Consider the following 55,683-nt stretch of genomic DNA (forward strand, 5'->3'; position numbering starts at 1 on the left):
GGCGGACGGACAGTTCGCGGTGGCCCGGGAACTGCGCCGCCGGCTGGCCGAGGCCCTGGAGAACTCGGGCATCACGGCCCGGATCGCCGCCGCCCGCCTCTTCCCGGGCCTGCCGGTCCCGCCGGCCGGGGAGACCGGCACCGCCGGCGCGACCTGACCGGAAACTGTGGGGTTACGGCCGGCCGACCCCTCGGGTATCGTCCGTTCGTTCAGTCGGCGATGCGACGATCAACCCGTCCGCCCTAGCCAGTTGTCGGACGATCGGGCAGAATCCGGTGCACGCGCTCCTCGGAGCGTGACCACGTCCTCGCTGATCGGCAGATTCGACGACGGTTCCCCGGCCCGACCATCACGAGTGGCCGGTCCAGGGAACGATGGAGGCGACGGTGTCCGACGAGCGACCTTCTGCGGAGGAGCCGGCTACCTTCCGCGAGGTGTTCGCCCAGCGCGAGTATCGGTTCGTCTTCACGGCGAGCACGCTGGCCTGGATCGGCGACTATATCGCGAAGGCCGCGGTCACGCTGCTGATCTACCGGCAGACCCAGTCGGTGGCGCTCTCCGCCGCCGCGTTCGCGGTCAGCTACCTGCCGTGGCTCGTCGGCGGCCCGTTGCTCGCGACCCTCGCCGAGCGGCACCCCTACCGGCGGGTGATGGTCGCCTGCGACCTCGTCCGCATGGCGCTGCTGCTGGTCATCGCGATCCCTGGGATGCCGAGCCCGGTGATCCTGGCGCTCCTGTTCGCCGCCACCCTCGCCAACCCGCCGAGCCAGGCCGCCCGATCGGCGTTGATGCCGCTCATCCTCACCGGTGACCGGCTCGTGGTCGGGCTGTCGGTCAACGCCAGCGTGGGCCAGGCCGCGCAGGTCGTGGGCTACCTGGCCGGCGCGGCCATCGCCACCGTCAACCCGGCGGCGGCGCTGCTGGTCAACGCGGCGACCTTCGCCGCGTCGGCGGCTTTGATCCGGTTCGGTGTGTCGCACCGACCATCCTCGATGACGTCGGCGCACCGCAGCCACCTGCTCCGGGAGACCGGCGAGGGCTTCCGGATCGTCTTCGGCAGCCGGGTGCTCCGCGCGATCGCCGTCCTCGTCTTCAGCGCGATGCTCTTCTCCATCGTTCCCGAGGGCCTGGCGGCGGCGTGGGCCGGGCGGCACGCCGGCCAGATGGACACTGGCGCGGCGCAGGCGATCATCATGGCGGCCAACCCGGTCGGGTTCATCCTCGGCGGCCTCCTCGTCGGCCGGTTGTTCTCGCCGGCCCGGCGACTCGCGCTGATGCGGCCACTGGCCGTGCTGGCCCCCCTGGTCCTGGTTCCCGCCCTGCTCAACCCGCCACCGGTCCTGGTGGCGCTGCTCGCGGCCGCCTGCGGGTTCGCCGTCGCCGGCATGCTGCCGATGGCGAACGGGCTGTTCGTCCGGGCGCTGCCGGACGGCTACCGGGCCCGCGCCTTCGGCGTCATGGCCACCGGTGTCCAAGTGATCCAGGGCGCGGCGGTCCTGGTGACCGGGCTGCTCGCCCAGCGGTTCTCCATTCCCCTGGTGGTCGGTGCGTGGAGCGCGGCGGGTGTGGTGCTCATGTCTTTCGCCGCGCTGAGCTGGCCGAGCAAGGCGACCATCGACGCGACGGTCGCCGCCGCCGGTCAACGGAGCGGGCAGCCCGACGGCCCGGCGGCGGACCAGGCCGCCAAGCCATCCGACGCTCCGCAACCGTCCAGCCAGCCGGCCGGGCCGGGACGGCCCCGCGCCGGGCTGCCCGGCACCGGGGAGCACCCGGACGGCGGTCTCCCGGGCGACCCCGGGCGCCACCGGCAGGCGGTGACCTGATCCACAGCGGCCGTCGAAGGGCCGGCTCGCGGAACCTGGCAGGATGGAATGGTGAATCCTGCAGGTGAGTCCGGCCGCCCTCGTCCGTCGACGACCTTCTTCGAGGCGGTCGGCGGCGAGCCGACCTTCCGCAAGCTGGTGGACGAGTTCTACGCGGGCGTGGCCACCGACCCACTGCTGCGGCCGATGTATCCCGAGGAGGAGCTGGGGCCGGCGGCGGACCGCCTGACCCTGTTCCTGATGCAGTACTGGGGCGGGCCGAACACGTACTCCGCGCAGCGGGGGCACCCGCGGCTGCGGATGCGCCACGCGCCGTACCGCATCGGGGCGGCCGAACGGGACGCCTGGCTGCTGCACATGCGGCGGGCCGTGGATCGGCTGGACCTGCCGCCCGACCTCGCCGCCGCCCTCTGGGACTACCTGGAACGAGCCGCGTACTTCATGGTCAACGTCATGGAGGACCCGGCCGGCACGGCGTGACCGGGACGGCGTCGGGCGGTCAGAGCAGGGCGCCCTCGTCGTGCAGCCAGTCGACGAAGCTGGTGGCCACCGCGGCACCGCAGTCGAGCATCTCGACCAGGAGCGCGTCGTGCGCACCGGCGCTGAACGGCACCTGGAGCTCGGCGTAGATGGGGAGCTGGCCACGCTCGGTCGGATCCCCGATGTAGGCCTTGCAGAAGCGGCGGGTGTGGTTCCACTCGTTGACGACGCGGTAGGCCCGGTCCTCCCAGTCGGGCGGGACCGTCGCGTGCGGACGGGCCCGCATCACCAGGATCTCGTCCTCCGGGCCCTCCAGCGTGACCAGGACGGCGTGCCGCTCCCACATCGCCAGCAGATTGCCGTCGCCGTCAGCCAGGTAGCGCACGTCGAGCAGGTCGAGCGCGTCGCAGACCCGGCTGAGCGTCACCGGCGCGACCGTGGCCGGCATGTCCGTGATCGAGGGCCGGTCGGAACCCGGGCAGTCGTCGCCGGGCTGACGGGGGGTCGGCGGGCCGACCCGGACGGCGCCTTCCACTGTGATCCCGCTACGACTGTCCGGCTCACCGCCGCCGTTGGCGGGACCGGGGCGCCATGACCACCACGGCATCGCTCGCGCACCTCACTCCCCAGCGGATCCAGCCGCCTACGGTGCGTTGGATCCGAGGAAGGACGGTACCCGGACAGCCGGGCGGAAGCATCCCCCCAACGCCAGCCCCAGGACAGAAGAATGATCGGGGGTCATCCGAACGGGTGACTGGCTGTCGGTCGGACAGCAAGATCAGTAGCTGTCTGCGACCATGCCGATCCGTACGGGCCGACCAGGCCGACCCATCGGCCGACCGCGCGTACCTGGACCCGTTCGGCCGATTCGTCCGCGCCGAGGAAGCCCATCCGCACCAGCCCCTGGACCAGCCGCTGGGGCACCTCCACCGGCGTACCGGGCGCGTCGTCCGGGGTGACCACCACCGGCACGTGGTCGAGGAGGGCGTCGCGCAGCATCCGCTGACCGACCGCCCGGCCCGCCACGCCGTGCGCGGAGGCGTCGCGCAGGGCCTGCGCCGCGGCCTCGGCGACCCGCCGGACCTCGGTGGCCGGCAGGGTCTCCACCTGCCGGCTGGCCGCCGGCGGGAGCGGCCAGCGCCACCGCGCGTCCCGGCGGGCGGGCAGCGCCCGGCTCTCCGCCGCCAGCTCCGCCAGCAGGTCGCCGGCCGCCACGGTGACGTCGCCCGGGCCGGTGCCGGCCACCGTGCGGGCCACCAGCACCCCCCACGGCAGGCGGGCCCAGAGGACGGTACGGCCCGACGCCGCGTCCGGCCGCAGCCGGACCAGGGCCGCCCGGTCCAGCCGGACCAGCCGGGCCAGGAACGCGCCGGCGTCCGCGACCCCGCTCAGCCCGTGCCCGCCCGGGGCACCCGGCGCGGTGTGATCCGGGCCGGTGGCGGGCGGGCGGGCGGTGCCGCGGCCCGTGACGTCCGGGCCGGTCACGCCGGGCCGTCCTCGACGGCATAGGTGCGCAGGAACTCACGCTCCTCCGGGGACAACCGGCGCGGCAGCTGCCGGGTGAGGTCGAACGGCACCAGGACCGAGCGGGCCCTGCTGACCAGGACGTCCCCGTCGTACATCTCGTAGGCGACGGTGAAGGCCCCGGCCCGGATCTCCGCCACCCACAGCTCGATCCGGACGGTCGGGGCGGCCTCCGCGGTGGCCCGGCCGAGCGCGTAGTCGACCGGCCGCAGGTAGTCGACCTCGTGCCGGCGGATCACCACGCCGTCGGCGAACGAGCCCACTCCCCACGCCCGGCCGCCGGCGAACATCAACGCCACCCGCGCCTCCTCGTAGAGGGTGAGGAAGCGCGAGTTGTTGACGTGGCCGTACGCGTCCAGGTCGGACCACCGCAGCGTGCAGTGGTAGACGAACCGGTCAGCCAAGGCGGGTCAGTCCCGGGTCAGCTTGCGGTAGGTCACCCGGTGCGGGCGGGCAGCCTCGGCGCCGAGGCGGTCGATCTTGTTCTTCTCGTACGCCTCGAAGTTGCCCTCGAACCAGAACCACTTCGCCGGGTTCTGGTCGTCGCCCTCCCAGGCCAGGATGTGCGTGGCGACCCGGTCGAGGAACATCCGGTCGTGGGAGATGACCACGGCGCAGCCGGGGAACTCCAGCAGCGCGTTCTCCAGGCTGGAGAGGGTCTCCACGTCCAGGTCGTTGGTCGGCTCGTCGAGCAGGATCACGTTGCCGCCGATCTTCAACGTCAGCGCGAGGTTGAGCCGGTTGCGCTCGCCGCCGGAGAGCACCTTGGTCGGCTTCTGCTGGTCCGGCCCCTTGAAGCCGAACGCGGCGATGTACGCCCGCGACGGCATCTCGACCTTGCCCACCATGAGGTGGTCCAGCCCGTCGGAGACGACCTCCCAGACCGTCTTGTCCCCGGCCAGGCCCTGCCGGCTCTGGTCGACGTACGACAGCGAGACCGTGTCGCCGACGCGGACCGTGCCGCTGGTCGGCTCCTCCAGCCCGACGATCGTCTTGAACAGCGTGGTCTTGCCGACGCCGTTCGGGCCGATCACGCCGACGATGCCGTTGCGCGGCAGCGAGAAGCTCAGGCCCTCGATAAGCACCCGGTCACCGAAGGCCTTGGTCAGGTTCTGCACCTCGATGACCGTGTTGCCCAGCCGCGGGCCCGGCGGGATCTGGATCTCCTCGAAGTCCAGCTTGCGGGTCTTCTCCGCCTCGGCGGCCATCTCGTCGTACCGGTCGAGCCGGGCCTTGGACTTGGTCTGGCGGGCCTTGGCGTTGGAGCGGACCCACTCCAGCTCCTCGGAGAGGCGCTTCTTCAGCTTGGCGTCGCGGCGGCCCTCGACGGCCAGCCGGGCGGCCTTCTTCTCCAGGTAGGTGGAGTAGTTGCCCTCGTACGGGAAGGCACGGCCCCGGTCCAGCTCCAGGATCCAGTTGGCCACGTTGTCCAGGAAGTACCGGTCGTGGGTGATGGCGATGACGGTGCCGGCGTACTTCGCCAGGTGCTGCTCCAGCCACTGCACGCTCTCCGCGTCCAGGTGGTTGGTCGGCTCGTCGAGCAGCAGCAGGTCCGGGGTCTCCAGCAGGAGCTTGCAGAGCGCGACCCGGCGACGCTCACCACCGGAGAGCTGGGTGACCTCGGCGTCCGGCGGCGGGCAGCGCAGCGCGTCCATGGCCAGCTCGAGCTTGGAGTCGATGTCCCACGCGTCGGCGTGGTCCAGCTCCTCCTGGAGCCGGCCCATCTCCTCCATCAGCTCGTCGGAGTAGTCGGTCGCCATCTGCTCGGCGATCTTGTTGAACCGCTCCAGCTTCGCCTTGGTCTCGGCGACCGCCTCCTCGATGTTGCCGAGCACGGTCTTCGCGTCGTTGAGCGGCGGCTCCTGGGCCAGCATGCCGACCGTGTAGCCCGGCATCAGCCGCGCCTCGCCGTTGCTCGGCTGGTCCCAGCCTGCCATGATCTTGAGCAGGCTGGACTTGCCGGCGCCGTTCGGCCCGACCACACCGATCTTGGCGCCCGGCAGGAAGTTCAGCGTCACGTTGTCGAGCACGACCTTGTCGCCGTGCGCCTTGCGCGCCTTGTCCAGGACGTAGATGAACTGGGCCACGGTGCGGGCTACCTCCGTCGGTCTGCGGTCGCGGGCTTGCGGGCGCGCGGGCGCGCGGGCCGCGACTCCGCCCGCCGCCACCGGCCGGGAGCCGGCCGCGCACACGCCGCAGTCAATCCTGACAGGTACGCGGTGCTCCGCCCACATCACCCCACCTGAGGGGCGCCCGGCGAGCCGTTGTCGGCAAGATCACGTTCCGGGGTTCGGCGGCGGTGGGACGGGTAGGTAACTCCGGCACGGGCCACCAGAGGGCGCAGCTACGCTCAGTACGCTCGTTGCGGTGGATTCGTCAGCACCCGGAGGTGGCCGAACGTGACCGTCCGTAGCTCCTTTGTCGTAGTGGCCAACCGACTGCCGGTCGACGAGGTGAGCACACCCGAGGGACGGCAGTGGCGACGCAGCCCGGGCGGGCTCGTCACGGCATTGCATCCCGTCCTCGCCGAGCACCAGGGGACCTGGGTCGGCTGGGCCGGCGGCACCGGCGCCGCGCCGGAGCCGTTCGACATGGAGGGGATCCGGCTGCACCCGGTGCCGCTGAGCGCGGACGAGCTGGAGCGCTACTACGAGGGGCAGTCGAACGCGACGATCTGGCCGCTCTATCACGACGCCGTCGAGACGCCGGTCTACAAGCGGCGGTGGCGGGAGGCGTACCGCCTGGTGAACGCCCGGTTCGCGGAGGCCGCGGCGGACGTCGCGGCCGACGGTGCCACGGTCTGGGTGCAGGACTACCAGCTGCAGCTGGTGCCGGCGATGCTCCGGGAGCTGCGTCCGGACCTGCGGATCGGCTTCTTCCTGCACATCCCGTTCCCGCCGATCGAGCTGTTCATGCAGATGCCCTTCCGGACGGAGATCCTCCGCGGGCTGCTCGGCGCGGACCTGGTGGGCTTCCAGCAGCGGCTGGCGGCGCAGAACTTCGTCCGGCTGGCCCGGCACCTGCTCGGCCTGCGCTACGAGGGGCAGATGATCCAGGTCGACGGCCGCCAGGTGAAGGCGGGCGCCTTTCCCATCTCGATCGACACCCGGGAGATGGAGCGGCTCGCCGCGGACCCGGCGATCCAGGCCCGGGCCAAGGAGATCCGCGAGGAGCTGGGCAACCCGAGCACGATCATCCTGGGCGTCGACCGGCTCGACTACACCAAGGGCATCGAGTTGCGGCTCAAGGCGTTCCGCGAGTTGCTGGCTGACGGAAAGTTGACAGTGCCGGACGCGGTTATGGTGCAGGTGGCGACCCCGAGCCGGGAGCGCGTAGAGCACTACCAGGCACTTCGCGTCAAGGTCGAACGCGAGGTTGGTCGGATTAATGGCGAATTCGGCAGGGTCGGGGTCCCCGCGGTGCATTATCTGCATCAGTCGTACAGTCGCACCGAGCTGGCCGCGATGTACGCCGCCGCCGACGTGATGATGGTGACCCCGCTGCGAGACGGAATGAATCTGGTGGCCAAGGAGTACGTCGCATCGCGCGCCGACCAGGGCGGCGCGCTCGTGCTCAGTGAGTTCGCCGGCGCCGCCACCGAGCTGCGCCAGGCGTTCCTGTGCAACCCGCACGACCCGGACGCGGTCAAGGACGCCTTGCTGCGGGCCGTGCACGTGGAGAAGCCGGAGGCCCGTCGCCGCATGCGGACAATGCAACGCCATCTGCGCACCCATGACGTGGGGCACTGGGCGAAGTCCTTCCTCACCGAGCTCGGTGTGCCCGAGGCGGACGCCTCGTGAACGCTGCCGCCGAGACCGTAACCCCCACCGGCTCCCTCGACCGCGACCTGCGCGCCGCGATCGGCCGGATCGCCCGCGTCCCGCAGCTCCTCGTCGCCTGCGACTACGACGGCACCCTGGCGCCGATCGTCGAGGACCCGAGCAAGGCCGTACCGCTGCCCGAGTCGGTGGCCGCGGTGCGCGCCCTCGCCGCGCTGCCGCAGACCACCGTGGCGGTGGTCTCCGGCCGGGCGCTGCGCGACCTGGCCGCCCTGTCCCGGCTGCCCAGCGAGGTGCACCTGGTCGGCAGCCACGGCTCCGAGTTCGACATCGGCTTCGTCGAGCGGCTCTCCCCCGAGCTGATCGCGGTCCGCGCCCGGCTACGCGACGCCCTGCGCGAGATCGCCGGCACCCACCCGGGGGTCCGCCTGGAGCGCAAGCCGGCCAGCGTCGCCGTGCACACCCGCGGGGTCGATCCGCAGGTCGCCGCGGCGTGCATCGAGGCGGTCCGCAGCGGCCCCGCGACCTGGGACGGCGTGACCGTCACCCAGGGCAAGGAGGTCATCGAGCTGTCGGTGGTCGCCACCCACAAGGGCACCGCCGTCGACCAGTTGCGCACCCAGCTCTCCGCCAGCGCGGTGCTGTTCATCGGCGACGACGTCACCGACGAGAACGCCTTCGGCAACCTGACCGGGCCGGACGTCGGCATCAAGATCGGCCCGGGCGAGACCAAGGCGCAGTACCGGGTCGCCGAGCCGATCGAAGCGGCCCGGGCCCTCGGGCTGCTGCTGGAGACCCGGCGGCACTGGCTCTTCGGCGAGCGGGCGGTACCCATCGAGCGGCACTCGATGCTGGCCAACGGGCGTACCGTCGCGCTGCTCACCCCGGAGGCCAAGGTCGCCTGGCTGTGCAACCCCAAGCCCGACTCGGCGGCGATCTTCGCCGACCTGGTCGGCGGCAGCCCGGCCGGCTACTTCAGCGTCGCCCCGGAACGCGGTGGCATCCCGCTCGGGCAGCGCTACCGCTCGGGCACGATGACCGTGGAGACCCGGTGGTCCGGCCTGACCGTGACCGACTGGCTCGACATCCCGGCCACCGAGACCACCCCGGAGGGCCCCGCGATCATCAGCGGCGACTCGACGCTCGTCCGGGTGCTCACCGGCCGGAGCCGGGTCCGCCTCGAGTTCGCTCCCCGCCCCGAGTTCGGCCAGGTGGCCGTGCAGCTGCAGCCGCTCGGCGACGGCCTGCTGGTGCTCGGCTCCAACGAGCCGGTCGCGCTCTACTCTCCCGGCGTCGAGTGGGAGGTCACCGGCGACGGCGTGTACGAGACCGCCAAGGCCGTCGTGGACCTCGCCGCCGCCGGCGGGCAGATCGTGCTGGAGATGCGTTTCGGCACGCACAGCCTGGAGCACCACCGGTTGCCGATCCACGAGCGGCAGGCCGCCGCCGAGCAGCCCTGGAAGGACTGGGTCGCCTCGCTGCGACTCCCGAGCACCGCCCGGGACCTGGTCGCCCGCAGCGCGCTCACCCTGCGCGGGCTCTGCCACGCCCCGACCGGCTCGATCCTGGCCGCCGCGACCACCTCGCTGCCCGAGGAGCTCGGCGGAGTCCGCAACTGGGACTACCGCTACTGCTGGCTGCGCGACGCCGCCCTCACCGCCCGCGCCCTGGTCGACCTGGGCTCGCTGGAGGAGGCCGAAGGGCTGCTGCGCTGGATCGACGGCGTGGTGGAGCGCACCGGCGGGCACCCGGAGCGGCTGCACCCGCTCTACACCGTCGACGGCTACGAACTGGGCGCCGAGGCGGTCATCGACACCCTCCCCGGGTACGCCGGCTCCCGGCCGGTCCGGGTCGGCAACCTCGCCAACCACCAGCTCCAGCTCGACGTGTTCGGCCCGATCGCCGACCTGATCGCGGCCGTCGCCGACGCGCGCGGCTCGGTCCGCGACGACGAGTGGCGGGTGCTGGAGAACATGGTCGAGGCGGTCCGGCGGCGCTGGCACGAGCCGGACCACGGCATCTGGGAGGCCCGCCTCCCGCCCCGGCACCACATCTTCTCGAAGGTGATGTGCTGGATGACCGTGGACCGGGCGCTGCACGTCGTACGCCAGCACGGCGGCGAGGACCGGCCCGAGTGGGTCGAGCTGCGCGACCGGATCGGCGCCAACGTCCTGGAGTACGGCTGGCACGAGGACGCCGAGGCCTACAGCGTCGCGTACGGGCACGAGGACAGCGACGCGTCCTCGCTCTGGATCGGGCTGTCCGGCCTGCTCCCCGGCGACGACCCGCGCTTCCTGTCGACCGTGCTCAAGATCGAGGCGGACCTGCGCAGCGGCCCGGTCGTCTACCGCTACCACTGGGACGACGGCCTGCCCGGCCGCGAGGGCGGCTTCCACATCTGCACGGCGTGGCTGATCGAGGCGTACCTGCGCACCGGCCGCCGCACCGACGCGGAGGAGCTGTTCGCCCAGATGATCGACACCGCCGGGCCGACCGGGCTGCTACCCGAGCAGTACGACCCGCTGGCCGAGCGCGGGCTGGGCAACCACCCGCAGGCCTACAGCCACCTCGGTCTGGTCCGCTGCGCGCTGCTGCTGGACAACATGCTCAAGCAGTGAGCCGACCGGCGCCCGGCGAGACGGAGTACGCCGAGCAGCGCCTTTGGAGGTGATGTCGCCGACGAATCGGGGAGCGATCCGTTCGCGACATCACCTCCAAAGGGCCCCCGGGCCTGTGTCGAAGTCCTCGGCCGAGCCGAGCGCGCCGACCACGTCGCCGATCACCACGATCGCCGGCGGGCGCAGCCCGGCCTCGGCCACGGCGGCCGCCACCTCGCCCAGCGTCGAGTGGAGCGTGCGCTGGGCGCCGGTCGTACCCTCCTGCACCACCGCGGCCGGCGTTTCCGCCGGGCGGCCGTGCGCGACCAGCGTGGCGGCGATCGCCGGCAGGTTCTTCAGCCCCATCAGGATCACCAGCGTGCCGCGCAGCCCGGCGAGGTGCTCCCAGCGCACCAGCGAGTCCGGCGAGTCCGGCGCGAGGTGCCCGGACACCACGGTGAACTCGTGCGCCACCCCGCGGTGGGTCACCGGCACGCCGGCCACCGCCGGCACCGCGATCGCGCTGGTCACCCCGGGCACCACCGTCACCGGCACACCCGCCTCGGCGCAGGCCAGCAGCTCCTCGCCACCGCGGCCGAAGACGTACGGGTCGCCGCCCTTGAGCCGGACCACGACCTTTCCGGCCCGTGCCCGGTCGACCAGGATCCGGTTGATCTCCTCCTGGGCCCGGGACGGCCCGTACGGGATCTTGGCGGCGTCGACCAGCTCGACGTCGGGGCGCAGCTCGTCCAGGAGCAGCCCGGGCACCAGCCGGTCGGCGACGACCACGTCCGCCTCGGTGAGCAGCCGCCAGCCCTTGACGGTGATCAGCTCCGGGTCGCCCGGTCCGGCGCCCACGAGGGCGACCCGACCGCCGGGGGTGTCAACCCGGGGCTCTACCGCGGGCGTCAAGACGGAACCCTGCCGTGCGCCGAGGAGGTCGCGGACCGCGTCGCGGACGGTCATCGCGCGGCGCGGGTCGCCGCCGCCGAGGACCGCGACCGTTACCGGACCGTGCCGGGTGACCGCCGGCGTCCACGCCGTCGCGGCGACCCGGTCGTCGGCCCGGACGCAGAAGATCCTCCGCTCGGCCGCAGCCGTGCTGACCGAGGCCGCGGCCAGGCGGTCGTCGACCGCCACCTGCACCAGCCAGGCGCCGTCGAGGTCGGCCGGGGCGAACCGGCGCGGCGCCCAGTGCAGCCGACCGGCGTCGGCATGGGCCCGCAACGCCGGGGTCAGCTCCGGCGCCACCAGGAAGACGTCCGCGCCCGCGTCGAGCAGCGCCGGCACCCGGCGGGTGGCGACCGCGCCGCCGCCGACCACGACCACCCGCCGCCCCCCGAGGCGCAGGCCGAGCGGGTACGGGTTGGCGCCCTCGCTCACTTCTCGGCCACTCCCGCCGAGTCGAACGTGGCGACCTCGTGCAGCACCCGCACCGCGCCGGTGACCACCGGCAGGGCGAGCAGTGCGCCGGTGCCCTCGCCGAGGCGCAGCCCGAGGTCGATCAACGGCGTCAGCCCGAGCCGGCGCAGCGCGACCGCGGCGCCCGGCTCGGCGGAGCGGTGTCCCGCGACCATCGCTCCGGTGGCGTGCGGCGCGAAGGCCGCGGCGGCCAGCGCGGCCGAGCCGGCGATGACCCCGTCCAGCAGCACCGGGACGCGCCGGGCGGCGGCGCCCAGGATCAGCCCGGCCAGGGCCGCGTGCTCCAGGCCGCCGACCGCGGCCAGCACGCCCAGCGGGTCCGCCGGGTCGGGGTCGTGCCGGTGCAACGCCGCCCGGACCACCTCGATCTTGTGCCGGTACGTCGGGTCGTCCACCCCGGTGCCCCGGCCGGTCGCCTCGGCGGGATCGACCCCGGCGAACGCCGCGACCAGGGCGGCGGCCGGCGTGGTGTTGCCGATGCCCATGTCCCCGGTGAGCAGGATGCCGGCTCCGGCGTCGACCAGGTCGCCGGCGACCCGGATGCCGGCCTCGACGGCGGCGCGGGCCTCGTCGCGGGTGAGTGCCGCGGTGACGGTCAGGTCCCGGGTGCCGCGCCGCACGTTGGCCTCGATCAGCCGGGGCGCCCCGACGTCCCGGGCGGGCCCGGCCAGCGGCGGGGTCGCGACCCCGACGTCCACCACGGCGACCGAGGCGCCGGCCTGCCGGGCGAACGCGTTGACCACCGCGCCGCCGGCCAGGAAGTTCGCGATCATCTGCGCGGTGACCTCCTGCGGCCAGGGCGTCACCCCCTGAGCGTGCACGCCGTGGTCGCCGGCGAAGATCGCCACGGCGGCGCGTTCGGGAACCGGCGGCGGGCAGTGGCCGGCCAGGCCGGCGAGGCGTACGGAGAGCTCCTCCAGGGCGCCCAGCGAGCCGGCCGGCTTGGTCAGCCGGCTCTGCAGGTCCCGCGCGGCGGCCATCGCCGGCTCGTCGAGCGGCCCGATCGCAGCGGTCGTCGTCTCCAGCATCATGCCTCCAGGATCTCCGCCAACACCTCGGTGAACGCGTCGGTCGTCGCCGGGTCGCGCACGGCGATCCGCAGCCAGTCCGGTCCCAGACCGGGGAACGTGTCGCCGCGGCGGACCGCCCAGCCGCGCTCGCGCAGGGCCAGCCGCACCGCGTCGGCGCCGGCCAGGTGGATCAGCACGAAGGCGCTGGCGGGCCGGCCGGCGACGCGTACACCGGGAACGGCGGCCAGGCGCGCCACCAGGTGGTCGCGGTCGGCGGCGAGGCGGTCGGCGATGGCGCGCTCGGCCTCGACCGCCTGCGACCCGGCGCAGGCCGCGGCGGCCGCGAGGGCGGGGGTGGAGACCGCCCACAGCGGCTGCACGGCGGCCAGCCGGTCCAGCAGGGCGGCCTCGCCGAGCAGGTAGCCGACCCGCAGCCCGGCCAGCCCCCAGGTCTTGGTGAGGCTCCGGACCACCAGCAGGCCGGGCAGGTCACGGCGGCCGGCGAGGGACTCCGGCTCGCCGTCGGCCCCGGACGCCGTGGTGGTGTCGGCGAACGCCTCGTCGACGACGAGAACCCGGCCCGGGCTGGCCAGCGCGGCCAGGTCGGCGGCCGGGTGCAGCACCGAGGTCGGGTTGGTGGGGTTGCCGACCATGACCAGGTCGGCGTCCTCCGGGATCCGGGCGGGGTCGAGCCGGAACCCGTCGGCCGGGTCGAGCAGCACCCGCCCGACCCGGTGCCCGGCGGCCCGCAGGGCGGCCTCCGGCTCGGTGAACTGGGGGTGCACGACCACCGGGCGGCGGACCTCGCGCAGCGCCTGAGCGATCAGCACGAATGCCTCGGCGGCACCGGCGGTGAGCAGCACCTCGGCCGGGGGGCGGCCGTGCCGGGCAGCGACCGCGGCCCGCGCCGGCCCGGGATCGGGGTACGCGGCCAGGTCGCCGAGCGCGGCCGTGATCGGGTCGGCCAGCCAGTCGGGCATCGGCGCCCGGCGTACGTTCACGGCCAGGTCGACCAGGCCGGGGGTGGCCTCGGCGTCCCCGTGGTGGCCGAGGTCGGGCTCGGCCGGCCGGCCGAGCCCGACCTCGGTCACGGTGCGGACGCCGCCGGGGGGTGCCTCGATCGGCTGACCACGCATGACCGCGATCCTGCCGGGAAGGCGGCGCGCGGGACAGCGCCGCTCGACGTGGGCCGCATCACGGGCCCGCCAGTTTATGAATATTTCTCGGGTGTGAATCGGAAATGTCATAACTTGACGGGGTGAGCAACCGACCCCTTGCTTCCGCCGGTCGTCTCGTCCCTCTCCTCCGCGCCGGGCTCATCGCCGGCGTCGTGGTCGCCGCCGTGGCCTATCCGCTCGCCGCCGTCACCGGCATCGGCGCCAAGGTCACCGCCCACGCGCTGGAGCACAAGACGAAGATCCTCACGACCGCCCTGCCCGCCGAGACCTCGTACCTGTACGCGCCGGACGGCAAGACGATGTTGACGATGTTCTACGAGGAGTACCGGCAGTACACGAAGCTCGCCGACATCTCGCCGAACATGCAGCAGGCGATCGTGGCCGCCGAGGACACCCGCTTCTGGCAGCACCACGGCGTCGACCCGAAGGGCGTCGCGCGGGCGTTCGTCGCCAACGCCCGCTCCAGCGGCGTCTCCCAGGGCGCCTCCACGCTCACCATGCAGTACGTCCGGATGGCGCTGCGGGACAGCGCGACGACCCCGGAGGAGGTGCAGGAGGCGACCCAGCAGACCAGCGTCCGCAAGATCCGGGAGATGCGGATGGCCCTGGACCTGGAGAAGGAGCTCAGCAAGGAGCAGATCCTGGAGCGCTACCTCAACTCCGCGTACTTCGGGCACCGCGCCTACGGCATCTACGCCGCCGCCGAGATCTTCTTCTCCAAGACCCCGAAGGAGCTGACGCCCGTCGAGGCCGCCACCCTCGCCGGTCTGGTCAAGTCGCCGTCCCAGTACGACCCGGCCAGCTCAGATCAGAAAGAGGCCACGGCCCGCCGCAACTACGTGCTGGACCGGATGACCCAGCTCGGCTACCTCTCCCCCGACTCCACGCGGGCGGCGAAGTCCGAGCCGATCCGGCTGAAGCTGAGCTACCCCTCCAACGACTGCGCCTCCGTGCCGGACAAGTGGAACAGCTGGGGCTTCATCTGCGACTACGTGAAGAACTGGTGGAGCGCCCAGCCCGCGTTCGGCGCCAACCGGCTGGAGCGGATGGACAAGCTGCGCCGCGGCGGGTACCGGATCGTGCTCAGCATCGACCCGAAGATCCAGGAGGCGGCCGAGAAGAACGTCGGCGCCGAGGAGAACATCGGCAGCCCGTTCGCCAACGGCATCGTGGTGACCGAGCCGGGCACCGGCCGGGTGAAGGGGATGGCGGTGAACCGCCGCTACTCCCTCGACCTGAGCGAGAACGGGCCGAGCGGCAACCCGGAGGCCGGGCCGAAGGTCAAGGCCACCTACCCGAACACCGTCGCGCCCCTGCTCGGCGGCGGTGACCTGCCCGGCTATCAGGCGGGTTCGACGTTCAAGATGTTCCCGATGCTGGCCGCGCTCGACAACGGCATGACGTTGAACACGACGTTCAACGCGCCGCACCGGTACCAGTCGTCGGTCTACGACGGCTGGGCGCCGTCGAACGCCAGCGGGGCCATGTCCGGCACGCAGACCATGTGGTCCGGCTTCGGCAAGTCGGTGAACACGTACTTCGTCTGGCTGGAGGAGCGGGTCGGCGCGGACAAGGCGGTACGCCTCGCCGAGCAGCTCGGCCTGCGCTGGCGTACCGACGTGGACCGGGAGCAGGCGTCCCCGGCGAACGCGAAGAAGTGGGGTGCGTTCACGCTGGGCGTCTCCGACGCCACGCCGCTGGAGATGGCCAACGCGTACGCCACCGTCGCGGCCGAGGGCCGGTACTGCGAGGCGATCCCGGTGCAGGCCATCTACAACCGGGACGGCACCCCGACGATGTACCGGACGGCGTCCGGGATCGAGCGGGAGGTCGCCAAGCCCCGCTGCCGCCAGGTGGTCAGCGCCGACGCGGCCCGGGCCGCCACCGACGCCGCCCGCTGCCCCACCGGGGACACACCGGCGAAGGGAAGCTGCGGGGGCTGGTCGACCGCCGACAGCGTGCGCGGCACCGTGGGTCGCCCGGTCGCCGGCAAGACCGGTACGACGGACAGCACCCGGTCGGCCTGGTTCGTGGGATTCACCCCCGAACTCGCCGCGGCGAGCTTCATCGCGGACCCGGACAACCCGTTCAACGCGGTCGGCGACGGCCAGTCACAGGTCCCGATCCAGGCGGTGGCGAACACGCTGCGCGACGCCCTGAAGGACAAACCCAAGCGCGACTTCACCCCACCCTCCGACGCCATCGTCGGCTGACCCGGCCCGCCCGCTCTCGCCCATCGGTCAGGCGGGGACGCCGCCGGGTTGGGGCGTCGTGGACTCCGCCCGGGCGGCCGCGGCCACCAGCCGGGCGGCCAGCGTCGGCTGCGCGGCCCAGTGCAGGGTGAGCTGCGAGGCGTGCACACCGCGCCAGACGAAACCCTCGGGCGCGCCGCCCTCCCAGGTCCACGCCGGCCGCTGCCCCGCCCGGGGCGCGAGCACCGCCCGGTGCTCCTTGTGCCCGGTCACCGTGGTGCCGGCCGGCGCGACCACGCTGTCGGTGGCGGCGGTCGCGGTGCGGTATCCCACGACGAGGCCGTCCCGGCTGCTGGCGACCGCGTCCAGCACCCCGCACATCGGCAGCCCGTCCAGTTCCCGGGCCAGCCAGAGCAGGCCGGCACCCTCGGCGAGCACGGGGCTGCCGGTGCGGGCCAGCTCGGCCACCGAGATGCAGAGCCGGCGGTTGGCCGAGAGCTGGTCCGCGTACGACTCGGGCAGGCCGCCGCCGATGACCAGCGCCCGGACCCCGGCCGGCAGCGTCTCGTCGTGCAACGGGTCGAACGCCACCACCTCGGCCCCGGCGGCGCGCAGCGCCTCCTGCGTCTCGGCGTAGCTGTAGCTGCCGCCGGCCGCCCCGGCGACCGCGATCAGCGGGCGCTCACCGGCCGGCGGGGCCTCCTGGCCGTCGGCCGACCCGGCCCCGGGGGACCACGGCTCCGCGGTCAGCTCCGGCGCGGACCGGGCGAGGCCGAGCAGCCGCTCCAGGTCGACCGTCGCCGCGACCGCCTCACCGAGCCGGCGCACCGCCCGCTCCGCCTCGGCGGAGCCGCCGACCACCGGGACCACGCCGTGCCGGCGGGCCGGCAGCACCGGCGGCAGATCCTGCCGGCGCAGCGCGCCGTACACCGGGACGCCGACGTCGTCGAGCGCCTCCCGCAGCAGCGCCTCGTGCCGGCCGGAGGCGACCCGGTTCAGGATCACGCCGCCCAGCCAGAGCTGCTCGTCGTACGCCCGGAAGCCGTGCACCAGGGCGGCCACCGACTGGCCCATCGAGGCCACGTCGACCACCAGCACGACCGGGCTGCGCAGCGCCGTGGCGACCGCCGCCGTCGACTCGGTCTCGGGATGGCCGGTCAGCGAGTCGTACAGCCCCATGCTGCCCTGCACCACCGCGAGCCCGGCGCCGGCCGCACCGTGCGCGAACAGCGGGACGATCCGCTCGGAGCCGACGAGGCGCGGATCAAGCGTGCGCCCCGGCCGGCCGGCGGCGAGCCCGAGGTACGCGGCGTCGACCCGGTCCGGCCCGACCTTGAAACCGGCGACCGCCGTGTCCCGCTCGGCGAGCGCGGCGAGCAGCCCGATCGCCAGCATGTTCGTCCCATGCCCGGAGGAGGGCGCGCTGAGCACGAGGCGCGGCACGACGGTCATCATCGACTCCTTCGCGGGCGGCGGCGGGTAGGGGTGGAACCGGCGGCGCGGTCCGCCCGCGTGACGATAGCGGAAGCGATCGACAGGCGGGCGGCACCGAGCCGGGCGCCGACGTGCGGGCCATCGCCGGCACCGTCGGACGCGGCCGGTCGCCGGTGCGGACCGGGCGCCCGGCGTTGCCGCGGACGCCCGGTGAGCGCGGTCTCCTGGCGGGAGCGTCGGCGCCGGCGGGCTCCGGTCACCGGGGTAACCTCGTGGTCGTGTACCGGTTCCTGCTGACGCCGCGCTGGCTGGGCGCGCTCGCGCTGACGCTGGTCGCGGCGGCGGCGATGGTGCTGCTGGGCAACTGGCAGCTCGACCGCTACCACGAGCGCAGCGAGATCAACGAGCGGATCGACGCGGGCGCGCGGATGTCCCCGGTGCCGCTGCGCGACGCGCTGGCGGCCCCGGCCGGGGGCGCGGGCACCGTCGGGCCGGCCCCCGTCGAGGAGAAGACCTGGACGAAGGTCACCGTCACCGGCCGGTACGACACCTCGAACCTGGTGCTGGTCCGCGGCCGCTCGATGGACCGTACGGTCGGCTTCGAGGTGCTGACGCCGCTGCTCCTCGCCGACGGCACCGCCGTGCTGGTGGACCGGGGCTGGATCCCGCCGGCCCCGGGTGGGGACGCCACCGCCCAGCCGGTGGTGCCCGCGACCCCCGCCGGCGAGGTGACCGTGACCGGGCGGATCCGCCCCGGTGAGAGCGGTTCGCTCCCGGTCTCCCGTCGCGACGGCAAGCTGGAGACCCGCCGCATCGGGCTGACCCGGCTGGCCGCCGAGCTGCCCTACCCCGTCTACGGGGGGTACGTGCTGCTCGACGAGCAGTCCCCGGCGGCCGACCCGGTCTTCCGGCCGATCCCGGTCGGGCACGCGAACAACTGGCAGAACCTCGGCTACGTCGTGCAGTGGTGGATCTTCGCCGGGATGACCCTGGTCGGCTACGGCTACTTCGCCCGCCGGGAGGCCCAGCGGCGGGCCGGCGTGGTGCGGCGCCGACCCACCGACCGCGCGGCCGAGCCCGCTCCCGCCTGAGCCCCGCTCAGCCGACGCGACGGCCGGCGTGGATCGCCCGGACCGCGTCGATCGTGTCCGCCTCGGCGGCGGTCTTGTCGTCCCGGTAGCGCACGACGCGGGCGAACCGCAACGCCATCCCGCCCGGGTAGCGGGAACTGGTCTGCACGCCGTCGAAGGCGATCTCCACCACCTGCTCGGGGCGTACCCGCACCACCCAGTCGCCCTTCTCCACCGCCAACTCCAGGAACCGCTCGGTCTGCCAGCGCAGCACCTCGTCGGTGAGCCCCTTGAAGGTCTTGCCGAGCATGACGAACTCACCGGTGCGCGGGTCGCGCGCGCCGAGGTGCAGGTTCGACAGCCAGCCCTGGCGCCGCCCGCTGCCCCACTCGACGGCGAGGACCACCAGGTCAAGGGTGTGCCGGGGCTTGACCTTGACCCAGGCGGAGCCGCGCCGGCCGGCGTCGTACGGCGCCTCGGGCGACTTGACCACGACGCCCTCCTGGCCGGCCCCGATGGCGGCGGCGAACGCCTCCCCCGCCGCCTCCGGGCCGTCGACCTCCAGCCGCCCCACCAGTAGCTGCTGGTCGACCGCGCCGGCCAGCGCCGCCCACCGCTCCCGGCCGGGCCGGTCGATCAGATCCTCGCCGTCGAGGTGCAGCAGGTCGAAGAAGTACGGCGTGAGCACCGCCTCGCCGGTGGTGCGGGCGGCGGCGAGCACCGCCGGGGCGACCGGGCTGCCGCCGGCGGTGCTGGGCGTGGTGCGGCGCGCCGCGCGGGCGGACGTCTCCTGGAACGGCAGTGGCCGCCCGGTGGCGTCCACGCCCAGGGCCTCGCCGTCGAGCACCAGCTCGCGGGCGGGCAGCGCGCGCACGGCGGCGACCACCTCCGGCACCCGGGCGGTGATGTCGTCCAGGCTGCGGCTGAAGACGGCGATGTCCGGCCCGGAGCGGTGCACCTGGATGCGGATGCCGTCGAGCTTGACGTCGACCACGGCGGGTACGCCGGTCGCGGCGAGCGCCTCGTCGACCGACGGCGCGCTCTGCGCCAGCATCGGCGCCAACGGCCGCCCCACCTGGAGACCGAACGCGGCCAGCGCCGGCGCACCGCCGCCGCAGGCGGCCACCGCCACCGACCGCAGGTCCCCGGCCAGCAGCAGGGCCCGCCGGACAGCGGCCACGGGCACGTCGGCCGCTCGGGCGATCGCGTCGGCGAGCAGGCCGGCCTGGGCGCCCTGCCGCAGCTCGCCGCTGAGCAGCCCGGTCAGCAGCCGCTGCTCGGAGGCCGTGGCCGCGGCGTAGAGCCGGTGCAGCAGCGCCCGGCGGCGCGCCTGGGAACCCGCCCCGCGGACCGCGGCGATGTCCTCGATCGCCGCGTCCACCGCGGCCACGGTCAGCGTCGGGGTCTCGGCCGGCGGCGGCAGGTCACGCAGGCTGGCCCAGCCCACACCCGTCTGCCGCTGCCGCAACTCACCAGCCAGGTAGCCGGAGCCCGCCGCCACCTCGTCGGGATCGAGGCGGCGCAGGGCGTCGGCGAGCAACTCCACCTTGGCCCGGCGACCACTGGTCGCGGCGACGCCGGCGGAGGTGGCTGCCAGGTCCAGGAACCGCACGGCCCCATCCTGCCAGCCACCCCCGACACCGCCCCGGCATTGCCGTGCCGGGCCGCCGATCGAAGCTTCCGCTCCCCCCGCTCCCCCCGCTCACGCCGAGACGGGCTCCTCGATGCGCAGGCCACGGGCACGCACCTCGTCGGCGACCCGGGAGAGCATCGAGTCGAGCGCGACCAGGGCGGCGGAGAGCTCACCGAGCTGTTCCTTGAGCGTGTCCTCGGGCCACGCGGAGACGTCGACGTCCCCCAGAGCGCTGACGGCGGCCTCCAGGCGGGCCATCACCTCGTTCGTACTCATGTACGAAAGGCTATAACAGCCCCGCGCCCGACACACCGCAAACTCCCAGATGAACCAGGAAGTTACGGTTCCGACACCAGCGTCACCCGCGGGCGGTTCCGGCCACGTTGCGCAGCAGCAGCGCCTCCGCCAGGCACACCCGCGCGAACTCGCCCAGGTGCAGGCTCTCGTTCGGGCCGTGCGCCCGGGCGTGCGGGTCCTCCACACCGGTCACCAGGATCGCGGCCTGCGGGAACATCTCCTGGAACGTGGCGATGAACGGGATCGAACCGCCGACCCCGATGTCGACCGGGTCGGTGCCGTCCCAGGCGGTGCGGAACGCCGAGCGGGCCGCGTCGAACATCGGACCCGAGGCGTCGATGACGCACGGGTCGCCGTCGTGCTCGAAGGTGACCGTCACCCGCGCGCCCCACGGGGCGTGCTTCTCCAGGTGGGCGCGCAGGGCCGCGTACGCCCGCTTGGGGTCGTCGCCCGGCGCGAGCCGCACGCTGAGCTTGGCCTTGGCGGCCGGGACCAGGGCGTTCGGGGCCTCCCCGGTGGCCGGCGCGTCGATGCCCAGCACGGCCAGGGCCGGCTTGCTCCAGAGCCGGTCGGTGATCCGGCCGGTGCCGATGAACTGCACGCCCTCCGCGAGGCCCGCCTCGGCCCGAATCCGGTCCTCCGGGTAGTCCACGACCGCGCCCTCGCGGCCGACCAGCCCGTCGACCGCGACGTCACCCGCATCGTCGTGCAGGGTCGCGAGGAGCCGGACCAGCGTGGTCAGCGCGTCCGGCACAGCGCCGCCGAACATTCCGCTGTGCACGGCGTGGTCCAGCGTGCGGACCTCGACGAAGCAGTTCACGATGCCGCGCAGCGAGGTGGTCAGCGCCGGTACGCCGATGTCCCAGTTGCCGGAGTCGGCGATCACGATGACGTCCGAGGCGATCTCGTCGCGGTGCTCGGCCAGCAGCGCCTCCAGCGAGTCCGAGCCGTACTCCTCCTCGCCCTCGATGAACAGCACGACGCCGACCGGCAGCGCGTCGCCGAACGCGCGCAGCGCCGCGACGTGCGCCATGATGCCGGCCTTGTCGTCGGCGGCGCCGCGCCCGTAGAGGCGGCCGTCGCGCTCCACCGGCTCGAACGGGTCCGACTCCCACAGCGACCGGTCGCCCACCGGCTGCACGTCGTGGTGCGCGTACAGCAGCACCGTCGGCGCGCCGGGCGGGGCGGCCCGCTTCCCGATCACGGCCGGCTGGCCGCCGGAGCGCACGATCTTGACGTCGAGGCCGCAGCCGCGCAGCAGCTCGGCGACCGCCTCGGCGGAGCGCTCCACGTGCGAGTGGTCGAAGCCCTCGAACGCGATGCCCGGGATGCGGACGAGGCGCTCGAGGTCGGCGCGGACGCCGGGCAGTTCCCGCTCGACGGCGGCCCGCAGGTCGGACTCGGACATGATCGGTGTGGTCATGACCGGCATCGTATGCCGCCCTTACCGGGGCGCACCGCCCGAGCCGTCGTCGGCGGCTCCGGCCGGAGCGTGGTCGCCGCCGGCACCCGCGCCCCGGCCGGCGTACCGGGCCCGGGCGGCGGCCTCCGCCGCGCCCATCCAGCTGCGGACCCGGCTCGCCGAGCCGCCGACCCGTTCGCCGACGTCGCCGGCACCGTCGCCGAGCCGGCGCAGCAGCCCGACCAGCGGGTCGGTGGACCGACCGAAATCCTCGCGGTACGACTCGGCGGCCGCCCTGATCTCCTCCGAGACGCTGGCGGTGGCGTCGTCGGCGCGACGCGGATAGTCCCCGGCCAGCACCCGTCCGTACGCCCCGGAGTCGACCCACCGGCGCAGCTGCGCGGCCCGGGCCACCGGCACCGGATGGCTGCTCCACGCCGTCATCCGGATCTTGTGCAGGCTGTCCCGCAGGTCGCCGCCGCCCGCGTACTCGGTGGCCTGTTCGAGGAAGGCGGCGGTGTCGACCTGCGACAGGTCACCGCCACCGGCGAGCTTCATCAGCAGCCGCAGCGCGGCGGCCGGATCCTGCCCGGCGAGCAGGCCGGCCCGGTCGGCGGAGAGCTCCGCCTTACGCCACCACTCATGCATCGCGGCGATGATGGCCCGCAGCGCCAACGCCCCGACCGGCAACCAGCTCAGGTTGGCCGCCCAGCGGGTGAGGATCATCAGCATGGTCTTGTACACCGCATGCCCGCTGCCCACGTGCCCCAACTCGTGGCCGAGGAGGCAGCGCAGCTCGTCGTCGTCGAGCTGCTTGACGCACGCGGAGTTGAGCACGACGAACGGCCGTTCCAGCCCGATCGCCTCCGCCGCCAACCACGGCGACTGGATCACGTACAGCTCGGGCAGCTCGGCCACGTCGAGCGCGGCGGCCGCCTCCGCGTACCGCTGGTACACCGCCGGGTACTGCCGGTGGTCCACCCGGATGCCGGCGGCCAGGAACGAGAGCCGGAAGGCACGCTCGTTCCACATGCCGAAGAACGCGCGGATCACCTCGTCGAACCCGCGCAGCTCGCGGAGCGCGACCAGGGCGCCCCGGTCGGCGGGGTGTTCCCAGGCCCGTGAGCTGATGCCGGTCAGCGTGATCCGCCGCCGCGCCGGTGCCTCGCCTGCCGTCATCGGAATCCCTTCCCCCGTACCAAACCTGCCCCGCATCGTGCCGCAGGCCGCGGCAGAGGTCCATGCCCGGACCGCGCCTCACGCCCGACGCACGTAGTAGCGGCGGGTGTCGTGGGGCAGGTCCGGCGCCCCGTCGACCACCAGGTCCGCCCGCTCCTCGGTGCGGTCGGCGGCGAAGTGGGCCCGCTCGCCCGCGTGCCAGCGACGCAGCTCCGGCAGGATGCCCGGCCCGTCCCGGGCGACCGCCCGGGTGAGCCGCAGTTCCGGCGGGGCGGTGACGAACACGGCGAGACTGAGGTCCCGGCCGGCCGCCGCGCGCGCGGCGCTCACCCCCTCCACCAGGAGGACCGGCGCCGCCGGCACCGGCACCGGCCGGGGCAGGAACGCCCGCCGCACCCAGCTGTACCGCCGGTACGCCCCCGGCCGCCCGGCCCGCACCGGCGCCAGCACGCACTCCTCCAGCCGGGTCCAGAAGGTGAGCTGGTCGTCCCAGCCGTCGAGCAGGTCGTCGGTGTGCACCACCGGCGGCCGGGCACCGCCCGGCAGCGCCGCGAGGGCGTCCGCGAGCCGCGCCGCGAACCAGCTCTTGCCCGCGCCGCTGGGCCCGTCGACGGCCACCAGCCGGGTCCGCCCCAACCGCGCCGGCGCCGCCCGGACCCGTTGCGCCAGTTGGGCGTACGCCTCCAGCACCGCCACCACCACCCGCCGACGGTAGCGGGCGGCGCGGTGGCGTCCGGCGGGCAGGTCGCCCGGCCGGTGCCGCGCGGCGGTGGGCCGGCACCGGAGCCCTCGCCCCTCCGGTGCGGGCGCCGCGGTGGAGCCGTCCCGGGGCCCGTCGCCCGTTCGGGCGGTCGTGGTGTCGGCCGGGCCGTTCGACCGCCGGAAGGCCCGGCGGAGCGGCATGATCGGCTCGTGTCCCACAGCGTGATGAGTCCGGGCGTCGACGCCCTGCTGGAACAGGCTCGCGCCGGAGTGCGCCGGCTCACCCCGCATCAGGCGGTCGAGGCGGTCCGCACCGGGGCGTTGCTGATCGACACCCGCACCGAGCGGCAGCGGCAGGAGCAGGGTGAGCTGCCCGGCGCCATCGTCATCGACCGTACCGTGCTGGAGTGGCGGCTGGATCCGGCCAGTGCCTGGCGCATTCCCGAGGCCACCGGGTACGACCTGAAGATCGTTGTCATGTGCCGCCAGGGCTACAGCTCCAGCCTCGCCGTCGCCAGCCTGCGGGCGCTCGGCCTGCACCGGGCCACCGACGTGATCGGCGGCGTGGACGCGTGGCGGGAGGCGGGCCTGCCGATGTCCGACCGCCCCGCCGACGTCCGCCTCTGATCCCTGACGGTTTCCGCGATCTTGCACTGTCGACCCGCGAAATGCCCATTTCGCAGGTATTTGTCCGGTAGCAAGTGCATGATCGCGGCGGGCGGCGCGGGCATCGCGCGTGTGGGGCAGGGGCCGTTCGGTCAGGCCGGTGGGGCGCCCGGGGGGATGAACGGGAGATCGGCGGGTGGGCCGGACTCGATGAGCCGCCAGAGCGCGTCGGTGTCCAGGTGCTCCTCGACCAGGTCGCCGAGCAGGTCCAGGGAGCGCTCGCGGGCGGCCGCGAAGGAGGTGTCCGGGGCGACCCGGAAGCCGCCCCGCCCGGCCTGCCGGGCGACCTCGGCCAGGAAGCGACGGCGGAACGCGTCCGACTCGAAGGCGCCGTGCCAGTGCGTCCCGTACACGGCGCCGGCGACCGCACCCTCACCGGTGCCACCGTCGTCCGCGAGCAGCGGCGTGAGGTCGGCGGCGGCGGACGAGACGTACCCGTGGTGGATCTCGTAGCCGCGCACCGGAACGTCCCCCCACGCCGTGCCGGCCGACTGCCGCACGGTCTTGCGGGGGTCGAAGGTGACCTCGACCGGGAGCAGGCCGAGGCCGGGCACGCTGCCCCGGCGGCTCTCCACCGGGTCGTGGATCGCCCGGGCCAGCATCTGGAACCCACCGCAGATGCCGAGCAGCGGGCGACCGGCGGCGGCGTGCGCCAGCACCGCGTCGGCGAGGCCGGTCTCCCGCAGCCAGGCCAGATCCGCCACGGTCGACTTCGAACCGGGCAGCACGACCAGGTCGGCGGCGGCGAGTTCGGCCGGTTCGACGGTGAGCCGCACCCGCACGCCCGGCTCGGTGGCCAGTGCCTCGACATCCGTGGCGTTGCTGATCCGGGGCAGCCGGACCACGGCCACGTCCAGCCATTCGGTGCCGCACGGGCCGGCGGGCCGGCCCAGCACCCGCCCGTAGGCGAGCGAGTCCTCCGCGTCGAGCCACAGGTCGAGCGACCAGGGCAGCACCCCGTACGTGGGCCGGCCGGTGACCTGACGCAGCATGTCCAGCCCGGGCCGGAGCAGGCCGAGGTCGCCTCGGAACTTGTTGACGACGAACCCGGCGACCAGCGCCTGGTCGGCGGGCTCCAGCAGGGCGACGGTGCCGAACATGGCGGCGAACACGCCGCCCCGGTCGATGTCGCCCACCACGATCGCGGGCAGGTCGGCGTGCCGCGCGAGCCCCATGTTGACGTAGTCGCCCGCCCTCAGGTTGATCTCCGCCGGGCTGCCCGCCCCCTCGCAGATCACCACGTCGTACGCCGCCCGCAGTTCGGTCAGCGCCGCGTACGCGGTCTCGGCCAGCCGTGGCCGCAGGTGCCGGAACGTGTCGGCGGTGATCGTGTCGACCGCCTCCCCGAGCAGCACCACCTGGCTGGCCAGGTCGCTGCCCGGCTTGAGCAGCACCGGATTGAACCGCAGGTCGGGCGCGAGGCCGCAGGCGGCTGCCTGCATCGCCTGGGCCCGCCCGATCTCACCGCCGCGCCCGTCGTGGCCGACCACCACGGCCGAGTTGTTGGACATGTTCTGCGCCTTGAACGGCGCCACCTTCACGCCGCGCCGGTGCAGCCAGCGGCAGATGCCGGCGGTGAGCACGCTCTTTCCCGCGTCCGAGGTGGTGCCCGCGACCAGCAGCCCGCCGCTCACCGCCCACTCCCGCCGACGCTTCCGCGACCGACCCGACGGGCGGTTCCGAGCCCGGCCCGGGCACCGCCGGCAGCCGGTCGCCCGACTCCCCGCACCGCCCCCCTCCGGGCTCCGACGCTCAGCACCGCCGCCCGGTGCCGGCCGCCCAGCACCGCCGCCGCGCGGCGCCCGGCCGCCCGCAGCAGCCGGCCGACGGTCAGCGGGTGCGCCGCGGCGAGGCCCAGCGCGGCGAGCCCGACCGCGCCGGAGATCCGGGCGGCCCGGGGAAGGTGCCGGGCCTCGGGGCGGGGCCCGTCCCCAAGGAAGGGGCGGACCTCGGACCGGCCGAAGTAGACGTTGCGGCCACCGAGCCGCACCCCGAGCGCACCGGCCATGGCCGCCTCGCACTGCCCCGCGTTGGGGCTGGGATGGTCGTTGCGATCCCGTCGCCAGACCCGCAGGGCGCGTTCCCGGTCGCCCTTCGCGACCGGCGCGGCGGCGATCGTCAACAGCCCGGTCAGCCGGGACGGGACGAGGTTGAGCAGGTCGTCGAGGCGGGCGGCGGGCGTGCCGAACCGGGCGTACCGGGGCGACCGATGGCCCACCATCGCGTCGAGGGTGTTCGCCGCGCGGTAGCCCAGCAACCCGGGCAGGCCGGCGAACGCCCCCCAGAACAGCGGGGCGACGACCGCGTCGGAGGTGTTCTCGGCGACGGACTCGACGGTGGCGCGCGCCAGCTCAGGCTCCTCCAGCGCGGACGGGTCCCGCCCGCAGAGGTGGCCGAGGCGCTGCCGGGCCGCCGGCAGGTCCCCGTCACGCAGCGCCCGGCCCATCACCTCGGCCTCGTGCCGCAGCGTCCGACCGCCGAGCACCGTCCACGTGCCGGCGGCCACCACCGCCGCGCGAGCCAGCGGCCGGTGCCGGGTGGCGGCCGTGGCGGCCACGCCCAGCAGCACCGGAACGCCCACCGCCACCGCCGTGTACGCCGCGCCGGCGGCCCGGTCAGGTCGGTACACCCGCCGCTCGAGGGCCCCGGCCGCGCGGCCGAAGCCGGCCACCGGATGCCACCGGCGTGGGTCACCGAACAGCGCGTCCAACGCGTAACCCGCGACGAGGCCCGCCGCTGTCGCCACCGGCGTCGCCTGCCGCACCGGCCATCACCTCCGGCCGGCCAGCCTAACGGAGCCTTCGCCCCGCCCCCGCCCGCCGCCGGCGGCCACGATCGCGGGACCCGAGGCGGTCATGATCGGATACGGCTCACCGACTCGACACGCCGGCGCGGCTGCCGCTCATCCGTATCCGATCTGGGCCACCGACCCGCGGGGTGACGGTCCTCGGGCGACCGCCACCCCCGCCCCCGTCGCTCAACCGGTCGAGCGTCGAACCGGCGGCGGCTCAGGCGGGCGTCGGCACCCGCCCCCGGCCCCGCCGTCCCCGACCGGCACCCGCCGCCCCAGCCTCCGGAGCACCCTCCGGCTCCGGGCCACCGGTCGACAGCACCTCACCGGGCCCCGGGTCACCGGCCTCCGCCGCGTCCCGCTTTGGGCGCGACTCATCCTCCAGACCGGGGCTCACCTCGCCCGCGCCGTCGATTGCCACCGCCCTCGGGTCGAAGCCGCTGAAGCCCGCACCCTCCGGGCCCGTGCCGCCCCGACCCGAATCACCCAGGCCCGCGCCACCCAGGCCCGAGTCCACTAGGCCCGCGCCACCCAGGCCCGAGCCCCCCAGGCCCGATTCCCCCGCCTCCGCGTCGCCCGGGTCGACGCCGCCCGGACCGGAACCCGGACCACCCGCCGAGCTGAGGCCGAGCGGAGCCGGCCGCCGCCGGGACGCGAACCCGGGCAGCTCGAACTCGTCGTCGAGCGGCCGGTCGTCGAGCACGGCGGGCGCCTCGCCGGTCGGGACCGGCTCGGTCGCTTCGCCGTGCACGCGGTGCTCGGTCTCGGCGTCCTCCACGGCGCTCGTCGCCGTCGTCGGGCGGTTGCGCAGGAACCGGCCCCGACCCCGGGACAGGTCGTGCCCCACCGCGACGGCCTCCAGCTCGTAGAGCGTGCGGTGGTTGCCGGCGTCGTCGGTCCAGTCGCGGGTGTAGAGGCGCCCGCAGACGATCACCGGGTCGCCGACCATCACCGAGGCGGCGACGCCCTCGGCCAGCTTGCGCCAGCAGTTGACCCGGACGCGCAGGCTGTTGCCGTCCACCCAGCGGCCGCTGTCGCGGTCGAGCCGGCGGGCGGTGGAGGCCACCTTGAAGTTGGCGACCAGAGTCTGACTCTGCGTCGTGCGCCGCCACTCGGGGGTCGTGAGCACGTTGCCCACGATCGTGACGTAGGTGTCGAACATCGTCCCTCCAGGGGGAGATCGGGTTGGGTTCGCGAGTCGACTCGGCACCGAGCCTGGCCGTCACCGCCCGGCGTCCGCCACCCGCCGACGGCGGCCTGTGGACAGCCGGCCCGCCTGTGGAAAAGGACCTGATCAAGGTCCCGTGTGCTAGGGCCGAGCGGCCCTGGGATCCCCCCGCAGGTGGAGCGCATGATCAATCACGTTCCGGACCGGAAGCCGTTGGGTACGTCTTTGATCAACGGCACAGCAATCCGAACGAAAGGTCAGCGATCATGAAGACCTCCACCACCACCGGCAACCGGCAGGTGCGGCGATGACCGCCGTGACCAACCCGGCCACCGTCGCGGACTGCCTTCGCGTCGGTGCGGGCTTCTCGCAGGGCGACCGCGCCTGGATCGCCGAACAGTTCGCCACCCTCGACGCCCGGCTGGCCGGCTTCCACGCCGACGCCACCGAGCTGGAGGTGTCGGTCAAGAACCGCGAGACGAAGGGCCAGAAGGTCACCCTGGAGTGCTGGATCGCCGGCCGGCAGAAGATCGTCACGACCTCGGCGGAGGAGGATCTGCACGCGGCCCTCAACGACGTCCGCGACGACCTGCGGCGCCGCCTGAACGACGCGAAGACCCGACAGGAGCCCCGCAACAACAAGCACCTGCGCGACACCCTGCCCCGGCAGGAGCCGCAGCAGCCCGCCGGCACCGAGCCGGCCCGGGCCGACGCGGGCCGACGCGGAGACGGCCTGAGGCGTACGCCCTCCTCCGCCCGCTCCGGGCGGAGGAGGGCTACCGCCCGGTAGCTTGTCGGCGTACCGTCGCTGTCGTGGAACCGGACGTGCTGGGGCCGCCGTACGAGCGGCACACGATCGACCTGGGCACCGACGACGAGGGCCCGGTGGTGGCCACCCTGGTCCGCCGCCGCGCCGACCGGCCCAGCGGCCGGGCCGTGCTCTACGTGCACGGCTTCACCGACTACTTCTTCCAGACCCACGTGGCCGACTTCTTCGCCGAGCGGGGCTGGGACTTCTACGCGCTCGACCTGCGCAAGTACGGTCGCAGCCTGCTGCCGCACCAGACGCCGAACTTCTGCCTCGACCTGAGCGAGTACTTCCCGGAACTGGACGCCGCCGCGCAGATCGTCCGGGCGGAGCACGACATCGTCCTCGGCATGGGCCACTCCACCGGCGGTCTGCTCCTTCCGCTCTGGGCGCACGCCCGGCGCGACGCCGGCCCGGTCGACGGGCTCTTCCTCAACAGCCCCTTCTTCGACCTCAACCTCCCCTGGTTGCTGCGGCGACCCGGGATGGCCGCCGTCGCGCGCCTGGCCCGCAGCGCCCCCAAGCGCGCCATCCGTCCCGGCCTCGGCACGGTGTACGGCGAGACCATCCACGCCGACCACCGCGGTGAGTGGACGTACGACCTGGCGTGGAAGCCGCTCGCCGGGTTCCCGGTCCGGGCGGGCTGGCTGGCCGCGATCCGCCGGGGCCAGCAGCAGCTCCGCGCCGGGCTGGACATCCCGGTGCCGGTGCTGGTGGCCGCGTCGACGCGCAGCTACAAGGGGCTGAGGTGGCAGGAGGCGGCCGCCCTCGCCGATTCCGTGCTGGACGTGGAGCACATGGTCCGCTGGGCGCCCCGGCTGGGTCAGCACGTCACGCTGGTCCGCTTCGACGGCGGCCTGCACGACCTCACGCTCTCCGGCCCCGCCGTACGCGAGAAGGTCTTCACCGAGGTCGGCCGCTGGGCCGACGGATTCCTCTGCGCCGGGCCGACGGTTCCCGACGGCGAGCCGGCCGCGGCGGACCACCGGCCCCCGGCGCCGCGCCGCCCCCGAGAGGCGGAGAGGCCGGCCTGATCCGGGGCTGGCGTCAGTCGGCCGGCTCGGGAAGCGGCGCCAGCGTCGGCCGGCTCGGGAAGCGGCGCCTGCCGCTCGGGCGGCGGCCCTCAGCCGGCGAGGCCCGCCACCGCCGCCCGGATCTGGTCGAACGTCGCCAGCGGGTGCCCGCCCCGCGCGGCGGGCAGCACCAGGCCGAGGCAGCGCAGCCCGACCGCACCGTCGCCCACAGCCAGCACCCCGAAGACCGGCGCGCCGGCGTACCCGTCGGGCAGCTCCACCGGGATGCGGACGGCGTCGCCCTCCCGCGCGTACCGTTCGATGGCCACCTCCAGCGGCCGCGCGCCGGCGTCGCCGACGCCGAGCGCGAGGACGATCGCCGACCCCGGCTCCGCCCCGATCCCGGTGATCGCGGCCGCGTCGGCCGCGATCGGCTCCGGCACCTGCTGGGTACGCCACCGCCAGCCCGCGCTGCCCGCCAGCTCGTGCAGACCCGGGGTCGGCATGATCGCCGCGCCGAGTTCCGGCGCCCGGGACCACCGGCCGGCGAAGTCCGGCAGCGTGAGCGAGGCACCCGCCACGTCCGCCGGCTCGGCGACGCTGGGCCGCAGCCCGATCTCCCCGACCGGTGCCCGGGTCAGCGCCTCGGCGGTCAGCAGGTACTCGCCGTCGCCGACGGTGCAGAAGAACGCCGTGCCGAGAGCATCGCCCGCGCGGAACGGCAGGATCGCCCGCCCGACGAGCTGGCACAGCTCGTACGCCACGTCACTCTCGGTGTCCGGATCAAGCAGCACGACGCGAGGGTACGACGTCGCTCCGTGCTGGGGCGGTCGCCGGGACAATCCAGGTACCCGCGCCGACGCCTCGTGGCAGGCTGGCCGTCGACGTGTCCGGCGCCACCCGTTTCCCCGCTGGGCGGGTACGCGGCGGTACCCTTCTCGCGCGACGATCCACGGCACGCGCCCGTAGCTCAGCGGATAGAGCAGGGGACTTCTAATCCCAAGGCCGCAGGTTCGAATCCTGCCGGGCGCGCCTTTCCCACCGCAGGTCAGCGGCTAATGGCTCGGTAGAACTGATCACTCCAGCCCCGTACAGCCACTGCCGACTGCCTAGTCGTACAGCCAGAAGGCAGCACAGCCGAAAATGAGGGCCAGCAAGGCGGCTGAGCCTCGATCCACCGATCAATGCTGGGATGACGGGACCCCGGAGATAGAAAGTGCCCTCTGAACTGGAAGGATAGGAGTTGCGACGCTTCTATTCCGCCGGTCCGAGAGGGCACCTCGCAGGTGAGATTACGCCATGATGCGCCGGTGGTGCGCGCGACGTTCGATGATCCGAATCTGGTGTCTTGTGCCGGTCTGGTCCCGGTGATGCGCCTGGCTCAGCAGGCCGGTCTGCACGACGCGGTCGCCGACCGGGTGCGGCTGCCGACGGACAAGGGCGCGAACCCGGCGGGCAAGGTCGCCACGGTCGTGGCGGGCATGCTGGCCGGCGCGGACAGCATCGACGACCTGGGCATCGCCCGGCACGGTGGCATGCGGTCGCTGTTCACCGGCGTGTACGCGCCCTCGACGCTGGGCTCGTTCCTGCGCACGTTCACCCACGGGCACGTGCGGCAGTTGCAGGGCGCCGCCCGCGACACCCTGATCGGCCTGGCCGGGCGCACACCGTTGCTGGCCGGCGCCGACGTGCTGACCTTTGTGGATATCGACTCGATGCTGCGGCGCGTCTACGGCAAGCAGAAGCAGGGCACCGGGTTCGGCCATGCCAAGGTCGGCGGCTACAACGTCTGGCTACGCGGTTACAACCCGCTGATCACAACGCTGTCCACTCCGCTGTCCGCGCCGGTGATCGCCGCCACCCGGCTGCGCAGCGGTAACGCCGGCTCCGCGCGCGGTGCCGCGAGCATGCTCGCCGAAGCGATCACCACCGCCCGATCGTGCGGCGCCACCGGGGAGATCGTGGTCCGGGCCGACTCGGCGTTCTACGCCAAGACCGTGATTTCCACGTGCCGCCGCCGGAAGGTGCGGTTCTCGGTCACCTGCCGGATCGATGCGAAGATCCGTGCCGCGTGCGCGAGCATCAACGAGGACCAGTGGATCGACATCCGGTATCCGCAAGCCGTCTGGGACGACGACGCCCAGCGGTGGATCTCCGACGCGCAGATCGCCGAAACCGTCTACACCGCGTTCGTCGGCACCCGGCACGCTGTGACCGCCCGGCTGATCGTGCGCAGGGTTCGCCGCGACAACCCGGCACAGATCCCCGGCCAGGAAGAACTGCTGCCCGCCTACCGGTATCACGCGGTGTTCACCGACAGCCCGTTCACCCTGGTGCAGGCCGAAGCCCAGCACCGCCAACATGCTGTCATCGAGCAAGTCAACGCGGATCTGATCGCCGGGCCCCTGGCGCACCTGCCGTCCGGCCGGTTCGCCGCGAACGACGCCTGGCTGACCTGCGCCGCCATCAGTCACAACCTCAACCGCGCCGCCGGACACCTCGCCGCCGGCCGCTACGCCACCGCTCGGACCGCCACCATCCGCACCCGGATCATCAATGTCACCGCCCGCCTCGCGCACCGGGCCCGCGCCATCCACCTGCACCTACCCGAGCACTGGCCCTGGCAGGCAGGATTCGACAACCTGTTCACCGCCGTCCACCCAGCGCCCGGCTGACCACGCCATAACGACTGAAACCAGGCGGCCCGACCACAGGCCACAACCCCGGTCCCACCCCGAACAAACACGCCCGGAGCAAGCCGATCACGTGATCAGCGGCTTCCCCATACCCGCCGAATCACCCAATACCGAGATGATCAACCGATGTTCGGTGGAAACCGCGTCGGTGGATCGAGGCTGAGGTCAGCAGCAGCCTGAGTGACGTCAGCTCGTTTCTCGCCGATGGCGCAGACTCCGGCGCTGGGCTGCCGTCGGCGGGCTCGGGATAGGGCACATCGTGATCATGTCGGACCCCGATGTGGCTGTATGGCCACGCGCCGACCATCCTGCCCAGGCGAAGACGGGCGGAAGGCTACTTCTCGGCGACGAAGGTTCCTCGCGCGTGGATGGTGACGACCAGACCAGCGATTGCGCCGCTGGCCGGAGGCCTTGATCGCCTGCAAGGAGGCGACCCGTGCGAACCCTACCCACCCCACCCCTCTGCGGAGGACCCGCAACGGTCCGCATCGAGCTGTACACGGAGGACTCCTGGACGCCTGCGTGTACACCTGCACCGCGCACGCCGTCCACGTCACCGCCGTCGTCGCCAAGGCCGGGATGCATGCCCACCCGGTCGGCATGGCACCCGGCGTCGACCGGCCCTGCGGTTACGTGGATGTGTTCCCGACCGGCACCCTTGCCGAGGCCCCGGCCGAGTTGCCCCATCCACGTTGGTGCGACGGGGACAACTGCCAGCGCCGCGGCCAACATCGATCGCTCGCCCGGCGGGTGGACACCAACCGACCGGAAGCGTCCACCGTTGACGTGGCACTGGTGCGAGCACTGCACCCGCACGCTGAGCCGATGGTGCGCCTGACCAACGTGCAGGGCAGCGCCCCTGCCAGCCTGGTCGCCTCCGTTGCGCAGGCGCGGGTGTTGCGATACCGGCTGGCCGACCTGCTGGACCTGGCCGGGGCTGCCCGCAACGGCACTCGCTGGGGGTAGTCCGGATCCACCGACTCACGGACGGCTACTGTCGCACCGCTCCTCCGCCGGCATGTCAACCGATCCACCTTCCAGCCGGGGTCGATCCCCTGCTCGGCTGGTCCGCTTTCGGATTCTCCGCAGGTCCGCTGACCGGATCAGCCGCGATGGGCGCCGCCGCCGTCCGGCGTCGCTTCGGTGCCGCCGGACCGCCGGGCCGGCTGGAACAGCTCGACGAGGTTGCCGGCGGGGTCGGCCAGCAGGACCTGACGTCCACCGGGGCCGGCGATCACGTCGCTGCGGAACGACACCCCGGCACTCCGGTGCCGATCGATCTCGGCATCCAGATCGTCCACTACGAGGTGGACGCGGTTGCCGCCGGGCACCGCGGCGTCCTCGGGCGTCGCCCGCGCGCCGGAGCTGGCCGGGCCGGACAGCAGCAGCCGCAGTGGGCCGCGGATCACGTCGGCGAAGGCGGGTACGGCGTTGGTGCTCAGCCGGAAGCCCAGGTGGATGGTGTAGAAGTCGACGGCCGCCTGAACGTCGTCAACCAGGTAGCGGACGCTGGCGTACTGGTCCGGTGCGGTCATGTTTCGAACCTCCTCCATTATCGGGTGGCAAGGGCGGCCAGCAGGTGGCGGATCCGGGTGTCGAGGTCGGTCACCGTACGGGCGAAGGCCGCGTAGCCGGCCTGGTCGCCATCGCCGGCCGAAGCGGGGTCGGCGATGCTCCAGTGGATGCGGCGCGGTTGATCGGGGAACTCCGGGCAGACCTCGCGGGCCTTGTCGCACAGGGTGATCACGTAGGTGAAGCGGCGTCCGGCGACGGTGTCCAGATGGCGGGGGCGTTGTCCGGAGATGTCGATGCCGTACCGGTCGCGCAACGCCCGCACCCCGTCGAGGTGCAGGCGGGGACGGGGGTGGCTGCCGGCGCTGGTCGCCGTCACCCCGCCTGAGGTGTGGTGGCGAAGCAGGGCTTCGGCGATGGGCGACCGGGCGCTGTTACCCGTACACACGAACAGCACCGCGGCGCGGGGCAGCCGTCGCCGGTGGGCCGACGGAGCCCGCGCCACGCCGGCCGATCGCAGGGCCGGGTGCAGGGCGGCGCCGACGCTGGCCAGCGCCTCGGCGCAGCGGTCCAGATCGAGGTGGTAGTAGCTGTCGCGCCGGTCGAAGCTGCTCCGGGCGGCGGTGACCAGGCCGCCGTCACGCAGCACCCGCAGGTGGTAGGAGACCAGGTTCTGCGGCTGGTCGACCAGCGCGACCAGATCCCGGACCCGCAGGTCGCTGCCGGCGAGTTCGGTCAACAGCCGCCACCGCAGCGGGTGGGCGGCCACCCGCAGGAACGCCGGGGTCAGCTGACTCATCGCAGCCATCCCCTGGACAATACATCAAACCAATTTGATTCATTTCCGCCCGGCTCTGGTCGCGATGTCGACGAGGGGCGGCGAGCGGGAAGGCGGGACCGCTTGACAGGCGGGTGCCAACCTGCCGTTCGCGGCCTTCCGAGCAGGACAAGCCGAACAGCCCTCACCACCTAGCGAGGCAACGGCCGGCGCTTATCTGGCTCGTCGGTGGCCGTGTTAGCGTCGGCCCCCGTGATCGACACCATCTACGTCGGCAACGCGGACGTTGACGCCGATGGCGACCGGGGATGGCTGCTCGGGCACTTCAAGCCCGTCGGCGATCCGCGGCACAGCGGCGACGTGGAGATCAAGTGGGGCGTGCACCCGGCCGGTGACCGGCGGGCGCAGTGGGTCACCGGCGAAAAGCGCACCGCCCTCCTGGTGCTGGTCAGCGGCCGCTTCCGGGTCGAACTGCCCGATCGCAGCGTCGTGCTGTCCCGCCGTGGTGACTACGTCGTCTGGGGCCACGGCGTCGACCACTCCTGGTACGCCGAGGAGGAATCGGTGGTGCTGACCGTGCGTTGGCCGTCCGTGCCCGGCTACGCCGTCGCCACCTGAGCAACTGGACAACGGGTCGGCCGGCAAGATCGTGCTGGATGACAGAAGCAGTGGCCTCGTCGACTCCCAGCGACTCGCGGAGGCCACTACTTCTGCGTTACAGCGCGATCTTGGTGCGGACTCGACAGGCGTCGCGTCAGGACGCGGCGCTGAAATCGACGTCGGCGGTCTTGACCGTGCCGGCCGTGCGGCCCGGCGCCGACTGGTGGGTCCAGTAGAGGTTGGTGTGTGCGATGACCTGCCCGGGCGGCGGCGCGCCCCAGGCCGACAGGTCCTCGGTGGTGTGGGCGTCGCTGACGAGGGTGGCGTCGTAGCCCCGCACGAGCGCACCGTGCAGTGTGGAGCGGATGCACGCGTCGGTCTGCGCGCCGGACACGACGAGCCGCCCGACGCCCAGGCCGGACAGCACGGCCTCCAGGTTGGTGGCCTCGAAGGAGTCTCCGTAGTGCTTCTCGACGAGCGGCTCGCCGCCGGCCGGCTTCAGCTCCGGGACGATCCGCCAGTCGTCGCTGCCCCGGGTGAGCCCTTCGTCGGAATGCTGGACCCAGACGACCGGCACCCGCTCCCGCCGGGCCTGGTCGACGAGGCTGGCGATGTTGGCGACGACGGCGTCCCGCTCGTGGGCGCCCGCGACCACGCCGGTCTGGACGTCGACGACGAGAAGTGCGGTGTTGGGGCGGTCTGCCAGCGTGGTCATGATCTCTCCCCGGATCGGCTTCGGTGCACCGGACGTTTCAACGCACTGGACGTTACGGCCGGCCACCGACAGTCTCAGCCCGGCGCATCCTCGCCGACCAGGCCGTCGACCGACTCCCGGATCAGGTCGGCGTGGCCGACGTGGCGGGCGTACTCCTCGATCAGGTCGACGAGGATGCGCCGCAGGCTGGGCGCGTCGCCCTCGTCGCTGACCCACCGGGCGCGCTGGTCGAGGCCGCCCTCGGCGAGCGCCTCCGCGACCATCACCCGGGAGTTCGCCACCGCCTCCCGCCACAGCGTCAGCAACCGCTCGGGTGGGTCGTCGGCCGCGGAGCGCCACTCCCAGTCGGGCTCGGCGTCCCAGTCCACGGCGTTCCACGGCGGCCCCGGGTCCCGGCCGCGCAGCCGGAGCGTGAAGTAGATGGCCTCGATGGCGGCCAGGTGCTTGACCAGCCCGCCGAGGGTCATCGTGGAAGCCCCGACCGTGGCCCGCATGCCCTCGGCGTCGAGGCCACCGCACTTCCACGCGAACGTCCGGCGCGAGCGTTCCAGCGCGCCCAGCAGGGTGGCCGCCTCGTCACCCGCGAGCGGTGGCCCGTCCAGAGAGGTCATGGATCGAACCTAGTCGCGACGCACCCGGCCCGCTGCCCCTCGGGACGGCGATCCGGGCACCTCTGCCTCCCGCGGAAATCGGCGTGACGTACGGATACGGCGCCGGCAGCATCGACGGATGAGCCATCCGGAGCCGGACATCGTCCGCTACTACACCGACCGGTACGTCGAGGCCGACCGACTCGAGCGCAGCCCGCACGGGCGGCTGGAGGCGGCGCGCACCCGGGATCTACTGTCCCGGGTGCTGCCGCCGGCACCGGCCACGGTGCTCGACGTCGGCGGCGGCCCGGGTGCGCACGCCGGCTGGTTGCTCAGCCTCGGACACCGCGTCCACCTGGTCGACCTGGTGCCGGCGCACGCGGCGGCGGCGCGGCGCGCGTACCCGGAGGTCACCGCGACCGTCGGCGACGCCCGGCGGCTTCCGGTGCCGGACGCCGCGGCGGACGTGACGCTGCTGCTCGGCCCGCTGTACCACCTGACCGAGCGGGCCGACCGGGTGGCGGCGTTGCGGGAGGCGGCCCGGGCCACCCGCCCGGGCGGCGTGGTGGTCGCGGCGACGATCAGCCGGCACGCCCCGTTCCTGGATCTCGTCCGGCAGGGGCGGGTGGACGCCCGCACCCGGCCGGGCCTGCTCGCCGCCTACGCGACCGGGGTGAACGACCCGGTCAGCGGCTTCACCACCGCCTACTTCCACCGGTCGGACGAGGTGCTCGACGAGTTCCGCGCCGCCGGGCTGCCGGCGCCGCGGCGGTACGGGGTGGAGGGACCGCTCTGGCCGCTGCTGCCGGTGACCGGTGGGCCGGAGGAGGACGGGCCGCTCTTCACCGAGGTGCTGCGCTGCGCCACGCTGATGGAGTGCGACCCCGAGGTGTCGGGCGCCAGCGCACACCTGCTGACCGTGGCCCGGCGGCGCGGGGAGCGCGCCTGACCGATCAGCGACACGACGGGCACCGAGGGTGATAACGGATCCATCCTCGTGTTATTCTCCGGCGTCGATTTCCGCCGCGCGGACCCGGATCGGGTCGTTTCGGAAGGATGTTCCCCCCGGATGCCGGCCGTTTCCGCCACGACTCCGCCGCCGGGCGCGCTCGGCACGCCGACCGCATCACCGGACCTGCTGGCCTCCCCGGCCGGCGGCGCCCTCACCCTCATCTTCACCACGACCCCGGCCCTGCTCCGGCTCACCGTCGGGGTGGTCGGCGGAGTGGTGGCCCTGTCCGTGCGCACGCCGCCGGTCGAGCCCGCGTTGCTGCTGCCGGTGGTCGCGGCGCTGACCGTCTGGTCCGGCTGGTACGCGCTGCGCGCGTTCCGGCACGGGGTGTCGGTCCTCCTGGTGGTCGGTGACGTCGTCCTGACCACCGCCACCTGCCTGGCGATCCCGGTGCTGGTCGCGCCGGAGGTGCTGCCCGGTGAGGTGAGCTGGACAGCCGTCCTCGCCAGCACCACGATCATCAACACGCAGGTCACCGCCCCGGCGCGCTGGTCGGTTCCGGCCGGCATGCTGATCGCCGTCGCGTACGCGACGGGCGCCCACGCCGCCGGCAACCCGCAGGAGGCGACCGCCCACGCCGCGACGCTGCTGGTCCAGACCGGATGCGCGGCGGTGCTGGCGGCGGTGATGCGCCGGCGGATCGCGCGCGCCGACCGGGCCTTCGCCGACCATCAACAACTCACCCGGGCGAACCTCGTCGCGCGCACCGCGCGCGAGGCCGAACGGCGGCAGAACCGGGACCTGCACGACACCGTGCTGGCCACGCTCACGATGGTCGGGCTCGGTGCGGGCGCGGTGCCCGCGCTGCGCGAACGGTGCGCCGCCGACCTGCGTACCCTGTCCGCGCTCGCGGAGGCACGTGCCCTGCCGGACGGTCCGGCCGCCCTGGACGAGCGGCTGCGTGACGTGCTCGCCCGGTTCCCGGATCTGGCCGTCACCGCGGACCTGGCGGCCGGTGCGGTGCCGGGACCGGTCGCCGCGGCCATGGCGGAGGCCACCCACGCGGCGCTGTCCAACGTGGCCCGCCACGCCCCGGGCGCGACGGTCGCGTTGCGCCTGGCCTGGGCCGGTGCCGCCGCCCTGGTCGAGGTGGTCGACGACGGTCCCGGCTTCGACCCGGCGGCGGTCCCGGCACATCGGTACGGGCTGCGCGAGTCGGTGTGCGGCCGGATGGCGGGCGTGGGCGGTCGGGTCGAGATCGACTCACGTCCGGGGGCGGGTACCCGGATCCGGTTGGAGTGGTCCGATGGCGACTGACCTCGCCGCGCCTCCGGGCACCGTGCCGCCGATCCCGCGTGACCCGGACCCGGGCCCGCCCGGGACGGATCCGGCGGCGGCGGTGGCGCGCGCCTCCGACCGGGGCGCGCGGATCGTGGTGGTGGTCATCGCCATGGCCTGGCACCTCACGATCGGACTGCCCGCGGTGGACACGCTACGCGGGCAGCTGGCCGAGCCGGGACTGGTCCTCGGGGCCTGGACGCTGGTGGCCGTGACCGGTCTGGTGTCCGGGGTGTGCCTGCTGCGCGGCTCGCCGCTGCCGGCCTGGCCGCTCGCCGCCCTGCTGCTGCTGGTCGACGCGACGGTCTTCGCCGCGGTCGGCCGGGAGTGCCTGTTCACCAACGGCAACTGGGTGTGGGGCACGCTCGTCTGGTTCTTCGTGCTGGTGCTGTGGGGACGGCGGGTGGTCGAGCTGCTGGCCCTGCTCGCCACGCACGCGCTGATCGCTCTGGTGGCCCTGCTGGCCTACGACGTGACGGCCCCCGCCGACCTCGCCCGCTACGCGATGTACGTGTACGGCGTGTCCTCGCTGCCCCTGGCGATCTTCGCCGGCGGGGCCGCCATCGCCGCGCTCGCCCGGCAGCGGGCCGCGACGGCCGCCGCCGCGTACGCGCTGGTGGCCGAGCGGGAGGCGGCCGAGCGCGCCCGGCGGGAGCGGCGGAACCGACTGGCCCTCGCCGGCGCCGCCGCCGGCGAGATCCTCGCGGAGCTGGCCGACGGCCGGGCCGACCCGACCGACGTGGACGTCCAGCGCCGCTGTGTGCTGGCCGCGGCACGGCTGCGCCGGCTCATCGCCGAGTCCGACGACGTGCCCGACCCGCTGCTGCACGAGCTGCGGGCCGCCGCCGACCTGGCCGAACGGAACGGGCTGCCGATCGACCTGGTGACCATCGGTGCACCGCCGCCGCTGTCGGTGCAGACGCGCCGCCGGCTGGCCGATCCGTTGACCGCCACGCTGGCCGGTGCACAGGGCTGGGCCCGGCTGACGGTGGTCGCCGAGCCGGACGAGGTGGTCGTCAGCCTGGTCACCCCGGCCTCCGGTCGCGGCGGTCCCCCGGTGACCGGCGAGGCCACGGTGGACGGCGACGGGGTGGAGTACCTCGACGAACAAGACGGGGAGATCAGATGGACGCAGACCCGGTGGCGGCGGTGAACGCGCGGCCGGTCGGTGTGGCGATCGTCGACGACCACCCGGTGGTCATCGACGGTGTACGGGCGTGGCTCGCCACCGAGCCGCGGCTGGAGGTGCTCGCCACCGGCGACGACCCGGACGAGGTACTCCGGGCGGCGCCGCACGCCGACGTCATCCTGCTCGACCTGCGGCTGCACGGAAAGATGGCGCTGGACAAGCTCGCCGAGCTGAGCGCGGCGGGCCGGCGGGTGGTCGTCTACTCCGAACACACCGACCCGGCGACGATGCTGGCCGCGCTGGACGCCGGCGCGGTGGCGTTCCTCGCCAAGAACGAGGGGCGCGAGCACTGCGTGGCCACCGTCCTGGCCGCGGCGAGCGACCGCGCGTACGTGCCGCCGGCGCTGGCCGGCGCGATGGTCGGTGACCCGCGGCCGGACCGGCCCGTGCTGTCCGACAAGGAGCGGGAGGCGCTGCTGCTGTGGTTCCAGTCGATGTCGAAGGCGTCGGTGGCCCGCCGGATGCGGATCAGTGAACACACGGTCAAGCAGTACGTCGACCGGGCGCGGATCAAGTACACCCGGGCGGGGCGGCCGGCCGCCACAAAGGCGGCCCTGCTCGCCCGGGCGATCGAGGACGGCCTCGTTCGGCCGGAAGAGATCGGCACCTACCGGTCGCAGGCGTCGTACGACCGGCCGACCCCCTAACGGGTGTCATGACAGCGGTACGGCGCGTCAGCGAGGCTCTGCGGTGAAATCGACAGGGTCGCGGTGGGGTACCGGCAGCTCCACCGCCGTCTGCACGGGAGGTCGTGACGATGCACGACGACGCGTCACCCTTCTTCATCGCCCCGCACCGCTTCGACGCCATCGACGACGCCGGCCCGGTGCTGGACCGGCGGCACGAGCTGGTGCCGGAGCCCGGTGAGTTGGTGCTCGGGCGACACCGGCTGCACGTCGCGGGCTACCTGCTGGGGCCCTCGGAGGCCTGGCGACGCTGGGAGCTGCCGTCGACGGTGGCGGTCACCGTCACCGACCGGCGGCTCGCGTACGCGGGCACCGGCTCGCAGCTGTCCGTCGTGGGCGGGACGGACGAGCCCCGGCACCGGCGGGGCTTGCGGCTGCCGGGGCTGGTCAGCGGCCAGATCCGGTGGCAGTGGCCGTCGCGCCTGGAGGTGGTGCCACCCGGGCCGGGGCGGCCGGGGCAGGTGCTCGTCGTCTGCGACGCGCTGCGCACCATCCACCAGCCGGCGCTCGCGCTCGCCCTCCCGGACGGGGTGACCGACCTGGCCCGGCAGATCCGCCGGGCGGTGGCCTCGTTCCGGTTGACCCACCCCGAGCTGGTCGACCTGTCCCCGCCGGAGCGGGACGTGCTGGCGCTGCGCGCCGGCGGCGGTCCGGTCACCGGCGACGGCCGGGTCACCCTGCCCGGGTCGCTGCCGGTGGAGTTCCGTTCCCGGGACGACTACTACCGGCCGGACGGGACCGATCGGGCATGGCCCGGGCCCGCAGCCGGCGCAGCATCCGGGCATCGGTGAAGCCCACGGCCCGCGCCGCCGCCTCGACGGTGGCGCCGTGCCCGATCAGGTGCTCGGCCCGCTCCACCCGCAGGAGCTGCTGGTAGCCGAGCGGGGTCAACCCGGTGCTCTGGCGGAACAGCCGGCTCAGCGTCCGCTCGGCCACTCCCACGGCGGCGGCGAGGTCCGCCAGCGGCAACGGCCGGTCGTACCGGGCGTCGATCAGGTCCTGCGCCTGGTGCACCGCGTCCGACAGGTGCGACCGGTGCCGCATCATGGCGCTGGCCTGCGGCTCGTGGCCGTTGCGCCGCGCGTACACGACGAGGGAGCGGGCGATCCGCGCGGCGGCGGCCGGGCCGTGCCGCGTGGCGATCAGGTGCAGCGCCACGTCGATGCCGCTGGCGATGCCGGCCGAGGTGACCACCCGGTCGTCGACCACGTAGAGCACGTCCCGCACCACCCGCGCCGCCGGGTGCCGGCGGGCCAGATCCTCCTGCACCTCGTGGTGGGTGGTGCAGCGCCGGCCGTCGAGCAGGCCGGCCCGGCCCAGGGCGTACGCCCCGGCGCAGACGCTCGCCACCGTACCGCCGGCCGCGTGGTGGTCGGCCAGGCGTCGCAGGTCGTCCGGGCCGAGCGGTCCCGCCGGCCCGTGGGCGCTGGGCCGCCATCCGGGTACGACCACCAGGTCGTCGCGGGTCAGCTCGGGCCACTCGCGCCCGGCCACCAGCGGTACGCCCTGCACGGTCGGCACCTGCTCCCGGTCGGCGACGTAGTGCAGGCGGTAGTCGTACCCGAGATCGGCTGCGGTGGAGAAGACCTGGGCCGGCCCGGCGAGGTCCAGCAGATGCAGCTGCGGAACGAGCAGAAAGACGACCCGAGCCATATCCCACCTTTCCCGCCCCATCCGGCCCTCGCGATCTTGCAGTTGACCCTCGTTATGCGACCTTCGTCGCTTCCGTCGGGGCGGCAAGTGCAAGATCGGCGGGTGGTGGGGCGGCGGTCACGTCGGCGACGGTGCGGACGGTCGCGAAGCGACCCGCGAGCGCGTACTCGGTGCGGGCGGTCATCTCCTCGGCCGACAGCGTGCGCGGGTCGGCGAGGATCTCCGCCAGCGTGGCCGTCTCCGGGAGGTCCCGGTGCGGCGTCGGGAACGTCACCGTCGCGTCGGTCACGAACGTCATCTCGTAGCCCAGGTCGCAGCCGAGCCGGGTGGTGGTCTCCACGCACTGTTCGGTGCGGATGCCGCAGACCGTGATCTCCCGGATGCCGGCCATCGTCAGGAGCTGCTGGAGGTTGGTGGTGGTGAAGGCGTTGTGCGACGTCTTCACGAGGGTGGGCTCCCCGTCGACGGACGCGAGACCGTCGATGAGGCGCACGTGGCCGCTGGCCGGGTCGAAGACGCCGCCGGTGCCGGGCTCGGCGTGCAGGACCCAGACCACCAGGTCACGGCGCTGCCGGGCGGCGGTGACGAGCCGGTCGACCTGGCTGACGATGTCGGGCTGCGAGGCGTACGCCCAGTTGGCGCGCTGCCGGAAGGACTCCTGGACGTCGATGACGACGAGTGCCGCTCTGCTCATGCCGGAGACTCTGCCGGACCCACCGCGCCCGCACGAGACACCATCGCGCCCCACCCCGGACCGATCCGGCCAACCCCGCGACCGCGGTCAGGGAGTGCGGTCCAGGGCGGCGGCTTCCGCGGGGGTGGGGGCGGTCCCGCCCAGGTGGGCCGGGAGCCACCAGGAGTCGTCCGGGCCCGCCGGGGTGTCGGGGTACTCGCGTTGGGCCCGGTCCACCAGCGCGCTCAGCCGCTCCTTCAGGTCGACGGTCATCGCGTTCGGGTCCGGGTAGGCGCCCGGGTCCAGCGGCTCCCCGACCAGGATGGTGATCGGTGTGTGCCGCCGGGTGAGGGTGCGCGGCCGGCCCTTGGTCCACAGCCGCTGGGTCCCCCACAGCGCCACGGGCAGCAGCGGCACGCCGGCGTCCCGGGCCATCCGGGTCGCCCCGCTCTTGAGCTCCTTGACCATGAACGACTGGCTGATCGTCGCCTCGGGGAAGACACCGACGACCTCGCCGCGCTTCAGCGCCCCGACCGCCTGGGCGTACGAGCCGGCACCGGCCCGCCGATCCACCGGGATGTGCCGCATCCCCCGCATCAGGGGCCCGGAGATCCGGTGGGTGAACACCGATTTCTTGGCCATGAACCGGACCAGTCGCTTCGACTCCAGCGCGCCGAGGCCGCAGAAGATGAAGTCCAGGTAGCTGACGTGGTTGCTGGCCAGCACGGCCCCGCCGGTACGCGGGACGTGGTGGGCGCCCGTCACGCTGATCTTCAGGTCGAGGACCCGGAACATCGTCTTGGCGGCGGCGATCACGGGCGGATACACGAGTTCCGGCATCCGGCAACTTTACCCTGGGTAAGTTACGCGACCGTAGGGGCAGACGAGTGTCGAGCGGACCCCGGTACGACGCGGGCGTTGCCGGGGTCCCCTCCTCGCACCTCAGTCGCCGAGGGTCTCCATCGTGAGCCGGCCCCGGGCGAAGGCGTCCACCCGGCCCCACCGGCCCGGGATGTCCAACACCTCGATCCGGCCCATGCCGACCGGCAGCTTCGGGTCGACGGCCAGGTGGCCCTCGTGCGGCTCCAGGCCGAGCATGGTCCGCAGCAGCAGCAGCGGGGCTCCGGTCGACCACGCCTGCGGGCTGCACGCCGTCGGGTACTCGACCGGGAACTTGGTCAGCTCCCGCGGGTATCCGCCGAACGCCTCCGGCAGCCGGCCGTCGAAGTACCGGGCGGCGTCCAGGATGCCGCTCGCGACCGTCGCCGCCTCCTCCGCGAAGCCGTACCGGCGCAGCCCCCAGGCGATGAAGGAGTTGTCGAACGGCCAGATCGCGCCGTTGTGGTAGCCGATCGGGTTGTAGCGGACCTCCCCCTCGGCGAGCGTCCGCACCCCCCAGCCGGAGAAGAGCCGTGGCCCCACCAGGTGCTGGGCGATCTTCTCGGCGCGATCGTCGTCGACGATGCCGCTCCACAGCAGGTGCCCGATATTGGAGCTGAGCACGTCACACTTCCGGCCGTCCGGGTCGATGGCGAGCGCGTAGTACGCGCCGTCCTCCACCCAGAAGTCACGGTTGAACCGCTCCCTCAGCGCGGCACCCTGCCGCTCCAGCTCCTCGGCGAACGTCGGGTCGCCCCAGAACTCGCGGGCCATCCGGGCGGCCCGCATCTTCGCGTCGTACGCGTACCCCTGCACCTCGCAGATGGCGCGGGGGAACGGCGGCAGCGTGCCGTCGCGGTACGAGATGGAGTCCCAGGAGTCCTTCCAGCACTGGTTGTCCAGGCCGGTATCGGTGTTGCGCCGCTGGTACCAGATGTAGCCGTTACCGACCAGGTCGGCGTAGTCGTCGATCCACTTGAGCGCGGCGCGGCACTCGGCCTCCAGTTCCTTGACCAGCGCGCCGTCGCCGCTCCACTGCTCGTACTCGTCGAGCAGCACGATGAACAGCGGGGTCGCGTCCACCGACCCGTAGTACGGCGAGTGCGGCTGCTCCTCGAACGCGGCGGCCTCGCCGTACCGCATCTCGTGCAGGATCCGCCCCGGGTCCTCCTCGCGGAAGTCGTCGAACCGGGTGCCCTGCAGCCCGGCGAGGATGCGCAGCGTGGTCTTCGACAGATCCGGTGTGAACGGCAGCACCTGCAGGCAGGTCAGGATGCTGTCCCGACCGAACATCGTCATGAACCACGGCAGACCGGCCGCCGGCAGCATCGCCCCGCCCAGGGTGAGCGGGGAGAAGCGCAGCGCCGCGAGGTCGATCATGCTGCGCCGGTAGGTGTGGGCCAACTCGTCGTGCTGGCTGTTGACCTTGGGAGCGTTGCCCATCCACTCCTCGAGGTCGCTGGCGAGCTGCTGGGCGCCCTGCGTCCGCAGCCCCATCCGCAGGTCCCGGCCGCCCGCTCCGAGCGCCAACGACTCCACGTGGATCCGGGTTTCCCACTGCTCGTTGGGTTCCAGGTGGACGGTGTACGCCAGGCCGTCCTTGTCGTACCGGGCCGGGGCGGACGAGGAGATCCGCGTCTCCCGCCTGAAGTTGCCCCGCCGGTAGCCCAGCCGCAGCCGGTCCGGCTCCACCTCGGTGTAGTACTCCCCCTTCTTGTTCAGCATCTCGTCCTTGACCTCGAAGAGGTCGGCGAAGTCGGACGCGGCGGCCATCCGGATCTCCAGGTCGACCGGCTTCTCGTCGTGGTTGAGGACGGTGAGCGTCTCCGAGAAGCTGTCCCCGACCGCGCGTTCCCGGATGACCGACAGCTTCGCGTCGATGTAGTGCGTCGCCATCCCCGGCACCAGGAAGAACCGGGCCTCGTAGTACTGCAGGTCGTCGTAGGACAGCGGGTTGAGCCGCTCACCGTTGAGGGTCAGCACCCAGGTGGACAGGAACCGGGTGTCGAGGGCGAAGAATCCGGTCGGCTCGCTCGGTGTCGCCTCGATGTCCCCGGTGTCCTCCGACACCACGAAGGTGCTGCCGTCGAGGATCCGGATCGTGTTGGTCTGCGCCATCAGCGCACCTCCCTCTGGAAGACCCGCCGGGGACCGCGGGAGTTGGGGTCGCCGGGGAAGAGCCGTTCGAGCTGCAGGATCAGGCGGATGTCACCGCTGACCGTCACGTCGCCGCGGAGCAGGGCCGCGATGGCGTTCTGTCGGCCGGCGGCGATCTCCTCGAAGATGTCGGGCGTGGTGCCGACGATGCCGTCCGCGTCCAGATCCTCCTGGTTCACCCGCAGCTTCCCCCGGTCGATCACGATCGTCCAGTGCGTGGTGTGCGCGCCTTCGTGCAGGTCGATGCGCAGCGTCCCGGAGGTCTTCGCGAGCAGCGGCTCGTAGTCCCGGCGGTCGAGGTGCTCGAGCAACTTGATGGTCGCGTCCCCCATCGGGCGTCTCCTCCCGTCGGTCCGGTCCCACCCGTCCGGACGGCCCGTTCCGTCCCGGAACGGTGGCACGGACGTCTTGCTGACAGGTCCGAGCACGGGTCCCCGTCCGGGACGCGGTCAACCTCGCCCGGATCGGGTGAACCGGCGCGGCGGGACGTCGTACCGCGGCGCTAGCCTGCGGAGCATCGGGAGGGGTGTGCCATGACGCAGGTGGACCGCCGCCGGGTCCTGGCCTACCGGGCGGCCGCCCAGGAGTTGCACCGGCCCGGAGGTCGGGCGGCCGACCTGGCCGTGTCGGGGCTGGGCGTGCAGGACACGCCGTACGGGTCGGCCCGGCTCGCGCTCGCCGCGCGCGGCGTGCCGCCGGACGACGACCGGCTGGAACTGGTCTGGTCGATGCGGGGCGCGCCGCACCTGCACCGCCGTACGGAGCTGCCGGCGCTGGCCGCCGCCGTCTGGCCGCTGTCCGACGCCGACGCCACCCGCCGGATCGGCAGCGGCCCGATCCGCGAGGGCGCCCGGCTGGGGCTGGCCGCGTTCACCGCCGCGGCAGCGGCCTTCGCCGAGGTGGTCACCGCACCGGTGCCGAAGGGCGAGGTGAGCCGGGCGGTGAGCGACCGGGTGCCGGCCGAGCTGACGTACGACTGCGGTCCCGGCGCCGCACGGCACATCTCCGGCGCGTTGTTCCAGCAGGCGGGGCTGGCCGGGGGCGTCCGCCTCGTGGTGTCCGGTCGCGCGACGACGCTGGCGCCCCTCGCCGCGTGGCCCGGCCGGCCGGCGGTGGCCGACCCGGCGGGCCTGGTCCGGGCGTACCTGCGGCTGCTCGGCCCCGCCACCCCCGCCGATGTCGCCGGCTTCCTCGGCACCAGCGCCCGCGAGCTGCGCCCGGCCTGGCCGGCGGAGCTCGCCGAGGTCCGGGTCGACGGTCGACGGGCCTGGCTGGCCCCGGAGGATCTGCCCGCCCTGGAGTCGGCCGAACCCCGGTCCGGGGTGCGGCTGCTGCCGCCGGGCGACCCGTTCCTCGCGGCCCGTGACCGGGCCGTGCTGGTGCCCGAGAAGGCTCACCAGGCGCAGCTGTGGCGGATCATCGGCAACCCGGGTGCCCTGCTGGTCGACGGGGATGTGGTGGGCACCTGGCGGACGAGGCAGGCCGGCAGGACGGCGGTCGAGATCACCGTCAGCCCGTTCGCCGGGGCGCTGCCCGCCCGGGTCCGGCGCGAGCTCGACGCCGAGGCCGACCTCGTCGCGCGGGCGCGGGGCCTGGCCGAGGCGCGGGTCCGCGTCGCGTGACGCCGGCCCCCGCGCGTCGGGAGCCGGCGCGTCCGCGGCGGACGTCAGTTGTTCGGGTCGTCGGCGCTGATGTCCGCGAGCACGGACTGCGGCTCGCGTTCCACCGCCAGGTCACCCATCGACACCAGGCCGATGAGCCGTCCGTCCTCGACCACCGGCAGGCGGCGTACGGCGTACGTCCGCATCAGGTCGGCGGCGGCCACCGCGTCGTCGTTCTGACTGACCGTCACCACGTCCTTCGTGGTGATCTGGTTCAACCGGGTCGAGGCGGCGTCCATGTTCTCCGCCACCGCACGGACGGTGATGTCGCGGTCCGTCACGATGCCGACCACGTTGTCGCCGTCGGTCACGACGACGTCCCCGATGGCGCTGTCACGCATCTCCTGCGCCGCAGCCATGAGCGTGTCGTTGCCGTCCATGGTCACCAACCGGGTCGTCATGAACTCTCCGACCGTTGTCATGGTGCTCCCCTCTCGGTGTCGGCACCGCGCGTCTACCCGCCCCGCGACAGCAGGTAACCCGGCGGCCGGTCAGCCGCGCGGGGCCATGCCGTAGCAGCGCTCGACGTGCAGCCGCAGCACCAGCCGTCGGTCGGCCACCATGGCCCGGCGGTAGTCGTCCCAGTCGGGGTGTTCGCCCTGCAGGGCCCGGTAGAGCGCGACCAGTTCCTCGACCGTCGCGTCGTCCGGGCGCTCCGCGACCGGGGTCAGCTCGGCCCGTGCCTCGACCACGGCGTACGCCCAGCCGTCCTCGCTGGCGACGTGGAAGCTGGCGCGCGGGTCCCGGCGCAGGTTGGCGGTCTTGGCCCGGCCGTCGGTGACCGAGACCCGGATGACATCGGCCGCCCGGTCGTACCCGTACAGCACAGTGGACAGCTGCGGGCGCCCGTCCCGCTTGAGCGTCGCCAGCACGCCCAGCCGGTGGCCGGCGATGAGATCGGCAAGCGCGGCCTGGCTCCGGTCGTCGGACACGGCACCCTCCTCGTCGAGTCGCCACCCATCCAAGCACGCCGGCACCGCCCGCGCGGTACGGACGGTGCCGGGTCGGCGGAAGCCGCGCTCAGCGACGCTCGGCGGCGACCAGCTCGGCGATCTGCACCGCGTTGAGCGCGGCGCCCTTGCGCAGGTTGTCGTTCGAGCAGAAGAGGGCGAGCCCGTGCTCGACGGTCTCGTCGGCCCGGATCCGGCCCACGTACGTCGGGTCCTGGCCGGCCGCCTGCAGCGGGGTGGGCACGTCGGAGAGCGCGACGCCGGGCGCGGCGTCGAGCAGCTCCCGGGCCCGCTGCGGGGTGACCGGCCGGGCGAAGCGGGCGTTGATCTGGAGCGAGTGGCCGGTGAAGACCGGCACGCGGACGCAGGTGCCGGAGACCTTCAGCCCCGGGATCCCGAGGATCCTGCGGCTCTCGTTGCGCAGCTTCTGCTCCTCGTCGGTCTCGTCGGAGCCGTCGTCGACGATCGAACCGGCGAGCGGGAGCACGTTGAACGCGATCGGCCGGGCGAAGGAGCGCGGTGCCGGGAACTCCACGGCCCCGCCGTCGAAGGTGAGGCCGCTGGCGTGCTCGGCGACCTTGCGCACCTGCTCGTCCAGCTCGGCGACACCGGACAGGCCGGCGCCGGAGACCGCCTGGTACGTCGACACGACGAGACTCACCAGTTCCGCCTCGGCGTGCAGCGGACGCAGCACCGGCATGGCCGCCATCGTGGTGCAGTTCGGGTTGGCGATGATGCCCTTCGGGCGGTCAGCCGCGGCGTGCGGGTTGACCTCGGCGACGACCAGCGGCACCTCCGGGTCCGTCCGGAACGCCGACGAGTTGTCGATGACGACCGCGCCGGTGGCGGCGACCCGGGGGGCGAGTGCCTTCGCGGTGCCCTTGCCGGCCGAGAAGAGGACGATGTCCAACCCCGAGTAGTCGGCCGTGGCCGCGTCCTCGACGGTGACCTCGCCGTCGCGCCAGGGCAGGCCGCGCCCGGCCGACCGGGCCGAGGCGAACAGCCGGACCTGCTCCGCCGGGAACTCGCGGTCCGCCAGCACCTGCCGCATCACGCCACCGACCTGGCCGGTGGCCCCCACAATGCCGATCCTCATGCCCGCGAGGCTACCCAGCCGGGCGACCCGCCCGGCAACGCTTTCCCACCGACATCACACCACCCCCTCCCGGGCGATCATGGAGTTGTGGTGCCGCCGGCGGGGGCGAAGCCCGGCCGCCCACCACAGCTCCATGATCGACGCGGTCAGGGGGTCACGACCTCGCCCAGGCCGGTCGCCGCCAGGTCGTCCCGGATCACGGCGGCGTCGCCCTCGACCACCAGGGTCAGCGATTCGGGGCGCAGGTGGGTGGCGGCGGCGGCCGAGACCTGGTCGACGTCGGCGGTCAGCAGTTCCTCGCGCAGCCGGGCGTGGTAGTCGTCCGGCAGGTCGTGCACCACCAGCGTGGCCAGCGCCGCCGTGATCGCGCGCGGCGTCTGCAGCTCGACCGAGAGCTGGCCGGCCCGCCAGGACCGCGCGACCGCGAGCTCCTCCTCGGTCACCCCGGTCTCCTGGGTACGCGTGATCTCGCCGACCGCCTCGACCAACGCGGGCGCGGTCACCGCCGTCTGCACCCCGGAGCTGACCGCGAACCGCCCGAACCGGCGGGACGCGGCGAAGTCACCCCGGATGCCGTACGTGTAACCGCGCACCTCGCGGATCAGGTGGTTGAGCCGGGAGGTGAAGGCGCCGCCGAGCACGGTGCCGGCGAGCGTCATCGGCACGTGGTCGGGGTGCGCGCGGTGCGGCGACGGGTGCCCGAGCCGCAGCGTCGACTGCACCGAGCCCGGCCGGTCGACCAGGATGATGCGGCGGCCCTCGCGGGGCGTCACCGGGATCGGGGCGCCCCGGTCGGCCGGGCCACCGCCGGTGCCGGCGAACGCGGCCGCGCCGAGTGCGTCCAGGTCGAGCCGGTCCAGGTCACCGGCGACGACCAGGGTGCCCGGCCGGAGGAACCACTCCGAGTGGAAGACCCGCACGTCCTCGACGTCCAGCGCGGCCACCGAGTCCGGGTCGCCGTAGAGGGGGCGGCCCCAGCGGTTCTCGGCGCCGAACAGGTCCACGCGCAGCGCCGCGTCGGCGCGCGGCCCCGGGTTCGCCCAGTCCATCCGCAGGGCGGTCGCCTCGTCGTCGCGGACCCGCCGGACGTCGTCCGGGTCCAGCCGGGGCGTCCGTACCGCCTCGGCCAGCAGCGCGACGGCCGCGGCCAGCCGGTCCACCGGCACCTGCACGCTGACCTGGAACGAGTCCCAGTCCAGCCCGGTCACCAGTTCGGTGCCGAGCGCCTCGATGGCCAGGGCGTACGCGGTCGCGTCGCGCTGCGCCGTCCCCTCCTCCAGGGCCTTTGCGAGCACCGCGCCGAGCCCCTCCCGGCCGCGCGGCTCCCGGCCGGCGCCGGCGTCGAGCAGCAGCAGCGCCACCGCGAGGGACTGCCCCGGCAGGTGCGCGGCGACCACCTGCCCACCCGCCACGGACCGCCGGACCACCGGCGGGAACCGGTACGGGCGGGCGGCGCCCGGGCCGGGGCGGGTGGTGATCAGCGTCATGACGCCTCCTCGGGCAGGTAGGTCAGGGTCACCCGGTCGGTGGCGAGCGCGTCGGCCGCCACCTCCGCGATCTGCTCGGCGGTCACCGCGAGCCACGCCGGCAGCCGCTCGGCCGCCGTCCTCGGGTCGCCGAACTGGGTGGCGTACCGGCCGAGCGTGTCCGCGCGGCCGTCCACGGTGGACATGTGGCGCCACCACGCGGTGCTGAGCAACGCCTTGGCCCGGTCCAGCTCGGTGGCGGTGACGGGCACCGTCGCCAGCTCGTCGACCACCTCGGCCAGCCCGGCGGCCAGTCGTTCGGCGGTCACGCCCGGGCGGGCGGTGGCGGTGGCGATCAGCGGCGCCGGGGCGTGCGCCAGGTCCACGCCGTACGCCCCGACCAGGTCGGGCTGCGCGATCCGCTCGCCGTCGGCGAGCCGCTGGTAGAGCCGGCTGCCCCGGCCACTGGCGAGGACGGTGGCGAGCACGGTGGTCACGTCGTACCCCGGGGTGCCGAAGGGGTGGGTGCGGTGCGCGACGTACACCCGGGGCGCGGGCACGTCGGTGACGACCGTCTCCACCGCGGGCGTGCCGGTGGCCGGCACCTGCCGACCGTCCGGGGCGGCCGGGATCTCCGGGCGGGGCGGGATCGCGCCGAAGTACTTCGCGGCCAGGTCGAACACCTCGGCTGCGGAGGCGTCGCCGACCACGGTGAGCACCGCGTTGTTCGGGGCGTAGTAGGTCGTGTGGAACGCCTGGAAGGTGGCGAGGTCGGCGGCGTTGAGGTCGGCCATCGAGCCGATCGTCGCGTGGTGGTACGGGTGCCCGGGCGGATAGAGCAGCGGCAGCAGGCGCAGCCACGCGTCGCCGTACGGGACGTTCTCGTAGCGCTGGCGCCGCTCGTTCTTCACCACGTCCCGTTGGTTGTCCAGCGTCTCCTGGGTGAGCGCCGGGACCAGCCCGCCCATCCGGTCGGCCTCCAGCCAGAGCGCCAGTTCCAGGTGCTCGGCGGGGACCGTCTCGAAGTAGTTGGTGCGGTCCGGGTTGGTGGTGGCGTTGAGCGACCCGCCGCACCCCTGCACCAGCTTCATGTGCTCGGTCTTCGCCACGTTGACCGAGCCCTCGAACATCAGGTGCTCGAAGAGGTGGGCGAAGCCGGTCTGCCCCGCCGGCTCGTGCCGGGAGCCGACGTCGTACCAGATGTTCACCGCCACGGCCGGGGCGGTGCGGTCCTCGCTCACCACCACGCGCAGGCCGTTGTCCAGTCGGGTCGTCTCGATGGGCCAGGGGTAACCGCTGTCGGGCATGGGGACGACGCTATCCGATCTCGCCGGCACAGCGGTGCCGTCGCTGTCCGGCGCGGCTCGGCGGCCGGGGCCGGGCGGCGGACAGCCGGGGCCGGGCGGGACGGAAGCGGCGCGGCCGGACGGGCAGGCATCGACCGGCGGCGGCCGGGTACCGGAGGGCCATGCCGCGTGCCGCCACCGCCCTCGACCGGATCGCCGCCGCCCTGGAGGGGACCACCGCCGCCCTGACCCGCCTGCGCCGGGCCCGGCTGCTGCACCCGCTGGGCCGCTCGTTCGCCGGTGAGGTGACGGTCTGGGGCCGGCCCGGGCCACCGACCGGGGTGCCGGTGATCGACCGACCGGGCCGGTACCGGGCGACGGTGCGGCTCTCCCGGGGGGTGCCCACACCGGACGGCTGGCCGGACGTGCTGGGCCTCGCGGTCCGCGTCCACCTCGACGCCGGCCGCCCGTTCGACCTGCTGGTCAGCTCGTCCGGCGCGCCGCCGCTGCTGCGCCACCTGCCGCTGCCCCGGCGGCGGTTCACCGGCACGTACTCGACGATCATGTCCTACCGGGCCGGCCGACGGCGGCTGTTCCTCGCCGCGCTGGCCGATCCGGAGTCGGTGGACCTCGGCCGCAGCCTGGCCGACGCCGCCGCCGCGGCCCGGGCGGACGCGCCCCGGCTGGTGCTGGCGGTGGCGTCCGCCGCCGGGCCGTGGCGACCGTTCGGCGAGGTGAGCGTCGGGCGACAGCTCAGCGCCCGGGAGGACAGCGCGCTCGCCTACGACCCGATCGGCAACCTGCCGCCGGGCCTGCGGGCGGCCGGGCCGCTCGCCTGGCTCCGCGAGCACACCTACCGCGCCTCCGAGCGGGCGCGGGGCGCGGCACCCGAGCGGGGGCGGGTCAGTCCGGCGGCTCGCTCGCGCTGACCGTCTGATCGGACGTGCGGCGCTCCAGGACGGTGTCCGGCGCGGCGTTGCGGTCGGCTTCGCGGATGTCCGACTCGGTGAGGATGGCGTCGGCCTGCGCCTCCGCGTCGTCGCTGCCCGCGGCGGCCTCCTCCGGCAGCAGGTGCGCGCGGGACTCGATCCGCTCCTGGTCGCTTCGCTCGTCAGTCATGCCGGCACTCATACCCCGCCCCCACCGCCGGCACGCGTGGCGCCGAGGGAGGCCGTTCCCACTTGGCGGACGAAGGGTGAGCGGACGCTCGCGGATCGGGTACGCTGGCCGGCATGACGCGGTCGTATCGATGGTTTAGGCAGCCGGCTCGCCAGCCGGTGACCTCATCGTGATCTGACGTCACCGCGAAACGAGCCGGCCGGGCAGGAGCTTTCCGTTCCTGCCCTTTTGCGTACGAGCAGCCGGCTCGTCCCGGGCGCCGGCCCTGGGCACGGTCGGCGGAAGGATGCCCACCGTGACGACCCCGGAGACGGACCGGGTCAGCGATCAGCGGATCGACCGCGTGGTGCCGCTGACCACTCCGGCGCTGCTGCACCACGAGCTGCCCCTGGACGAAACGCTCGCCTCGGCCGTGCTCACCGGCCGGCGCGCGGTCGGCCGGGTGCTGGACCGCGCCGACGACCGCCTGCTGGTGGTGGTCGGCCCGTGCTCGGTGCACGACCCGGCCGCCGCCCTCGACTACGCCCAGCGCCTCCGCGGGGCCGCCGAGCGCTTCGCCGACGACCTGCTCGTGGTGATGCGGGTCTACTTCGAGAAGCCGCGCTCGACGGTGGGCTGGAAGGGACTCATCAACGACCCCGGGCTGGACGGCTCCGGCGACGTGAACACGGGTCTGCGGAAGGCCCGGTCGCTGCTGCTGGCCGTGCTGCGGCTGGGGCTCCCGGTGGGCTGCGAGTTCCTGGACCCGATCACCCCGCAGTACATCGCGGACACGGTGGCGTGGGGCGCCATCGGCGCGCGGACGGTGGAGAGCCAGGTGCACCGTCAGCTCGCCTCCGGCCTGTCGATGCCGATCGGCATGAAGAACCGCCCGGACGGCAGCATCGGCACGGCGGTGGACGCCATCCGGGCGGCGGGCGTGCCGCACGTCTTCCCCGGCATCGACGTCTCGGGCACCCCGGCGATCATGCACACCCGCGGCAACGCGGACGGCCATCTGGTGCTGCGCGGCGGTGGCGGCCGGCCGAACTACGACGCGGAGTCGGTGACCGCCGCCCTGGAGCTGCTGCGCGCCGCCGGGCTGCCCGAGCGCCTGGTCGTCGACGCGAGCCACGCCAACAGCGGCAAGGACCACCGCAACCAGCCGCTGGTCGCCGCGGACGTGGCCGGGCAGCTCGCCGCCGGGCAGCGCGGCATCGTCGGCGTCATGCTGGAGAGCTTCCTGCTGCCGGGCCGCCAGGACCTGGATCCGACCGGTGAGCTGACGTACGGGCAGTCGATCACCGACGCCTGCATCGGCTGGGACACCACGGAGGAGGTCCTGGCCGACCTGGCCGCCGCCGTCCGCACCCGCCGCCACACCCCGGTCCGAACCCCGGCCTGACCCACCCCACCCGCCTCCGGCGCCTTGATCATGAGGTTGGCGGCCCAGTCGGCGATCGACTCCGCCGCCAACTTCATGATCAGCCGGCCGGCTGGGCGGCGGGGGTCGGTTTGGCGGGGTGGGGGGCGGGTAGGT

Annotated in this window: 53 protein-coding genes, 1 tRNA gene and 1 pseudogene (2 of these 55 running past the window's edge); 23 read left to right on the forward strand and 32 right to left on the reverse strand. The window is 73.9% G+C overall.

The window, feature by feature from the left end; all coding sequences use genetic code 11:
- The 3 genes from EV376_RS29525 to EV376_RS29535 form a co-directional block, all read left to right on the forward strand.
- A protein-coding gene (locus tag EV376_RS29525; RefSeq protein ID WP_130328927.1) for a mechanosensitive ion channel family protein crosses the window boundary here: on the forward strand, nt 1-157 show its end. 869 nt of this gene lie to the left of the window's left edge; 157 of the gene's 1,026 nt are visible here — the last part of the coding sequence; its start codon lies beyond the left edge, outside the window; the stop codon is at nt 155-157.
- A gap of 217 nt (nt 158-374) precedes the next feature.
- The gene (locus tag EV376_RS29530; RefSeq protein WP_130328377.1) at nt 375-1,823 is read left to right on the forward strand and encodes an MFS transporter; all 1,449 of its coding nucleotides are present in this window, start codon (nt 375-377) and stop codon (nt 1,821-1,823) included.
- Between the two features lie 48 nt (nt 1,824-1,871).
- Nucleotides 1,872-2,303, forward strand: coding sequence for a globin (locus tag EV376_RS29535; RefSeq protein WP_165438142.1), 432 nt, complete (start codon nt 1,872-1,874; stop codon nt 2,301-2,303).
- Between the two features lie 19 nt (nt 2,304-2,322).
- Here EV376_RS29535 and EV376_RS29540 read toward each other — a convergent pair whose 3' ends face one another.
- The 4 genes from EV376_RS29540 to ettA all read right to left on the reverse strand — a co-directional run bounded on the left by EV376_RS29540 (nt 2,323) and on the right by ettA (nt 5,914).
- Nucleotides 2,323-2,910, reverse strand: a complete 588-nt coding sequence (locus tag EV376_RS29540; protein ID WP_130328379.1) for a type III secretion system chaperone family protein — start codon at nt 2,908-2,910, stop codon at nt 2,323-2,325.
- Nucleotides 2,911-3,041: 131 nt separating this feature from the next.
- Entirely contained in the window at nt 3,042-3,788 is a 747-nt protein-coding gene (locus EV376_RS29545; protein WP_130328380.1) for a DUF8185 domain-containing protein, read from the reverse strand.
- The gene (locus EV376_RS29550; RefSeq protein WP_130328381.1) at nt 3,785-4,231 is read right to left on the reverse strand and encodes an acyl-CoA thioesterase; all 447 of its coding nucleotides are present in this window, start codon (nt 4,229-4,231) and stop codon (nt 3,785-3,787) included. The genes EV376_RS29545 and EV376_RS29550 overlap by 4 nt, the downstream gene beginning before the upstream one ends.
- A 6-nt stretch (nt 4,232-4,237) precedes the next feature.
- The gene (ettA, locus tag EV376_RS29555) at nt 4,238-5,914 is read right to left on the reverse strand and encodes an energy-dependent translational throttle protein EttA (protein WP_130328382.1); all 1,677 of its coding nucleotides are present in this window, start codon (nt 5,912-5,914) and stop codon (nt 4,238-4,240) included.
- Between the two features lie 312 nt (nt 5,915-6,226).
- On the opposite strand from ettA, the gene EV376_RS29560 reads away from it, so the two are divergent.
- The gene (locus EV376_RS29560; RefSeq protein WP_130328383.1) at nt 6,227-7,627 is read left to right on the forward strand and encodes a trehalose-6-phosphate synthase; all 1,401 of its coding nucleotides are present in this window, start codon (nt 6,227-6,229) and stop codon (nt 7,625-7,627) included.
- Entirely contained in the window at nt 7,624-10,224 is a 2,601-nt protein-coding gene (otsB, locus tag EV376_RS29565) for a trehalose-phosphatase (RefSeq protein WP_130328384.1), read from the forward strand. The genes EV376_RS29560 and otsB overlap by 4 nt, the downstream gene beginning before the upstream one ends.
- A gap of 90 nt (nt 10,225-10,314) precedes the next feature.
- Here otsB and cobA read toward each other — a convergent pair whose 3' ends face one another.
- From cobA to cobC, 3 genes are read right to left on the reverse strand one after another with little or no spacing between them, the layout of a single operon-like run.
- The gene (gene cobA / locus EV376_RS29570) at nt 10,315-11,586 is read right to left on the reverse strand and encodes a uroporphyrinogen-III C-methyltransferase (protein ID WP_130328385.1); all 1,272 of its coding nucleotides are present in this window, start codon (nt 11,584-11,586) and stop codon (nt 10,315-10,317) included.
- Nucleotides 11,583-12,653 carry a nicotinate-nucleotide--dimethylbenzimidazole phosphoribosyltransferase gene (gene cobT, locus EV376_RS29575; RefSeq protein ID WP_130328928.1) on the reverse strand — a complete coding sequence of 357 codons (1,071 nt, stop codon included), beginning with the start codon at nt 12,651-12,653 and terminating at the stop codon, nt 11,583-11,585. Before cobT ends, cobA begins: the two co-directional genes overlap by 4 nt.
- Nucleotides 12,653-13,771: an Rv2231c family histidinol phosphate aminotransferase CobC gene (cobC, locus tag EV376_RS29580; protein WP_130328386.1), complete on the reverse strand. Its 1,119-nt coding sequence runs from the start codon at nt 13,769-13,771 to the stop codon at nt 12,653-12,655. Before cobC ends, cobT begins: the two co-directional genes overlap by 1 nt.
- 122 nt (nt 13,772-13,893) lie before the next feature.
- On the opposite strand from cobC, the gene EV376_RS29585 reads away from it, so the two are divergent.
- On the forward strand, nt 13,894-16,026 hold the full coding sequence (locus tag EV376_RS29585) for a transglycosylase domain-containing protein (protein ID WP_130328387.1): 2,133 nt from the start codon (nt 13,894-13,896) through the stop codon (nt 16,024-16,026).
- Between the two features lie 27 nt (nt 16,027-16,053).
- On the opposite strand, the gene EV376_RS29590 is transcribed toward EV376_RS29585, so the two are convergent.
- A complete protein-coding gene (locus EV376_RS29590) occupies nt 16,054-17,457 on the reverse strand; it encodes a cobyrinic acid a,c-diamide synthase CobB (RefSeq protein WP_130328388.1) in 1,404 nt (467 codons plus the stop codon).
- Between the two features lie 254 nt (nt 17,458-17,711).
- Here EV376_RS29590 and EV376_RS29595 point away from each other — a divergent pair, with 254 nt between their 5' ends.
- A complete protein-coding gene (locus EV376_RS29595; protein WP_130328389.1) occupies nt 17,712-18,530 on the forward strand; it encodes an SURF1 family cytochrome oxidase biogenesis protein in 819 nt (272 codons plus the stop codon).
- A gap of 7 nt (nt 18,531-18,537) precedes the next feature.
- Here the strand turns inward: EV376_RS29595 and EV376_RS29600 are convergent, their stop codons facing one another.
- The 5 genes from EV376_RS29600 to EV376_RS29620 all read right to left on the reverse strand — a co-directional run bounded on the left by EV376_RS29600 (nt 18,538) and on the right by EV376_RS29620 (nt 24,013).
- Nucleotides 18,538-20,121: an ATP-dependent DNA ligase gene (locus EV376_RS29600; protein ID WP_130328390.1), complete on the reverse strand. Its 1,584-nt coding sequence runs from the start codon at nt 20,119-20,121 to the stop codon at nt 18,538-18,540.
- Nucleotides 20,122-20,211: 90 nt separating this feature from the next.
- Complete coding sequence (locus EV376_RS29605) at nt 20,212-20,418, reverse strand: hypothetical protein (protein ID WP_130328391.1); 207 nt, start codon at nt 20,416-20,418, stop codon at nt 20,212-20,214.
- An 82-nt stretch (nt 20,419-20,500) separates the two neighbouring features.
- Nucleotides 20,501-21,847 carry a dipeptidase gene (locus tag EV376_RS29610; protein ID WP_207228631.1) on the reverse strand — a complete coding sequence of 449 codons (1,347 nt, stop codon included), beginning with the start codon at nt 21,845-21,847 and terminating at the stop codon, nt 20,501-20,503.
- Between the two features lie 36 nt (nt 21,848-21,883).
- The gene (locus EV376_RS29615; RefSeq protein ID WP_130328393.1) at nt 21,884-23,020 is read right to left on the reverse strand and encodes a M48 family metallopeptidase; all 1,137 of its coding nucleotides are present in this window, start codon (nt 23,018-23,020) and stop codon (nt 21,884-21,886) included.
- A 78-nt stretch (nt 23,021-23,098) separates the two neighbouring features.
- Complete coding sequence (locus EV376_RS29620; RefSeq protein WP_486482842.1) at nt 23,099-24,013, reverse strand: uridine kinase family protein; 915 nt, start codon at nt 24,011-24,013, stop codon at nt 23,099-23,101.
- Between EV376_RS29620 and EV376_RS29625 the strand changes: the two genes are divergently transcribed.
- On the forward strand, nt 23,948-24,349 hold the full coding sequence (locus EV376_RS29625; RefSeq protein WP_130328929.1) for a rhodanese-like domain-containing protein: 402 nt from the start codon (nt 23,948-23,950) through the stop codon (nt 24,347-24,349). The genes EV376_RS29620 and EV376_RS29625 overlap by 66 nt on opposite strands.
- A gap of 131 nt (nt 24,350-24,480) precedes the next feature.
- On the opposite strand, the gene EV376_RS29630 is transcribed toward EV376_RS29625, so the two are convergent.
- From EV376_RS29630 to EV376_RS29640, 3 genes are all read right to left on the reverse strand, one after another.
- Nucleotides 24,481-26,022, reverse strand: coding sequence for a cobyric acid synthase (locus EV376_RS29630; protein ID WP_130328394.1), 1,542 nt, complete (start codon nt 26,020-26,022; stop codon nt 24,481-24,483).
- The gene (locus EV376_RS29635) at nt 26,019-27,152 is read right to left on the reverse strand and encodes a cobalamin biosynthesis protein (protein ID WP_130328395.1); all 1,134 of its coding nucleotides are present in this window, start codon (nt 27,150-27,152) and stop codon (nt 26,019-26,021) included. The genes EV376_RS29630 and EV376_RS29635 overlap by 4 nt, the downstream gene beginning before the upstream one ends.
- Before the next feature lie 244 nt (nt 27,153-27,396).
- On the reverse strand, nt 27,397-28,341 hold the full coding sequence (locus tag EV376_RS29640; protein WP_130328396.1) for a single-stranded DNA-binding protein: 945 nt from the start codon (nt 28,339-28,341) through the stop codon (nt 27,397-27,399).
- A 313-nt stretch (nt 28,342-28,654) separates the two neighbouring features.
- Between EV376_RS29640 and EV376_RS29645 the strand changes: the two are divergent.
- A pseudogene (locus tag EV376_RS29645) lies at nt 28,655-29,035 on the forward strand (HPF/RaiA family ribosome-associated protein); the annotation flags it as partial.
- Between the two features lie 125 nt (nt 29,036-29,160).
- The gene (locus tag EV376_RS29650; RefSeq protein ID WP_130328397.1) at nt 29,161-30,189 is read left to right on the forward strand and encodes an alpha/beta hydrolase; all 1,029 of its coding nucleotides are present in this window, start codon (nt 29,161-29,163) and stop codon (nt 30,187-30,189) included.
- Between the two features lie 89 nt (nt 30,190-30,278).
- On the opposite strand, the gene EV376_RS29655 is transcribed toward EV376_RS29650, so the two are convergent.
- Nucleotides 30,279-30,962, reverse strand: a complete 684-nt coding sequence (locus EV376_RS29655) for a hypothetical protein (protein ID WP_130328398.1) — start codon at nt 30,960-30,962, stop codon at nt 30,279-30,281.
- Nucleotides 30,963-31,127: 165 nt separating this feature from the next.
- Here EV376_RS29655 and EV376_RS29660 point away from each other — a divergent pair.
- From EV376_RS29660 to EV376_RS29670, 3 genes are all read left to right on the forward strand, one after another.
- Nucleotides 31,128-31,200 (forward strand) — tRNA-Arg (locus EV376_RS29660).
- Nucleotides 31,201-31,454: 254 nt separating this feature from the next.
- Nucleotides 31,455-32,843: an IS1380 family transposase gene (locus EV376_RS29665; protein ID WP_130321560.1), complete on the forward strand. Its 1,389-nt coding sequence runs from the start codon at nt 31,455-31,457 to the stop codon at nt 32,841-32,843.
- A 543-nt stretch (nt 32,844-33,386) separates the two neighbouring features.
- A complete protein-coding gene (locus EV376_RS29670) occupies nt 33,387-33,830 on the forward strand; it encodes a hypothetical protein (protein ID WP_130328399.1) in 444 nt (147 codons plus the stop codon).
- 137 nt (nt 33,831-33,967) lie between these two features.
- Here EV376_RS29670 and EV376_RS29675 read toward each other — a convergent pair whose 3' ends face one another.
- Both EV376_RS29675 and EV376_RS29680 read right to left on the reverse strand, forming a co-directional pair.
- Nucleotides 33,968-34,399: a VOC family protein gene (locus tag EV376_RS29675; RefSeq protein ID WP_130328400.1), complete on the reverse strand. Its 432-nt coding sequence runs from the start codon at nt 34,397-34,399 to the stop codon at nt 33,968-33,970.
- 17 nt (nt 34,400-34,416) lie between these two features.
- Nucleotides 34,417-35,175 carry an arsenate reductase/protein-tyrosine-phosphatase family protein gene (locus EV376_RS29680; RefSeq protein WP_130328931.1) on the reverse strand — a complete coding sequence of 253 codons (759 nt, stop codon included), beginning with the start codon at nt 35,173-35,175 and terminating at the stop codon, nt 34,417-34,419.
- Nucleotides 35,176-35,406: 231 nt separating this feature from the next.
- Between EV376_RS29680 and EV376_RS29685 the strand changes: the two genes are divergently transcribed.
- Nucleotides 35,407-35,772 carry a cupin domain-containing protein gene (locus tag EV376_RS29685; protein ID WP_130328401.1) on the forward strand — a complete coding sequence of 122 codons (366 nt, stop codon included), beginning with the start codon at nt 35,407-35,409 and terminating at the stop codon, nt 35,770-35,772.
- Nucleotides 35,773-35,908: 136 nt separating this feature from the next.
- Here EV376_RS29685 and EV376_RS29690 read toward each other — a convergent pair whose 3' ends face one another.
- Together EV376_RS29690 and EV376_RS29695 are read right to left on the reverse strand one after the other, a co-directional pair.
- Complete coding sequence (locus tag EV376_RS29690; protein WP_130328402.1) at nt 35,909-36,469, reverse strand: isochorismatase family protein; 561 nt, start codon at nt 36,467-36,469, stop codon at nt 35,909-35,911.
- A 74-nt stretch (nt 36,470-36,543) separates the two neighbouring features.
- Nucleotides 36,544-37,080, reverse strand: a complete 537-nt coding sequence (locus EV376_RS29695; protein ID WP_130328403.1) for a DinB family protein — start codon at nt 37,078-37,080, stop codon at nt 36,544-36,546.
- A gap of 118 nt (nt 37,081-37,198) precedes the next feature.
- Here EV376_RS29695 and EV376_RS29700 point away from each other — a divergent pair, with 118 nt between their 5' ends.
- From EV376_RS29700 to EV376_RS29720, 5 genes are all read left to right on the forward strand, one after another.
- Nucleotides 37,199-38,008 carry a class I SAM-dependent methyltransferase gene (locus tag EV376_RS29700; RefSeq protein WP_130328404.1) on the forward strand — a complete coding sequence of 270 codons (810 nt, stop codon included), beginning with the start codon at nt 37,199-37,201 and terminating at the stop codon, nt 38,006-38,008.
- A 120-nt stretch (nt 38,009-38,128) separates the two neighbouring features.
- Entirely contained in the window at nt 38,129-39,328 is a 1,200-nt protein-coding gene (locus EV376_RS29705) for an ATP-binding protein (protein ID WP_130328405.1), read from the forward strand.
- A complete protein-coding gene (locus tag EV376_RS29710; protein ID WP_486482843.1) occupies nt 39,318-40,502 on the forward strand; it encodes a hypothetical protein in 1,185 nt (394 codons plus the stop codon). Before EV376_RS29705 ends, EV376_RS29710 begins: the two co-directional genes overlap by 11 nt.
- A complete protein-coding gene (locus EV376_RS29715) occupies nt 40,475-41,185 on the forward strand; it encodes a response regulator transcription factor (RefSeq protein WP_130328406.1) in 711 nt (236 codons plus the stop codon). The genes EV376_RS29710 and EV376_RS29715 overlap by 28 nt, the downstream gene beginning before the upstream one ends.
- Before the next feature lie 110 nt (nt 41,186-41,295).
- Complete coding sequence (locus tag EV376_RS29720; protein ID WP_130328407.1) at nt 41,296-42,015, forward strand: hypothetical protein; 720 nt, start codon at nt 41,296-41,298, stop codon at nt 42,013-42,015.
- Here the strand turns inward: EV376_RS29720 and EV376_RS29725 are convergent.
- The 5 genes from EV376_RS29725 to EV376_RS29745 all read right to left on the reverse strand — a co-directional run bounded on the left by EV376_RS29725 (nt 41,897) and on the right by EV376_RS29745 (nt 46,918).
- Nucleotides 41,897-42,877 (reverse strand): DJ-1/PfpI family protein, encoded by a 981-nt coding sequence (locus tag EV376_RS29725; RefSeq protein ID WP_130328408.1) that lies wholly within the window; start codon nt 42,875-42,877, stop codon nt 41,897-41,899. The genes EV376_RS29720 and EV376_RS29725 overlap by 119 nt on opposite strands.
- 52 nt (nt 42,878-42,929) lie before the next feature.
- Complete coding sequence (locus EV376_RS29730) at nt 42,930-43,571, reverse strand: isochorismatase family protein (protein ID WP_130328409.1); 642 nt, start codon at nt 43,569-43,571, stop codon at nt 42,930-42,932.
- Between the two features lie 87 nt (nt 43,572-43,658).
- Nucleotides 43,659-44,390 (reverse strand): lysophospholipid acyltransferase family protein, encoded by a 732-nt coding sequence (locus EV376_RS29735; protein WP_130328410.1) that lies wholly within the window; start codon nt 44,388-44,390, stop codon nt 43,659-43,661.
- Between the two features lie 102 nt (nt 44,391-44,492).
- Nucleotides 44,493-46,547: a glycogen debranching N-terminal domain-containing protein gene (locus EV376_RS29740; protein ID WP_130328411.1), complete on the reverse strand. Its 2,055-nt coding sequence runs from the start codon at nt 46,545-46,547 to the stop codon at nt 44,493-44,495.
- The gene (locus EV376_RS29745; protein WP_130328412.1) at nt 46,547-46,918 is read right to left on the reverse strand and encodes an SCP2 sterol-binding domain-containing protein; all 372 of its coding nucleotides are present in this window, start codon (nt 46,916-46,918) and stop codon (nt 46,547-46,549) included. Before EV376_RS29745 ends, EV376_RS29740 begins: the two co-directional genes overlap by 1 nt.
- Nucleotides 46,919-47,119: 201 nt before the next feature.
- On the opposite strand from EV376_RS29745, the gene EV376_RS29750 reads away from it, so the two are divergent.
- Nucleotides 47,120-48,208, forward strand: a complete 1,089-nt coding sequence (locus EV376_RS29750) for a DNA glycosylase AlkZ-like family protein (RefSeq protein ID WP_130328413.1) — start codon at nt 47,120-47,122, stop codon at nt 48,206-48,208.
- 44 nt (nt 48,209-48,252) lie between these two features.
- Here the strand turns inward: EV376_RS29750 and EV376_RS29755 are convergent, their stop codons facing one another.
- The 5 genes from EV376_RS29755 to EV376_RS29775 form a co-directional block, all read right to left on the reverse strand.
- Nucleotides 48,253-48,669: a CBS domain-containing protein gene (locus EV376_RS29755; protein ID WP_130328414.1), complete on the reverse strand. Its 417-nt coding sequence runs from the start codon at nt 48,667-48,669 to the stop codon at nt 48,253-48,255.
- Between the two features lie 69 nt (nt 48,670-48,738).
- On the reverse strand, nt 48,739-49,179 hold the full coding sequence (locus EV376_RS29760; protein ID WP_130328415.1) for a PPOX class F420-dependent oxidoreductase: 441 nt from the start codon (nt 49,177-49,179) through the stop codon (nt 48,739-48,741).
- 88 nt (nt 49,180-49,267) lie between these two features.
- A complete protein-coding gene (locus EV376_RS29765; RefSeq protein WP_130328416.1) occupies nt 49,268-50,293 on the reverse strand; it encodes an aspartate-semialdehyde dehydrogenase in 1,026 nt (341 codons plus the stop codon).
- Nucleotides 50,294-50,439: 146 nt separating this feature from the next.
- Nucleotides 50,440-51,780 (reverse strand): insulinase family protein, encoded by a 1,341-nt coding sequence (locus EV376_RS29770; RefSeq protein WP_130328417.1) that lies wholly within the window; start codon nt 51,778-51,780, stop codon nt 50,440-50,442.
- The gene (locus tag EV376_RS29775; protein WP_130328418.1) at nt 51,777-53,066 is read right to left on the reverse strand and encodes a M16 family metallopeptidase; all 1,290 of its coding nucleotides are present in this window, start codon (nt 53,064-53,066) and stop codon (nt 51,777-51,779) included. The genes EV376_RS29770 and EV376_RS29775 overlap by 4 nt, the downstream gene beginning before the upstream one ends.
- A gap of 161 nt (nt 53,067-53,227) precedes the next feature.
- On the opposite strand from EV376_RS29775, the gene EV376_RS29780 reads away from it, so the two are divergent.
- Nucleotides 53,228-53,974, forward strand: a complete 747-nt coding sequence (locus EV376_RS29780; protein WP_130328419.1) for a phosphodiesterase — start codon at nt 53,228-53,230, stop codon at nt 53,972-53,974.
- Here the strand turns inward: EV376_RS29780 and EV376_RS29785 are convergent.
- Entirely contained in the window at nt 53,949-54,164 is a 216-nt protein-coding gene (locus EV376_RS29785; protein ID WP_130328420.1) for a hypothetical protein, read from the reverse strand. The genes EV376_RS29780 and EV376_RS29785 overlap by 26 nt on opposite strands.
- Nucleotides 54,165-54,450: 286 nt before the next feature.
- Here EV376_RS29785 and EV376_RS29790 point away from each other — a divergent pair, with 286 nt between their 5' ends.
- Together EV376_RS29790 and EV376_RS29795 are read left to right on the forward strand one after the other, a co-directional pair.
- Nucleotides 54,451-55,548, forward strand: coding sequence for a 3-deoxy-7-phosphoheptulonate synthase (locus tag EV376_RS29790; RefSeq protein WP_130328421.1), 1,098 nt, complete (start codon nt 54,451-54,453; stop codon nt 55,546-55,548).
- Nucleotides 55,549-55,681: 133 nt separating this feature from the next.
- A protein-coding gene (locus EV376_RS29795; RefSeq protein ID WP_207228471.1) for a hypothetical protein crosses the window boundary here: on the forward strand, nt 55,682-55,683 show a 2-nt sliver of it. It continues 244 nt past the right edge of the window; just 2 of its 246 coding nucleotides fall inside the window; the start codon is cut by the window's right edge — 2 of its three bases fall inside, at nt 55,682-55,683; its stop codon lies beyond the right edge, outside the window.

Source organism: Micromonospora sp. CNZ295 (assembly GCF_004217535.1).

Excerpts from the sequence above, each read along its gene's own strand:
- EV376_RS29530 (WP_130328377.1), top strand. The coding sequence starts at position 375 with ATGGAGGCGACGGTGTCCGACGAGCGACCTTCTGCGGAGGAGCCGGCT.
- EV376_RS29535 (WP_165438142.1), top strand. The coding sequence starts at position 1,872 with ATGGTGAATCCTGCAGGTGAGTCCGGCCGCCCTCGTCCGTCGACGACC.
- EV376_RS29540 (WP_130328379.1), bottom strand. The coding sequence starts at position 2,910 with ATGCCGTGGTGGTCATGGCGCCCCGGTCCCGCCAACGGCGGCGGTGAG.
- cobT (WP_130328928.1), bottom strand. The coding sequence starts at position 12,653 with ATGCTGGAGACGACGACCGCTGCGATCGGGCCGCTCGACGAGCCGGCG.
- cobC (WP_130328386.1), bottom strand. The coding sequence starts at position 13,771 with ATGCGTGGTCAGCCGATCGAGGCACCCCCCGGCGGCGTCCGCACCGTG.
- EV376_RS29590 (WP_130328388.1), bottom strand. The coding sequence starts at position 17,457 with ATGACCGTCGTGCCGCGCCTCGTGCTCAGCGCGCCCTCCTCCGGGCAT.
- EV376_RS29605 (WP_130328391.1), bottom strand. The coding sequence starts at position 20,418 with ATGAGTACGAACGAGGTGATGGCCCGCCTGGAGGCCGCCGTCAGCGCT.
- EV376_RS29610 (WP_207228631.1), bottom strand. The coding sequence starts at position 21,847 with ATGTCCGAGTCCGACCTGCGGGCCGCCGTCGAGCGGGAACTGCCCGGC.
- EV376_RS29615 (WP_130328393.1), bottom strand. The coding sequence starts at position 23,020 with ATGACGGCAGGCGAGGCACCGGCGCGGCGGCGGATCACGCTGACCGGC.
- EV376_RS29625 (WP_130328929.1), top strand. The coding sequence starts at position 23,948 with ATGAGTCCGGGCGTCGACGCCCTGCTGGAACAGGCTCGCGCCGGAGTG.
- EV376_RS29620 (WP_486482842.1), bottom strand. The coding sequence starts at position 24,013 with ATGCGGGGTGAGCCGGCGCACTCCGGCGCGAGCCTGTTCCAGCAGGGC.
- EV376_RS29640 (WP_130328396.1), bottom strand. The coding sequence starts at position 28,341 with ATGTTCGACACCTACGTCACGATCGTGGGCAACGTGCTCACGACCCCC.
- EV376_RS29675 (WP_130328400.1), bottom strand. The coding sequence starts at position 34,399 with ATGACCGCACCGGACCAGTACGCCAGCGTCCGCTACCTGGTTGACGAC.
- EV376_RS29680 (WP_130328931.1), bottom strand. The coding sequence starts at position 35,175 with ATGAGTCAGCTGACCCCGGCGTTCCTGCGGGTGGCCGCCCACCCGCTG.
- EV376_RS29690 (WP_130328402.1), bottom strand. The coding sequence starts at position 36,469 with ATGACCACGCTGGCAGACCGCCCCAACACCGCACTTCTCGTCGTCGAC.
- EV376_RS29695 (WP_130328403.1), bottom strand. The coding sequence starts at position 37,080 with ATGACCTCTCTGGACGGGCCACCGCTCGCGGGTGACGAGGCGGCCACC.
- EV376_RS29700 (WP_130328404.1), top strand. The coding sequence starts at position 37,199 with ATGAGCCATCCGGAGCCGGACATCGTCCGCTACTACACCGACCGGTAC.
- EV376_RS29705 (WP_130328405.1), top strand. The coding sequence starts at position 38,129 with ATGCCGGCCGTTTCCGCCACGACTCCGCCGCCGGGCGCGCTCGGCACG.
- EV376_RS29710 (WP_486482843.1), top strand. The coding sequence starts at position 39,318 with ATGGCGACTGACCTCGCCGCGCCTCCGGGCACCGTGCCGCCGATCCCG.
- EV376_RS29715 (WP_130328406.1), top strand. The coding sequence starts at position 40,475 with ATGGACGCAGACCCGGTGGCGGCGGTGAACGCGCGGCCGGTCGGTGTG.
- EV376_RS29720 (WP_130328407.1), top strand. The coding sequence starts at position 41,296 with ATGCACGACGACGCGTCACCCTTCTTCATCGCCCCGCACCGCTTCGAC.
- EV376_RS29725 (WP_130328408.1), bottom strand. The coding sequence starts at position 42,877 with ATGGCTCGGGTCGTCTTTCTGCTCGTTCCGCAGCTGCATCTGCTGGAC.
- EV376_RS29730 (WP_130328409.1), bottom strand. The coding sequence starts at position 43,571 with ATGAGCAGAGCGGCACTCGTCGTCATCGACGTCCAGGAGTCCTTCCGG.
- EV376_RS29735 (WP_130328410.1), bottom strand. The coding sequence starts at position 44,390 with ATGCCGGAACTCGTGTATCCGCCCGTGATCGCCGCCGCCAAGACGATG.
- EV376_RS29740 (WP_130328411.1), bottom strand. The coding sequence starts at position 46,547 with ATGGCGCAGACCAACACGATCCGGATCCTCGACGGCAGCACCTTCGTG.
- EV376_RS29745 (WP_130328412.1), bottom strand. The coding sequence starts at position 46,918 with ATGGGGGACGCGACCATCAAGTTGCTCGAGCACCTCGACCGCCGGGAC.
- EV376_RS29750 (WP_130328413.1), top strand. The coding sequence starts at position 47,120 with ATGACGCAGGTGGACCGCCGCCGGGTCCTGGCCTACCGGGCGGCCGCC.
- EV376_RS29755 (WP_130328414.1), bottom strand. The coding sequence starts at position 48,669 with ATGACAACGGTCGGAGAGTTCATGACGACCCGGTTGGTGACCATGGAC.
- EV376_RS29765 (WP_130328416.1), bottom strand. The coding sequence starts at position 50,293 with ATGAGGATCGGCATTGTGGGGGCCACCGGCCAGGTCGGTGGCGTGATG.
- EV376_RS29770 (WP_130328417.1), bottom strand. The coding sequence starts at position 51,780 with ATGACGCTGATCACCACCCGCCCCGGCCCGGGCGCCGCCCGCCCGTAC.
- EV376_RS29775 (WP_130328418.1), bottom strand. The coding sequence starts at position 53,066 with ATGCCCGACAGCGGTTACCCCTGGCCCATCGAGACGACCCGACTGGAC.
- EV376_RS29780 (WP_130328419.1), top strand. The coding sequence starts at position 53,228 with ATGCCGCGTGCCGCCACCGCCCTCGACCGGATCGCCGCCGCCCTGGAG.
- EV376_RS29785 (WP_130328420.1), bottom strand. The coding sequence starts at position 54,164 with ATGACTGACGAGCGAAGCGACCAGGAGCGGATCGAGTCCCGCGCGCAC.
- EV376_RS29790 (WP_130328421.1), top strand. The coding sequence starts at position 54,451 with ATGCCCACCGTGACGACCCCGGAGACGGACCGGGTCAGCGATCAGCGG.